The organism is Bacillus sp. BP-3, assembly GCF_028401955.1.
Taxonomy (GTDB): Bacteria; Bacillota; Bacilli; order Bacillales; family Bacillaceae_G; genus Bacillus_A.
The window spans coordinates 1-57,114 of sequence record NZ_JAQOTJ010000020.1; the positions used below are offsets into that span (position 1 = coordinate 1).

50 protein-coding genes and 7 pseudogenes are annotated in these 57,114 nt (G+C 35.2%); 25 read left to right on the plus strand and 32 right to left on the minus strand.

What is annotated here, in order from left to right; all coding sequences use genetic code 11:
• Nucleotides 1-577 precede the first annotated feature (577 nt).
• The 6 genes from PLX19_RS22110 to PLX19_RS22140 form a co-directional block, all read right to left on the minus strand.
• Nucleotides 578-943, minus strand: coding sequence for a ribonuclease E inhibitor RraB (locus tag PLX19_RS22110; RefSeq protein WP_272191007.1), 366 nt, complete (start codon nucleotides 941-943; stop codon nucleotides 578-580).
• Between the two features lie 60 nt (nucleotides 944-1,003).
• Entirely contained in the window at nucleotides 1,004-1,759 is a 756-nt protein-coding gene (locus PLX19_RS22115) for an Imm26 family immunity protein (RefSeq protein WP_272191008.1), read from the minus strand.
• 17 nt (nucleotides 1,760-1,776) lie between these two features.
• The gene (locus tag PLX19_RS22120; RefSeq protein ID WP_442869083.1) at nucleotides 1,777-4,317 is read right to left on the minus strand and encodes an RHS repeat domain-containing protein; all 2,541 of its coding nucleotides are present in this window, start codon (nucleotides 4,315-4,317) and stop codon (nucleotides 1,777-1,779) included.
• 321 nt (nucleotides 4,318-4,638) lie between these two features.
• Nucleotides 4,639-5,055, minus strand: coding sequence for a carbohydrate binding domain-containing protein (locus PLX19_RS22125; RefSeq protein ID WP_272191010.1), 417 nt, complete (start codon nucleotides 5,053-5,055; stop codon nucleotides 4,639-4,641).
• Nucleotides 5,056-5,520: 465 nt separating this feature from the next.
• Nucleotides 5,521-8,379, minus strand: coding sequence for a DNRLRE domain-containing protein (locus PLX19_RS22135; RefSeq protein WP_272191011.1), 2,859 nt, complete (start codon nucleotides 8,377-8,379; stop codon nucleotides 5,521-5,523).
• A 670-nt stretch (nucleotides 8,380-9,049) separates the two neighbouring features.
• On the minus strand, nucleotides 9,050-9,484 hold the full coding sequence (locus PLX19_RS22140; protein WP_272191012.1) for a hypothetical protein: 435 nt from the start codon (nucleotides 9,482-9,484) through the stop codon (nucleotides 9,050-9,052).
• A 491-nt stretch (nucleotides 9,485-9,975) separates the two neighbouring features.
• Here PLX19_RS22140 and PLX19_RS22145 point away from each other — a divergent pair, with 491 nt between their 5' ends.
• The 6 genes from PLX19_RS22145 (at nucleotide 9,976) to PLX19_RS22170 (ending at nucleotide 14,745) form a co-directional block, all read left to right on the plus strand.
• The gene (locus PLX19_RS22145) at nucleotides 9,976-10,299 is read left to right on the plus strand and encodes a hypothetical protein (protein ID WP_272191013.1); all 324 of its coding nucleotides are present in this window, start codon (nucleotides 9,976-9,978) and stop codon (nucleotides 10,297-10,299) included.
• A 165-nt stretch (nucleotides 10,300-10,464) separates the two neighbouring features.
• Nucleotides 10,465-10,887 carry a DUF1801 domain-containing protein gene (locus tag PLX19_RS22150; protein WP_272191014.1) on the plus strand — a complete coding sequence of 141 codons (423 nt, stop codon included), beginning with the start codon at nucleotides 10,465-10,467 and terminating at the stop codon, nucleotides 10,885-10,887.
• Nucleotides 10,888-10,924: 37 nt separating this feature from the next.
• On the plus strand, nucleotides 10,925-11,623 hold the full coding sequence (locus PLX19_RS22155; protein ID WP_272191016.1) for a DUF1963 domain-containing protein: 699 nt from the start codon (nucleotides 10,925-10,927) through the stop codon (nucleotides 11,621-11,623).
• A 408-nt stretch (nucleotides 11,624-12,031) separates the two neighbouring features.
• Entirely contained in the window at nucleotides 12,032-13,021 is a 990-nt protein-coding gene (locus PLX19_RS22160) for a hypothetical protein (protein ID WP_272191018.1), read from the plus strand.
• A gap of 1,057 nt (nucleotides 13,022-14,078) precedes the next feature.
• Nucleotides 14,079-14,279 carry a spore coat protein gene (locus tag PLX19_RS22165; RefSeq protein WP_272191019.1) on the plus strand — a complete coding sequence of 67 codons (201 nt, stop codon included), beginning with the start codon at nucleotides 14,079-14,081 and terminating at the stop codon, nucleotides 14,277-14,279.
• A gap of 13 nt (nucleotides 14,280-14,292) precedes the next feature.
• Entirely contained in the window at nucleotides 14,293-14,745 is a 453-nt protein-coding gene (locus PLX19_RS22170; RefSeq protein WP_272191020.1) for a spore coat protein, read from the plus strand.
• Nucleotides 14,746-15,045: 300 nt separating this feature from the next.
• Here PLX19_RS22170 and PLX19_RS22175 read toward each other — a convergent pair.
• A pseudogene (locus PLX19_RS22175) lies at nucleotides 15,046-15,135 on the minus strand (site-specific integrase); the annotation flags it as partial.
• Between the two features lie 331 nt (nucleotides 15,136-15,466).
• Between PLX19_RS22175 and PLX19_RS26080 the strand changes: the two are divergent.
• A pseudogene (locus tag PLX19_RS26080) lies at nucleotides 15,467-15,654 on the plus strand (hypothetical protein).
• A 281-nt stretch (nucleotides 15,655-15,935) separates the two neighbouring features.
• On the opposite strand, the gene PLX19_RS22180 reads toward PLX19_RS26080, so the two are convergent.
• Both PLX19_RS22180 and PLX19_RS22185 read right to left on the minus strand, forming a co-directional pair.
• Nucleotides 15,936-16,433, minus strand: a complete 498-nt coding sequence (locus PLX19_RS22180) for a hypothetical protein (protein WP_272191058.1) — start codon at nucleotides 16,431-16,433, stop codon at nucleotides 15,936-15,938.
• Nucleotides 16,434-16,541: 108 nt separating this feature from the next.
• The gene (locus PLX19_RS22185; protein ID WP_272191021.1) at nucleotides 16,542-17,348 is read right to left on the minus strand and encodes a YwqG family protein; all 807 of its coding nucleotides are present in this window, start codon (nucleotides 17,346-17,348) and stop codon (nucleotides 16,542-16,544) included.
• A 647-nt stretch (nucleotides 17,349-17,995) separates the two neighbouring features.
• Here PLX19_RS22185 and PLX19_RS22190 point away from each other — a divergent pair.
• The 4 genes and pseudogenes from PLX19_RS22190 to PLX19_RS22205 all read left to right on the plus strand — a co-directional run bounded on the left by PLX19_RS22190 (nucleotide 17,996) and on the right by PLX19_RS22205 (nucleotide 20,413).
• On the plus strand, nucleotides 17,996-18,424 hold the full coding sequence (locus tag PLX19_RS22190) for a hypothetical protein (RefSeq protein ID WP_272191022.1): 429 nt from the start codon (nucleotides 17,996-17,998) through the stop codon (nucleotides 18,422-18,424).
• A 329-nt stretch (nucleotides 18,425-18,753) separates the two neighbouring features.
• The gene (locus PLX19_RS22195; RefSeq protein WP_272191023.1) at nucleotides 18,754-19,185 is read left to right on the plus strand and encodes an integrase core domain-containing protein; all 432 of its coding nucleotides are present in this window, start codon (nucleotides 18,754-18,756) and stop codon (nucleotides 19,183-19,185) included.
• Between the two features lie 478 nt (nucleotides 19,186-19,663).
• Nucleotides 19,664-19,777, plus strand: a pseudogene (locus PLX19_RS22200) (carbohydrate-binding protein); the annotation flags it as partial.
• A gap of 12 nt (nucleotides 19,778-19,789) precedes the next feature.
• Complete coding sequence (locus PLX19_RS22205) at nucleotides 19,790-20,413, plus strand: hypothetical protein (protein WP_272191059.1); 624 nt, start codon at nucleotides 19,790-19,792, stop codon at nucleotides 20,411-20,413.
• A gap of 94 nt (nucleotides 20,414-20,507) precedes the next feature.
• On the opposite strand, the gene PLX19_RS22210 is transcribed toward PLX19_RS22205, so the two are convergent.
• On the minus strand, nucleotides 20,508-20,972 hold the full coding sequence (locus PLX19_RS22210; protein ID WP_272191024.1) for a DUF2691 family protein: 465 nt from the start codon (nucleotides 20,970-20,972) through the stop codon (nucleotides 20,508-20,510).
• 426 nt (nucleotides 20,973-21,398) lie between these two features.
• Here PLX19_RS22210 and PLX19_RS22215 point away from each other — a divergent pair, with 426 nt between their 5' ends.
• On the plus strand, nucleotides 21,399-21,833 hold the full coding sequence (locus PLX19_RS22215) for a DedA family protein (RefSeq protein WP_272191025.1): 435 nt from the start codon (nucleotides 21,399-21,401) through the stop codon (nucleotides 21,831-21,833).
• A gap of 111 nt (nucleotides 21,834-21,944) precedes the next feature.
• Here PLX19_RS22215 and PLX19_RS22220 read toward each other — a convergent pair whose 3' ends face one another.
• Both PLX19_RS22220 and PLX19_RS22225 read right to left on the minus strand, forming a co-directional pair.
• Nucleotides 21,945-22,784: an aldo/keto reductase gene (locus PLX19_RS22220; protein ID WP_429756103.1), complete on the minus strand. Its 840-nt coding sequence runs from the start codon at nucleotides 22,782-22,784 to the stop codon at nucleotides 21,945-21,947.
• 16 nt (nucleotides 22,785-22,800) lie between these two features.
• The gene (locus PLX19_RS22225; RefSeq protein ID WP_272191026.1) at nucleotides 22,801-24,015 is read right to left on the minus strand and encodes an MFS transporter; all 1,215 of its coding nucleotides are present in this window, start codon (nucleotides 24,013-24,015) and stop codon (nucleotides 22,801-22,803) included.
• A gap of 321 nt (nucleotides 24,016-24,336) precedes the next feature.
• Between PLX19_RS22225 and PLX19_RS22230 the strand changes: the two genes are divergently transcribed.
• The 6 genes from PLX19_RS22230 to PLX19_RS22255 all read left to right on the plus strand — a co-directional run bounded on the left by PLX19_RS22230 (nucleotide 24,337) and on the right by PLX19_RS22255 (nucleotide 30,695).
• Complete coding sequence (locus tag PLX19_RS22230; RefSeq protein WP_272191027.1) at nucleotides 24,337-24,681, plus strand: winged helix-turn-helix transcriptional regulator; 345 nt, start codon at nucleotides 24,337-24,339, stop codon at nucleotides 24,679-24,681.
• 422 nt (nucleotides 24,682-25,103) lie between these two features.
• The gene (locus PLX19_RS22235) at nucleotides 25,104-25,373 is read left to right on the plus strand and encodes a hypothetical protein (RefSeq protein WP_272191028.1); all 270 of its coding nucleotides are present in this window, start codon (nucleotides 25,104-25,106) and stop codon (nucleotides 25,371-25,373) included.
• A gap of 171 nt (nucleotides 25,374-25,544) precedes the next feature.
• A complete protein-coding gene (locus PLX19_RS22240; protein ID WP_272191029.1) occupies nucleotides 25,545-26,264 on the plus strand; it encodes a tyrosine-type recombinase/integrase in 720 nt (239 codons plus the stop codon).
• Nucleotides 26,265-26,270: 6 nt separating this feature from the next.
• Complete coding sequence (locus PLX19_RS22245) at nucleotides 26,271-28,544, plus strand: tyrosine-type recombinase/integrase (RefSeq protein WP_272191030.1); 2,274 nt, start codon at nucleotides 26,271-26,273, stop codon at nucleotides 28,542-28,544.
• Nucleotides 28,537-30,195, plus strand: coding sequence for a tyrosine-type recombinase/integrase (locus PLX19_RS22250; RefSeq protein WP_272191031.1), 1,659 nt, complete (start codon nucleotides 28,537-28,539; stop codon nucleotides 30,193-30,195). The genes PLX19_RS22245 and PLX19_RS22250 overlap by 8 nt, the downstream gene beginning before the upstream one ends.
• A gap of 2 nt (nucleotides 30,196-30,197) precedes the next feature.
• The gene (locus PLX19_RS22255; protein WP_272191032.1) at nucleotides 30,198-30,695 is read left to right on the plus strand and encodes a DUF6262 family protein; all 498 of its coding nucleotides are present in this window, start codon (nucleotides 30,198-30,200) and stop codon (nucleotides 30,693-30,695) included.
• A 325-nt stretch (nucleotides 30,696-31,020) separates the two neighbouring features.
• Here the strand turns inward: PLX19_RS22255 and PLX19_RS22260 are convergent, their stop codons facing one another.
• The 6 genes from PLX19_RS22260 to PLX19_RS22285 all read right to left on the minus strand — a co-directional run bounded on the left by PLX19_RS22260 (nucleotide 31,021) and on the right by PLX19_RS22285 (nucleotide 35,012).
• Nucleotides 31,021-31,764 carry an ABC transporter permease gene (locus PLX19_RS22260; RefSeq protein ID WP_272191033.1) on the minus strand — a complete coding sequence of 248 codons (744 nt, stop codon included), beginning with the start codon at nucleotides 31,762-31,764 and terminating at the stop codon, nucleotides 31,021-31,023.
• 10 nt (nucleotides 31,765-31,774) lie between these two features.
• Nucleotides 31,775-32,551 (minus strand): ABC transporter permease, encoded by a 777-nt coding sequence (locus tag PLX19_RS22265; protein WP_272191035.1) that lies wholly within the window; start codon nucleotides 32,549-32,551, stop codon nucleotides 31,775-31,777.
• Nucleotides 32,551-33,474, minus strand: a complete 924-nt coding sequence (locus tag PLX19_RS22270) for an ABC transporter ATP-binding protein (RefSeq protein WP_272191036.1) — start codon at nucleotides 33,472-33,474, stop codon at nucleotides 32,551-32,553. The genes PLX19_RS22265 and PLX19_RS22270 overlap by 1 nt, the downstream gene beginning before the upstream one ends.
• A 42-nt stretch (nucleotides 33,475-33,516) precedes the next feature.
• Nucleotides 33,517-34,185, minus strand: coding sequence for a GOLPH3/VPS74 family protein (locus PLX19_RS22275; RefSeq protein WP_272191037.1), 669 nt, complete (start codon nucleotides 34,183-34,185; stop codon nucleotides 33,517-33,519).
• Between the two features lie 17 nt (nucleotides 34,186-34,202).
• Nucleotides 34,203-34,679 (minus strand): small multi-drug export protein, encoded by a 477-nt coding sequence (locus PLX19_RS22280; protein WP_272191038.1) that lies wholly within the window; start codon nucleotides 34,677-34,679, stop codon nucleotides 34,203-34,205.
• A gap of 138 nt (nucleotides 34,680-34,817) precedes the next feature.
• Nucleotides 34,818-35,012 (minus strand): helix-turn-helix transcriptional regulator, encoded by a 195-nt coding sequence (locus PLX19_RS22285; RefSeq protein ID WP_272191061.1) that lies wholly within the window; start codon nucleotides 35,010-35,012, stop codon nucleotides 34,818-34,820.
• Nucleotides 35,013-35,396: 384 nt separating this feature from the next.
• Between PLX19_RS22285 and PLX19_RS22290 the strand changes: the two genes are divergently transcribed.
• Together PLX19_RS22290 and PLX19_RS26085 are read left to right on the plus strand one after the other, a co-directional pair.
• Nucleotides 35,397-35,600 carry a helix-turn-helix transcriptional regulator gene (locus tag PLX19_RS22290; protein ID WP_272191039.1) on the plus strand — a complete coding sequence of 68 codons (204 nt, stop codon included), beginning with the start codon at nucleotides 35,397-35,399 and terminating at the stop codon, nucleotides 35,598-35,600.
• 6 nt (nucleotides 35,601-35,606) lie between these two features.
• Complete coding sequence (locus PLX19_RS26085) at nucleotides 35,607-36,041, plus strand: hypothetical protein (protein ID WP_334313779.1); 435 nt, start codon at nucleotides 35,607-35,609, stop codon at nucleotides 36,039-36,041.
• A 615-nt stretch (nucleotides 36,042-36,656) separates the two neighbouring features.
• On the opposite strand, the pseudogene PLX19_RS22300 reads toward PLX19_RS26085, so the two are convergent.
• Nucleotides 36,657-37,091: pseudogene (locus PLX19_RS22300) on the minus strand (GrpB family protein).
• Between the two features lie 179 nt (nucleotides 37,092-37,270).
• Here PLX19_RS22300 and PLX19_RS22305 point away from each other — a divergent pair.
• Complete coding sequence (locus tag PLX19_RS22305; RefSeq protein ID WP_272191041.1) at nucleotides 37,271-38,221, plus strand: nucleoside hydrolase; 951 nt, start codon at nucleotides 37,271-37,273, stop codon at nucleotides 38,219-38,221.
• 705 nt (nucleotides 38,222-38,926) lie between these two features.
• On the opposite strand, the pseudogene PLX19_RS22310 reads toward PLX19_RS22305, so the two are convergent.
• From PLX19_RS22310 to glaH, 3 genes and pseudogenes are all read right to left on the minus strand, one after another.
• A pseudogene (locus tag PLX19_RS22310) lies at nucleotides 38,927-39,478 on the minus strand (restriction endonuclease).
• Nucleotides 39,479-39,925: 447 nt separating this feature from the next.
• Nucleotides 39,926-41,146 (minus strand): L-2-hydroxyglutarate oxidase, encoded by a 1,221-nt coding sequence (gene lhgO, locus PLX19_RS22315; RefSeq protein WP_272191042.1) that lies wholly within the window; start codon nucleotides 41,144-41,146, stop codon nucleotides 39,926-39,928.
• A gap of 76 nt (nucleotides 41,147-41,222) precedes the next feature.
• Entirely contained in the window at nucleotides 41,223-42,155 is a 933-nt protein-coding gene (gene glaH, locus PLX19_RS22320) for a glutarate dioxygenase GlaH (RefSeq protein WP_272191044.1), read from the minus strand.
• 565 nt (nucleotides 42,156-42,720) lie between these two features.
• Here glaH and PLX19_RS22325 point away from each other — a divergent pair.
• Nucleotides 42,721-43,278, plus strand: a complete 558-nt coding sequence (locus tag PLX19_RS22325) for an RNA polymerase sigma factor (RefSeq protein WP_272191046.1) — start codon at nucleotides 42,721-42,723, stop codon at nucleotides 43,276-43,278.
• The gene (locus PLX19_RS22330; RefSeq protein ID WP_272191047.1) at nucleotides 43,244-44,686 is read left to right on the plus strand and encodes a DUF4367 domain-containing protein; all 1,443 of its coding nucleotides are present in this window, start codon (nucleotides 43,244-43,246) and stop codon (nucleotides 44,684-44,686) included. Before PLX19_RS22325 ends, PLX19_RS22330 begins: the two co-directional genes overlap by 35 nt.
• A gap of 460 nt (nucleotides 44,687-45,146) precedes the next feature.
• On the opposite strand, the pseudogene PLX19_RS22335 reads toward PLX19_RS22330, so the two are convergent.
• The 6 genes and pseudogenes from PLX19_RS22335 to PLX19_RS22360 form a co-directional block, all read right to left on the minus strand.
• Nucleotides 45,147-45,659, minus strand: a pseudogene (locus tag PLX19_RS22335) (cysteine hydrolase family protein).
• Between the two features lie 204 nt (nucleotides 45,660-45,863).
• On the minus strand, nucleotides 45,864-45,992 hold the full coding sequence (locus PLX19_RS22340) for a hypothetical protein (RefSeq protein ID WP_272191048.1): 129 nt from the start codon (nucleotides 45,990-45,992) through the stop codon (nucleotides 45,864-45,866).
• A gap of 143 nt (nucleotides 45,993-46,135) precedes the next feature.
• The gene (locus PLX19_RS22345; protein ID WP_272191049.1) at nucleotides 46,136-46,495 is read right to left on the minus strand and encodes a DUF3870 domain-containing protein; all 360 of its coding nucleotides are present in this window, start codon (nucleotides 46,493-46,495) and stop codon (nucleotides 46,136-46,138) included.
• 26 nt (nucleotides 46,496-46,521) lie between these two features.
• Nucleotides 46,522-47,964 (minus strand): annotated as a pseudogene (locus PLX19_RS22350) (aldehyde dehydrogenase family protein).
• 22 nt (nucleotides 47,965-47,986) lie between these two features.
• Nucleotides 47,987-49,309, minus strand: coding sequence for a 4-aminobutyrate--2-oxoglutarate transaminase (gene gabT / locus PLX19_RS22355; protein ID WP_272191050.1), 1,323 nt, complete (start codon nucleotides 49,307-49,309; stop codon nucleotides 47,987-47,989).
• 28 nt (nucleotides 49,310-49,337) lie between these two features.
• Nucleotides 49,338-50,756 carry an amino acid permease gene (locus PLX19_RS22360; RefSeq protein WP_442869084.1) on the minus strand — a complete coding sequence of 473 codons (1,419 nt, stop codon included), beginning with the start codon at nucleotides 50,754-50,756 and terminating at the stop codon, nucleotides 49,338-49,340.
• 347 nt (nucleotides 50,757-51,103) lie between these two features.
• Between PLX19_RS22360 and PLX19_RS22365 the strand changes: the two genes are divergently transcribed.
• Complete coding sequence (locus PLX19_RS22365; RefSeq protein WP_272191051.1) at nucleotides 51,104-51,256, plus strand: hypothetical protein; 153 nt, start codon at nucleotides 51,104-51,106, stop codon at nucleotides 51,254-51,256.
• Between the two features lie 437 nt (nucleotides 51,257-51,693).
• On the opposite strand, the gene PLX19_RS22370 is transcribed toward PLX19_RS22365, so the two are convergent.
• The gene (locus PLX19_RS22370) at nucleotides 51,694-53,085 is read right to left on the minus strand and encodes a M60 family metallopeptidase (protein ID WP_272191052.1); all 1,392 of its coding nucleotides are present in this window, start codon (nucleotides 53,083-53,085) and stop codon (nucleotides 51,694-51,696) included.
• A 648-nt stretch (nucleotides 53,086-53,733) separates the two neighbouring features.
• Here PLX19_RS22370 and PLX19_RS22375 point away from each other — a divergent pair.
• Nucleotides 53,734-54,018: a hypothetical protein gene (locus PLX19_RS22375; protein WP_272191054.1), complete on the plus strand. Its 285-nt coding sequence runs from the start codon at nucleotides 53,734-53,736 to the stop codon at nucleotides 54,016-54,018.
• A gap of 268 nt (nucleotides 54,019-54,286) precedes the next feature.
• Here PLX19_RS22375 and PLX19_RS22380 read toward each other — a convergent pair whose 3' ends face one another.
• The 3 genes from PLX19_RS22380 to PLX19_RS22390 form a co-directional block, all read right to left on the minus strand.
• A complete protein-coding gene (locus PLX19_RS22380) occupies nucleotides 54,287-54,664 on the minus strand; it encodes an immunity 22 family protein (RefSeq protein WP_272191055.1) in 378 nt (125 codons plus the stop codon).
• A 238-nt stretch (nucleotides 54,665-54,902) separates the two neighbouring features.
• Nucleotides 54,903-55,307, minus strand: coding sequence for an immunity 22 family protein (locus PLX19_RS22385; RefSeq protein ID WP_272191056.1), 405 nt, complete (start codon nucleotides 55,305-55,307; stop codon nucleotides 54,903-54,905).
• A 186-nt stretch (nucleotides 55,308-55,493) separates the two neighbouring features.
• Complete coding sequence (locus PLX19_RS22390; RefSeq protein ID WP_272191057.1) at nucleotides 55,494-56,963, minus strand: TROVE domain-containing protein; 1,470 nt, start codon at nucleotides 56,961-56,963, stop codon at nucleotides 55,494-55,496.
• Nucleotides 56,964-57,114 lie beyond the last annotated feature (151 nt).

Genomic DNA, 57,114 nt, shown 5'->3' on the forward strand with positions numbered 1-57,114 from the left:
TATACAGATATCAAAACAGTTTTTATTTATGCAAGCCATGGTATTCCCTCCTTTCTATTAATTTATTCATTTAGATAATATGTGTTCTAGCCAAAGATGTATATGTAGTTCTTATCAATTTTTCGTTAGAACATGGGGTCCAGTCTCGAAAATGCGGATTTACAACGCTAAGCTACTTACAATGTTAAAAATGAGTTATTTAACAACGATAGGACTTTTGAGATAAGTCATACCAGACACTAACAAGCCTTATTTGGAGTACAGACCCATCGCTATCAAGTTAAGAAATACAAATACCTCCAAAAACAAAAAAATTGTACATCTTCATGTGAAAATGTACAATTTTTTTGTTTTTGGGTGTTATAAAATTCTTAAGTTGATGGGCATGTTGGCGGTACCCCATGTAGAAAACTTTGCAACAGAACCGAATATGTAACATACATAAAAACTCTCCTCGCTTCATTTCATTCACGAGGAGAGTTTATCGAAATTTTTAGTTTTTGTCCATTGACTAGGTTGTTTTTCAACAGTATGAAGCTATCCAAAGATTATAACTTTGGATAGCTTTAAATTTACTTCATTCTACAATTTGTGTTTCCCAGCCATCATAACTGTCAGCACTTCCACTGTGCAAAATCGCTAATTCAGACATTTGTTTTGTTTCTTCCCAAACATTTTCCCTTGTAGGAATACAATTCTTTCCTACTACAAATATATAATAACTTTCTCCATTTTCCGAAATCTGTTTAGAAGGCTCATAAATATCGTATCCTTTTAAATACAGTGTATCTGCAATCTTTTCAGCAATTTCTATTTCTTGTACTAAAAAATAATGTTCTAAATAATGTGGTTTCACTAGATTCGAACCAGCTTCTTTTAATGCTGAAATAGTTGCTAGATCTTGACTTTCACGTTTTTGTTTTTCTTCATTTGTTTCTTGCATAAATAAATTCACTTCAAACCAGCTTCTTTCATACTGTCATTTTATATTTTCTTACACAAGCTAGATTTTTCTTACAAAATTCCTATTATAAACAATATCCTCAATAGTTGATGATCTATTGCTAGATTTATAATCTATACAAAATTCTATTAAAGAAGATACGTGCCACGTTACATTCCGAACTGGATCTCTTCTAGTGTTTTCTTCTACTTCCCCCATTATATCCATATTAAACAAAACTTTAAAAGTGTAATTATCAAATTCCATACCATTGAACATTAATGCGGTTATAACTTCTGATTTTTTAATTTCTTCTTTGGAAGGTACATGCTTACAATTCAAGTCGAAAATTACACAAATGGGGGAAATCCCTTCCATTAATTCAACAATCTGCCCAAAGAAATATGTTTTATTTGGTAGCGAAATCGAAAATATATCTCCGACTCTCCACTTTTGTTTTCTAGGTCGTTTCCAAGAGGCTATAAATTGTTCATATTCTTTTTGGTTCTCTAAAACAAAATTTTCTTCCATAAGCTCATTTAGTAAAACAGCTATTTGTAATACAATTTTTCCATTTGCCGAATAAATTTCAACGTAATCACTCTCTGAATCAAAGCCAACTTTCCCTTTGATCCCAGCTTCTTTTACTCTATTCCTAATAAAAATCATAGCATCATAATTAGTTTCTAAACAAAAGAATTCTGCTAAATCTTCAAAAATCACATACTGATTTGAGCTATAATCGGGGACAGAAATATTTATTTTGCCTATTTGTAGCGTATGATCTAACTCATTAAATAAAACAGATTGGCTCAATTTTATCCCTCCATTAATCAAATATTATATTTCTTCCACTTCTTTCGTGATATTTCATTTCTTGCATTTTCTAATCTCCCACCATATTTTTTAGGACCCCCAAGTCGATTTATCCATTTTTGCTCATATCGTCTCGCTTGTCTACCAGGTTTCGTCCGAGTTAACACAGTGTAATTATATTTTGCCTTATTCTTCTTTTCGTGCTCTTTCTGCCTCTTTGTGTATCTTGACCAATTCTTAGCTCGACCAACATATTGAGCTCCTGTTTTTTTGTTCACTCTTAAATAGATAACAGCTGTTTTGGCTGCTTTAAATCTTCCTCCACCAACAGCGCCCTTAGCAGCTGCTTTCGCAACACCTTGCCAACCTTTACCAGATTTATACGCATTATATCCATCATACGCTGCAAATCCCGCATTAGCCAAAAACCAGAACCAATGCCCATCCGGATCCACTTGCATTACCGGATTATTCCCTGCATACGTATACCCATTCTGCGTAATCGGATCATCCTCATCACCCGGGTCCGGATCCACTGACAAGAACACACCATGAGTTGGATTATAATATCTCGCAATTAAATAGTACATCCCAATCTCTTTGTCATACATATATCCCGCATAGCCAAATGGATTCTCTGCTGCAATACCTTTTGCGTCACTCTTTAAAACATTACCCCATGCATCGTATTCATAGGTTGCTACGACTTGTCCGTTTTCATCTGTCATCGCGATGACGTCACCGCGTGGGTTATAGTGGTAGTATACCGCTTGGCCTTGAGATTTCATCGCAAGGCGGATGCCGTCTACTGAGTATACATATTGACGAAGAACGTTTCCACTTCCATCTGTTTCGTATAATGGGTTGATGCTGTCGCCGTCGTAGTGATAACGTGTGACTTTGCCGTCTACATTTTTTTCAATACGACGATTATCGTCATCGTATTTATATGTCGTAAATGGCGTACTTTCACCTTGCTTTGTAATAGCTACAAGCTGATCTGCTTCATTCCACGTATATTTGTATTTCCCATCGGATGTACGGTTTCCGTTGACGTCATACGTTAGGGATTCATTGTCAAACTTTGTAAGTTGATTACCTTCGTTAAATACGGCTGTTTTCAATACGGCTGATTTTCCTGCTTCTGTTACTTTTATGTTTGTGCGGTTACCAAAGCCGTCATAGCTGTATTCTTTCGTTGTACCATTTGGCAATGTTTCTTTTGTTAGTTGATTGATAGAATCATATGTGTATGTTGTTTTTTCTGTTTTGTCACCATTTTTGCGTTCGATTGCGGTACGGTTACTTGTTGCGTCATACGTATACGATTCTTCTAAAATGCGCTGTGAATCTTTTGTACCAATTTGTAGGTTTGTCAGTTTCTTTGTATGGTCATACGTAAATTGGGCCGCTGTGTCATTGCCAGCTTGATAACGAACGACGTTTCCAAATTCGTCATAATCAAAATAGAATGTTTTTCCGCTATCGGTTACTTTCGTATTTTGATTTAAGGCGTTATATTCATAGTTTGTTGTGTTGCTATAGGAACCGTGATTGATTGTTGTATCTTTTAGTTTATGAGATTTTGGTTGATACCACCATTTTACGCTGCCACCGCGGTCTGTCATGCTGATGATACGGTTGCCTTCATCATACGCTTTTTCACGTGTAATACCATTTACATGGTCCGTTACTTTTGTTTCATTTTCGTTCTCATCATATGCATAGGAGAATGCATCTTTGCCGTTTCGCTTTGCTTTAATTGCTCGGTTTGCCGCATCGTACTCCCATTCTAACACAGTGTTAGTTGGCATCGTTGTTTTCGTTCGGTTCGCATTTGCATCATATTCGTGTAAAATTTTTCGAGATAACGCATCTTGGAAAACAGTCAATTTGTTATCAACATCATACTCGAAGATGTTCTTTTGTGTTTTTCCGCCAGCTGTCACAAATTTCTCAGTTGTGTTTCCATTATCATCATAACTATAAGAAACAGAAGTACCGTTTGCCATTGTTGTTTTCGTTAATTGATTGTCTTCGTTATATGAAAAGTTCTTTTTATTTTCTTTTTCATCTGTTTCACTTAATTTGTTTCCATACGGATCGTACGTAAATGTATTTTTACGATTTTCTTCATCATACGTTGCGGTAATGAAGTTTCCATCTGCATCATACTCTGTTTTCGTTAAGTGATTGCCTTCCATGATTCGAATATCATCGAACCATACTTTTCCTGTCAGTTCTTTATCAAGCATCGTATGAAGCTGAATGCGTTTAATCGCCCCTGCTGAAGCTGGGATAACAACTGCTCCGCGGTTCCAATCTTTTGTGCCGGGCGGGAACGTGATGTAATAGCTTTTCCATGTTCCGCCTTCATGTTCGGCATAGACCCAAACAGAATATCCATTGTTTGGCTGTGACGTACTGCTGTGTTTCACGTTTTCCGCTTTTGACATTGCCGTAACTGTAATATCTTTCGCCTGACTTTGATTTAGTGTAATTTCTTGACGATAGTGCAAGTCTGGATTTGGATCAGTCGGACTTTTCCTTTCCATCACAAGAGCTGAATGTCCGCCAAATCCTTCTCCTATATTATCTTTCGGTACATTTTGCCATGTATGCCAAACTTCGAACTTATCTCCGTAGTACTCAAAGCTTGGATTTAAAACTGGGTTAAAAGAAGATGAGATTGGTCCTTCTTCTAATTGGAGATTATCAAACCAGGCAGTCCCTTTTCCTTCCCCATTTCCATGATCTGTGAAAACCTCAATGACTAATTGACGCGTTTTATCAGATGTGACAATTGGTACTTGTCGTTTTGTCCAATCGGTTGTGCCGCTAACTTTACTATGGTAGTTCGAAATGGTTCCTACATGATTTCATTGTTCATCTAACTGAATGACATGGAAATAAGCACTTGCCTTTACTAAATCACTTGTTTTAATCCATCCACTTAAAATGTATGGTTTATTTGGCTCAACGTCTACCTTTTGGCTGGCAATTGTTGCCCCCCAGCTGTCACTGATGCCTTTTGTATCCATACGCAGGGAAGAAGTTTGTCCCAATTGTGGAGCACGAACGTTACGATCGATTTCATTTTTCCCGCCATCGTTCCATCCGCGTAGCTCCCATCGATCACCAGCTGCTTCAAAACCAGAGTTTCGTAATAAGTTACCACCTGGCGCTAGTTCTAAACTGCCGCGAATCGGATTTCCATAAGAATCATACTGCGTCACAGATGATGTTTTCGCTTGATAGTCTGTTTCCGAAACCGCATTGGCACCGTTATATGTCACAGACGCTGCTTTATTCTCTGTATCCGTTACTTTCGTTACGTCATTGTTTTGATTATATTCATATTTCTCTGTTCCAATTGCGTCCGTCGCAGATGTTACATTTCCTTTCCCATCATACGTATAGCTTTCGGAGACACGTTTTCCTTGATCTTTTGGATCTGTCTTTTTCGTTAAATTGTTTGTTTCATATTCGTATGTTGTCGTAAGCTTTAATCCGTCTGCATCTACAATTGTCTTTGCTGGATTACCCGCAAGATTATATTGATATATATCTTTAACATTTTTGGGATCAATAACTGTTACTTCTCTTGCTTCACTGTTATAAGAGAGTTTCGTTTCTTTTCCTAATGCATCTTTTACACTTACAAGTCGGTTATTGTCATATGTGTACGTTGTTTTATACGGCTTTTGTTCTGTATGTTTCGGATCATACGTGTAACGTAGTTTCCCATTTTCATAGCCATATCAATATTGTTTTCCTCTTGGTGTTGTTACACTTACTAGTTGCCCATCTTTATACGTATACGTAACTGTACGATTTTCAGGACCAACAAGCTTTGTTAATAATCCGTCTGTATATTGTAAAGAAACCTTACGATTCGAAGCGTTTGTAATTTCGACAACACGGCCATTTTCATAGCGATACGTCAACGTATTACCATGTTCGTCTTTTACCTTTGTTATACGTCCTTGTTTATCATATTCTGATACTGTTTGATCTTTATCAGTAACCGTATACCCGTTGTCTGTTTTCTTGATTTCTAAAAATACACCCGGCGGTGCTTTATACGAATTATCTCCCGTTTTTTCAAAACGGTCTACTGCGCGATCTTCATGAATAAAGTGTAAATCTCCATTTGACTGTTCCTGTACTTTTTCATCAAAAGAACTCGTCCAGCCTTTACCTAATACACCTTGTTCTTGACTGTTACTGTTGTATACACGATCAATACGTAAATCAGGACCGCGGCCTGATAACATAAAGTCCGACTCATCCATGACAAAGTTCCCGTTTGTCGTGTTTACTTTACCGCCAATCACATCAACAGAGGCAATATAATCTTTCAAACCAAAAATCTCTGTTGGTTCTGTCATTTTAATGCCGTAATCCGGGGAATACGTACTTTCGGCATGCCCAATATTGCTGTAGGCTTGAATATGAACCCAATATTTATCGCTTCTAAAACCACCTGCATTTTCATATAACTTGGAAGGATTTAACGCCAGTTCTTCTCCTTTTCCATCTGTATGGAACTGGTAGCGACCATTTTTTAGTTCATCTGCCGTTGGGTAGATTTTCTTTCCTTGCGTAGACCACTTCGTTACATTTCCAACATCAAACACATCGTGATTCTTTCCATTATAAAAAATGACGCGATATCCTGTAGCACCAGGAAGTTGATCCCAGTTCAGCTCAATGTATCCCGATTGAGAACCTGCCAAATTGGCAAAAACATTTGATCTCGGTTGTTTCGGTGCTTCTAGTGGCATAAATACCTTTTCTTCATCTGACTCTGGGCTCAATTCATCATGAGGATGCTCCGCTACAACTTTTATTTTATAAGCGTGTTTATCATTACCTTGTTCTTTGGAACCATTATTTTGATAAAACTGAGAAGGACTCGTTGGAAATTCTCCGCCTAATCCATCGAAATGAAGCTCATTTCGTCCACGTCTTACTTCCTCTTGATTTGGCCAGATTTTTTTATCCTTTGTAGACCAAGATGTGGTATTCCCAACGTGATAATAATTGTAATCTGTTCCGTCAAAAATTCCTACTCGATATCCAGTTGCCCCTGGTACCGCATCCCAGCTTACATTAATATGCCCTGTTCCACTTCCAATTCCGTTTGAATAAGCTGATAAACGTGGCTTATTCGGCTTTGGATAAGAATACGTAATTTCTAAATGCGGTGCTGTGTCTCCTCCGTTATAAGCCGCAATAAATTTCTTCCAATGCGTTTGTCCTCGTCCGTTCGGATGCAGTTTAAATCCATAGTTCGGTCTCTCGCCGCTCAGCCAAGCTTTCACCGTGTTTGTAACATTAAATTCTGCCCATTGATTTCGTCCAACATTCGCAACTGCGATTTCCTGGGACCACGGCTTTGTTTCCCAGTTCATCGTAATATAATCCCAGTCACCTTTTACTTCATCTAACCAAACTTCATTTGGATTATTTGCGTAATAATGCCAAACTGCGTAAGCATAAAACTTTGCATCATGTACAATGGCACCGTTTAAACTAGAAAGTTCTGGCTTCGTATAGGCAAAATTATAGCCAGTACTATTATCAAAAGAGCCTACTTTTAATGTATGCGCCTTCTGTCCTTCATCCCAAAGTACCCATCTAGAATAATTGTTCTTTGGAGCTGCACTCGATACGTAAGCTTCTTGGAAACTTTCCATCGTAATGGAAGGGTCAATATAAACTGGATATTTTCGCTCAGGAGCTTGTAGCCACTTTGGATCTGCGATAATAGTTACATTGTACGTGTTGTTTTCTTGTTTCTCTAACGTATACTTTACATCTTCTGAAATCGGTGCTTCATTCGATTCAGGATGTATATTAGAATCTGTCATAAACGGTTTTGGCAGTGTAAACACAGTCTTTTGTTTATCATCTACCATCAAAATAGAACCGTCTTCTTCTAACTTCGGTGTCAATGTGGTCTGTAATTGGAAAGTAAAAATATGATGTCCTGTATATTCATTCAGAACAATATCTTCTTTTACCTTGTCATTAAATGTAATGGTGCGTAAATCAATCTTTGGAAAAATATTTTTATACCAAATCTCATTTTTTTCATACGTAGCTGCAACTGGAGATGGCTGGAGTCCTTCTTTCTCACCCTTGGCCCCCATTAACTTATACGTAACTTTGTGACCATCTACTTCAAAGGCCGCGTATTCTTTCTTTTCTAGCTTTTTTTGAAATGTCGGTTTTAACTTCGTTGTTTTTGTCGCAATTGTTTGTGAGGATTTTACGACAAGCTCTGGTTGAATCTCTTCTAATTTCCCATCTTTCTTTATATGTATGGGCTCTGTGTAAACTTTCTTTGTAAACGTTCCATTCTTGTTATCAAAGACTTTTTCGTGTTCGGTTCGTTCTTCTACCACTTCAGTGGGTTTATCACCTGATGCTTGCTTCTGCTCATTCGGTTTCTTTGCTTGTTCAGTAGAAGAAACTTTGTTCTCTTGCGCTGGTTTGCCATTGTTCATCGTTTCCGCGATTGCCTCCATTGGAATAGAAGACACAATTAATGCCATCACGATGAGTTGAATTACATACTGATACCATCGCCTTTTACGTTTTTCCTTTTTCATACATTCACCCCGCGAAATTTTCTATATATTACAAAATAAAATATAAAAAAATATAAAAAAATAATATATGTAAAGTAAACATCTTTTTTATATTAGAAATATATTTATCGGTAATTTTGAATGTTTTTCGAAACTTGTTGTAGATGTATTGTAAATTACACATAATTTTGGTAAGACAAATTTTCATTTAAAAAATATTACACATCTTAATAATTCAATAAAAATTTTAATGATGAAAGAAAGATAGACTTATCATAATAGGCCTTTCCTCCTTTACTTTTTGCAAAAATCTTATAGTTCTAGTTCAAAAACTTTAAGTTATGGCTCTATACAGTAATCCAAAAAGGGATACCGACAGCATTTTGGAAAGAAACCACGCTAAGCAAAAAATACAATAAGCTGCCCATATGGACAGCTCATTTACATAATTCTCGTTATAGGCAGTAAATCTATCAAATAAAAAAGGATTAGCATTTTCGCTAGTCTTTTTTTATTACAAATTAATGTTAATTATATTTTTTTCAGAAAAGGGAATTATAGGTTAATTTGCGCCCCTGTTAGATATTGGAGGGCCGTTCATGTAGTCGTGGCTTTGCCACTCCTGTAAAGACGTTTCATTTATGTAAAAAACGCCAAAAACAACAAACTGGAATTTGTTGTTTTTGCCAATTCAATAAGTACGAATATCATCACATTCAGTATCTATATAGTTTAACTCTACAAATTCCACATCTTTTTGGCGTTTTAACAATTCTTTTTTATTCATATTGCTCCAATCAAATACTTCTGCATGAGAAACTAAGCACCTTGCTTTCACAGTAGTTGTAATTCTCAGAAGTTGTTCTCTATCCTGCCATGTTGATATAAGACATGGCATTTCTAGCTCAATTAAAACTTTTTCTCCTACGGCAAAAAAATTCATAACACTGGGTGCATCTGATTCAAAAATTTCACATTCTGTTGTTTTTGAAATGACTTCTGCCCAATCATCTAAATAGTCAATACCTTTTAGCATAATGGGAAGCTGCTCTATCATTTCAACTTTTTGTGTTATTACCTCCGATAATAAAGTTTCAGCTAAAATATCAATCTTTTCTTGTTCCATTATTAAATTCCCTCCTTAATGGACGAAACAAAGAAATATTTTCTATATTATATTATGAATTGATCTTTGAAAGAAAAATAAATGAATGCTCTATACAATTATAGTCAACATAACGCATTATTATCAACAGTAACCAAATCCCAGAAATCCATTCATAACAAGAGCTTGCCAGCCTTCTGTTCCCTCCGCTGTACGTAGGATTTCATATATCCCTGTCACAACAGCATTTGGTAGTTCCAACCGTTTTCTTAGCCTGCATGAAATCCTGCATATCCTTAGCGTATAAAATCCGTGTTTTGCCGGCAGTACCCCATGCCTATCAACTTAAGAATTTTATAACACCCCAAAACAAAAAGAATGAACTAAATTCCCATAGATACCTATGAAAAGAAAAAATTTTCGCTATGGGGGCACTTCAAAAGGTTAACTTGATAGCCCTATAGCCGTATTCCTACTAAAGATAAGATTAGAAAGGCATGAGGTCGATTGCATTGAAAACATTTATTATTAGCTATTTAGCCTGTTTAATGTTTTTCTCAGCTTTTATCAATATTTCAGGCTATATACAAGAACCTAATGCTACAGAGACATGGGGTCCTATATGGTTAGCAATTATTATGATTATAATATATGGAAGTGTTCCTGCTCTTATGGGTTGTTTATTAGGAGAGTTTTTTTATAGAAAAATAAAAAGAAGTTATGAATTAATAGTTGGAATCCTCTTATTTCTATTGGTAGGAGTTTTCTATTACTGTTTAATTTATATAAGAAGCTCTAGAGGATATATTATACGTACGCGTTTTATCCAACCCTAAAACTAATTACTTCGAACAATACGGGAAGATATCCACTTCACCTCATTTGAAAGATTTATATCCATTAGGCTCTATGGTGTTTTTTCGCTATAGTATCTTAACTTGATAAACATGTATGGTGACCTCTATATTATAATTATCTATGTGATAAGGAGTGTTTCTACTATGTACAAACTCAAAACAACAGAAACCAACAATAGTGTAATTGAGTTTATTGAAAGTGTTGAAAGTCCAAAAAAACGAGAAAATGCCTATCAATTATTAGATATATTTACTGAAACAACAGGATACACAGCAAAGATGTGGGGACCGAGCATTATCGGATTTGGTACATACCACTATAACTATGAATCTGGCCATGAAGGAGATGCTCCATTAGTAAGCTTTTCCCCTAGAAAAGCCAAAATTAGTTTATATTTTGCGGCTGGTGATCCTAAGCGAGAAGAACTATTGAAAAACTTCGGAAAATACACGTCTGGAAAATCATATGTATACATTAATAAAGTAGCAGACATTGATATTGATGTTCTAAAAGCGCTAATCAAACAATCTGTCAGTTTTTTAGAAGAGACGTATCCAAGTCATTAATGAAACCTATTTAATATAGAGGGGATGGAGAAATACGTTGGAAATAGACAAAATAAAGAATATCCTAAGAAAAAAAGCAACTATATTTCAAACAGGTGGAAAAAGGCCCGATTTATCTATAAATGAAAGTTGGATTGGAAAGATCCCCTATTCATTACCAAATGAAACTTACCCAATCGACCGTTATACAGACAAAATGTTTGCAGTCATGATGCTTAATTTAACTCAACTCCTTTTTGTTCCAGAAATATTAAAAGATATAAAAGCCATAGCGGTATTTCTTTCTCCAAACTTTGATAAGGATTTATCCAACTTATCAGGAAATTTTTGTATTAGAGAATATGATTCTTTAGAGGCATTAGTACCGAATGACATGTCACTTACGTTTCAAAATCTAAAGGCTTTCCCTTTAATACCAACATTAGTAACTGATGAGTTTCCCCTATGGGATACAGATGATTTTCCTCACACAATTCAAGATAAAATTTTAAAACTTGAAGACACGACCGGAATAGAATACTACGATGACATTTTTGAAGAAAATCGTTACATACATAAACTAGGCGGTTATGCTAGCTTTGCGCAATCAGGTATCCAATGGCCTCCCGATTATGAATTCGTTTTTCAAATAACAGAAGATCCAAAAGCACATTTTGGAATTATTGATGGCGGTGGAATTTACTTTGCCAAACATGTAAAAACAAATGATTGGATCGCACATTGTGATTTCTTGTAGGAGCAAATATAGCGGACTCATTTACTATTGGGATGATGCCATATATGGTGCTGACTACTATTTGTTCCATTACCTTTTTTGCGAGCAGAACTACATATGAACGAAAATGATAAAGTGAAACTTTAATCAGTGGGGGCTTCATCCCCCACTGATTATCAACCCTCACCAATCGGGCGCATGCCAGCAGTTTATCTCCCGCCTAACTTCTTAAGAAAAGCGGAAGCGGCTCGCTCAGAATCGCAGGACTTTGGAGCTCAAGGCAGAGAGGCGCTTTTGGCCTCGTCCGAGGGGGTGAAGCGACCGGAGATTCTAGCCGCTAGAGCTGGACAATGCATCCGCTGAATTTTGAGGCGGGAGTATTACTGCCCGTTAATGCGGGATAAATTCGTTACATAAGGAAGAGGTTATATGAAAAGAATGAAAAATGTAATGTTGTTAGTAGTATGTTTCTTATTTTTGAGTGGTTGTAATTATGAAAATGAAGATCAGGTAAAAAAATACATAAAGAAAAAACATGGAATCGATGTTGTTGTAACAGATTGGGGTGCTATACATGAAGGGAATATGGGACATACATATCATACCGTTCAAGAAAAAAACAATAAAAATATGCAATTTCGAGTAGAGGTAGATGGAATCTTCTATTCAACAATAAAAGGTGATGAATACCAATACGGAAAAAATACATATGAGGAATATAAGAAATTTAAACCAATTTTAAAAGAAATTCAAAAGTTAGGATACGAGGAATTTGAAAAAGAAAATGCACTTCAGTATATAGTTAATTATAGAGAAGAAAAACCAACTGATGAGTTGTTATTAACTTTAAAAATGAGTAACAAGATGGATTATAGTCAATTTGAATCAGCCGAATTAGATCGTTTATATGCTCTATTTCAACTCATTCAAAAGAGTAATAAAAAGATAACTGAACTTGCAATTAAGGATTATAATGGTGAATCTATAGGTCTCCCTTTCAATAATGTGCAAGAAGCTATAACGAAAGAAGAACTGCTCCTAACAATGAAAAACACTTTAGACGGTTATTGGACAGATTTAATTCAAACCCAAACAAAAGTAGTAGACAGATTAAAAGAAATACAAAACGACCGTTTTGTATTTAAAGATATTACTTGTTCACATCCGAAAGATGGAGAGTGTCCAGGGTATAACGTAGATTTAGTTATTAATGCCAGTAAATTTAAAAACGATCTCCCTTTAATTGAGGATTTAACAAAGGTAGCCAATATCCTTAAAGAGGAACTACATAATAAAGAATTTACCATATGTTTAACAAACAAAGATGGAACAAGATATAAAGCCTGGTTATCATCAGAAGAAATTAAAAAAAGTAATAACATCGAAGAACTTGTGAAAGAACGGTATCCCGAGGAATAAATCATTTGTATAAAGAGTGTAAGAGCATGTTTCAAAATATGCTCTTTCTTTTTATGCACGTATTTTTTAGTTCTTCAAATGTTGTCATTATCCGATAATAAGGGACACATGTTAGTTACTGTATATCCTCCACTAACATGTCACAAAAAACATACACTAAGAAATTGCTTGGAAGTGGGAAAATAATTTTTTAACCGTTAAGAATTTTTTTTGCAAAAAACAAAGGTTCATGATGATTTTTATCTCATATTTTCCCTAGTATTCTATAAAAAAATCGCCTAAACAAAGTCTTAATTACATTTTTCTCAGTATATATTTCCTACGATTTGTTAGTGTTTTCCGTTACCATCTAGTTAAAATTTCATCGCTCTCCCAAATCAAAAATAAGATGAACTTCTATACAAAACTTTTTCGATCAAGGCTTTAAAGAGCCTCAAAATCCCAACTTGATGGGCATGCCATATTGCCCCTTGTTTTTGCTAACGACATGCTAAAGACAATATTAGTAAGTTCATCCTGACCATTGTAGCTTAAAAACCTTTTAAACTTCTTTCATAAACGCCACAAATCCCTTACATATAAATATAAGGAATTATGTTATTTGATTACAAATAATAGAATTCAGATTCCCAAGGTGTGTCTCCGGCTAGATTTAGTTACCCTAAATAGTTATTTGACAGGGGAACGTTATGCATATGATTTATTGAAGTATCTTCGTTTTCTGAAAAGCAAATATGTGGATTAATGAGGGATTAAAAGCAATACAAGAAAAAGCTAGACAACAAACTATAGAATCTATGACATGGACTGTTACATGTATTAAAGATACCGGAGGAGTAAACAGTAAAATCACTGCTCAAAAGTTAGCGGAAGTAACTAATTTAAGTAATCTTGTTCGGCTATTAAGACCAACGTAATTTATTATTTACTAAAAGAAATAGTGTAGAAACTTTTTTAAAATGATACTCGTCCAAACCATATCTGTTCTATTTCATATAATGATTCTAGTTAGATAATACTAACTACTAATTTAAACCCAATTTGGAGGGATATTGGAATGGATGATTTAAAAAAAATGATTTCTTCAACACTTGATGGAAAACAAAATAGCGAAATGTTCGATCTATTAATTTCAAATATTTTAAATAGAAATGGTATAACAGATTCATCTCTAAAAAAATTACCCGTAGAGAAAAAAGAACAAATCAAAAAAATCTTTTCTGAATTACAAAATCAAATTAATAATATTTTAGACTAAAAGGAGAGAGTTTATGACTGGAGTTTGGTATCCAAACCAAGATAAAAAGTGGAACGCATTAGATTCTTCGAAGCCTCATCCATCATTCTACGATCCAACAATTTCAGAAGAAGCTAAGCAAAAAAATAAAATTTATCAATTATCCGAAGAATATATAGCGATTGTTGATTCCGCTGATGTTCAAGTTACTACAACCGATACAAAAGTGGCACTATCAATTCAAGCTTCATTACAAGCAGCAATTGTTGCTATTTTAAGCATATCTATCGCAGATAGCGAAAAAGCTGATAAAATTGCACAAGAGCTTTTTCAAAAATCAGCTATTTCACAAGTTAATAAACAACGTACTATTATTAGAAATTCTAGAAATGTTTCAGTAACTACTACAGATACTGATATAGCAGTAAATATCCAAATCCTTCTTCAAATTTTACTAGCTTTATTAGTTAAATTAAACGTTTTATAAAGATTATTCAACTTTCCTAGCAATGTTGTAAATAAAACACTTCCCCATCCCTCCCTCCTATTGGGATTTTTAACTTGAAGCTTCGTTAAACTAACTAAACCTTTGTAAACACATCACATACAAAGAAAGATTTTTCTATTTATTTAGAGCAGATATATAGGAATTTATAACAGTATCCTTACTAAACTAAATGGATATAGTTTAATAAGGATACTGTTTAATTCAAATTTAAATAAATGCCTACTTAGGAGGAAAGTAGGCATTTTAAATTTCAATTATTATAGATAGAATTATTCGCTTTCTTTGTAAAACAAACACATCTTTAAATTGCTTGTAGTAATGATATCCATATGTCTTTCTAAATGAATGAGTACCAATCCGTTCTAATCCATCCGTTAAATTCCTTGAAACCAACTTAATCGCAATCCAATTTCTTTTTGTTATGATTGTTTTTAACCTAGGTAAGAATATAAACATTTTAGAATTGCATAAAAAAGATGGTGTCCAGCCATCTTTTTTGTATACGTTAGAAAAGAAATATAAAAGAATCCTGCTTTGTCTAGGATTCCTTTACTTTACCTTCAACATGACTTGTAATACTGTATAAGTCAATTTCCGTGTGGAACATCCTCTTTTAGAACACCTAGACTGTGTTCCCTACAATTAATAAAGAGCAAATTACAGAATTAGCCGAAATGTTTTTCGTTCATCATACCCCAATATGCAATATTGCATATTAAAATGTATTGTTAAAAATGGAAGAGTTTACTATAATAGGTATATACATACAAAGCACTTCTTAATACCAACAAAAAAGGAGGAAATAACATGTCAATCGCAATGGCAATCTTAAAATTTTTAGGCGGAATCATTCCATTCGTACAAGAACTTTTAAAAGCATTTATGTAAGTTCATTATTCAGCAATTATTTTTAAAACATTATCATACAAATGATCTGTATAGCAAAGATAAATTGTTATACAGATCATTTGTGTGAGCAAAGTCCCTTATAAAGGGACTTTTTTTATGCTTCGACATACTTTGACTGTTGATAGGTGAAGTTATGTTAACTCAGAAAAGGTTGTTCCATACAACCGAAATCTTAAATTAATAGATAGCAGCAGATTGATAGAATTATACCCACTTCATGTAAAGAACATACTACAAGCAACCCTATCAAGTTCTATCACTTAATCGAACCATTTGTCTCCATCCGTAATCCATTTACCGTTATGTAGATCAAAGCATGGATCATAATCATGAAAACTAAAGTAAGCAGGCATTTTAACGCTTGGACCACCAGCTTTATTCCAACACGTCGCAAACCATTCCACAATAGCTTCTGTTTCAATTTTAGATAATTCCCCATCATCTTGATCATAAAACTCCCAAAATTCATCTGATTTGTCATCAGGGAATTTGTAATATTCTACATCATCTATCAAATCGTGACTACCTGAAAAAATGCTGCTATCACTTCCTTCATAAAAAACCTCACTTGCTCCTCCATCCATGGAAAACATGACAATGGACATTCCAAATCCTTGAACAAAAGCTGTGAAATCCAATAAATCTATCTCCTTATAATAATTAAAATGAATGGTCTCTTTTATATTTCGAATCAGATCATCTGAATGTTCTTCAAGACCCTTTTTTAAAGAACTTGTGTAATTTTCTACTGTAAACAAACGATTCACTCCACTTTCTAATTGAATTTTTAATATATTTTTTATCTAGTAATACCAAAATTGAGTATGAAAAATAGGCACAATCTCGTCAAACATACTCTCTCATCCTCAGCAACAATCCCAAGTGTATAACACATCTGAAAAGTCTAACCGAGCTAAGTCATCTTTACTAATAAAAAAGTTTGCAACACCCGAATCTCCCCACATAATCCCTAAATCATCATCTGTATCAATCTGTAAAAGCAGCGTATCGTATTTGGTCCCCTCTTCTCGTGGGTCATACTGTGTAAAGAACGGATATCCGCCAATTCTATGTCCGATATGATCCATATGATCAATGTATAAGTCCCATAACTCAATTGTTTGATCACCGTCTTGTACCTCTTTTTCTCCCTCAAATCCCACAAGGAACTCGCTGCCGAATCGGTAATCACTCGTTGTAACTGGCTGTAATCCTTCTTCAAATACAAGTTTCGCTTCCAAAGGAGAAATGAACTCCTCATCGTGCTCCCCAATATCATAATTAAACTCAGTAACCAATTTGCTCTTGTCTTTTATAACCTCTTGACGATATATAACGCTAAATCCTTCTTGTGACGTAGGATTATCAAAATCCGCCCCAACTAAATCATCTGTAGTATCTACAAAGAATTGCAAGATGCCCTTTGTCGGCATGTTATCGATATGCGGCACATCTTCAAAATTGATTTGTGCCAGCAAACGCAATGTCTTTCCTTGTTCGTTTTTAGGGAGTTCCTCACCAACTAGCAAATAAGGGTATCCACCAATTTTACTCTCCCATAACTCTGTAGTCCCTACTTTACCTGTCATTTTTAGTGTTGGCTTTAATGATTTTAAAATATCTTCTTTGTAGTTTTTTAACTGATCTGGAATATATAACTCTATATCTTTCATTTAGACTCCCCCTTTTTATTTAAATGTTAACATAACAAAACACCTTATACATATATTTCCTACGTGGTAGTTTTGTTATGGAATTGAAATAAAGTCGTATCGTTTATAAAAAAGATGTACCGTTTTGAATAAAGTTATACCGTTTTACCCCTTTAGATTATCTAAAGGGGTGTATTTATAGTGAAAAGGAAAAGAATATCTGGAATTGAAAGATCGGTTAAGGAACTGTTGAGTGACAATAAGTTGTTCCGTTAAAGGGCCATTTAACGGAATAAAACTTCCTGAAGCTCCTGTAGATTTGATACAAAGTTTTCTTGTTTTGACCTAAACGATAGATGAGATTGTCTTGGAAAGAAAGCGGGGTAAAATTACTGCTGAAAAGTTGTAGTGATAGATTCAACTTTTTCTATTGTTAGAGTAATAAGCAGGGATTTGAAAAAGTGGCGTTCAGTTTGAAATTATAACAATTAAAGTATGCATTGGAAGTTATTAATATCGGAAGAGGTTTAATTGATAGGAAAGTGTCTGCTAGTGATTTGGAATGGGCATAACCTTAAATGAAAGCCTAATAAAACTTTACTACTTTCATCTATTACTAGATAATTGTATTTGAAGTTCAATTAAATTTAATGGTAGGAGGTATTCACATGAGTCAGAATAAAGATGGTTCTCAACAGAAGGAATTATCTTTGATAAAAGAAGCATTCGAATTATTACAAAATGAAGATATTGATATTTCACTTGAAGATGTGAAAAATCTTATGCAATTTTCCCCTAATGTTAAAGAGTTATTTTTAAAAGCAACTGAATTATCGCATACCTCTGGGCAAAATGTATTTGACGTTATAAAAAAAGTAATTTCAGTTTATGAAGAAGAGTTAAAGAGAGATGACCTTATGTTTGAACAAAGGACAGCCATTTATGACCGTATGGACAAACATGCATTGAATGCAATGCAACAGGACGATAGTAATAAAAAGTTTATAGGCGGAGCAATCGGTGTTGTACTAACAGCATTAGTGGGCGGTGCAATAAAGTTTGGTCCTAAAATAGTTAAATCTATAGTTAAAAAGTAATTCATCAACTAAACTTTATTAAATTTGTTATTAATAAACTGTGTATTCTTTCCGTAAGTTATAGTTTCACGCTATCAGCAGAGATCGGTTCTTGCTGAGGTAAAACGACTATTAATAATATAGCGAGATTAGGTAAGGGCTTTTAATAGTCCTTTTCTTTTTGTCTTTTTAATACTGGCTAAATATTTTTGTTATTCCACAATCGGGCGCGATTGTAGAGCAATATAGTTAGGAAATGATCAAACTTTTTTATAAAAGAATGAACCAACTGAAAATATTAAGAGCGTGTTTTGATCAATCTTTTTTTCAAAACACGCTCTTTTCTATGATTGTTTATCAAGATTATTAGTATCGATTTGATCAAACTTTATTTTAAAGCAACACTTGTACAACGTTCCTTATTCAAGCGGAAACAATTTGAGACAGAATACAGACCTGTAATTCGAACTGACAATGGTCCACAATTTATTTCGAATGCATTTGAAAAAGTGTGCCATACTTGTAAAGCCCTGCATGAGCGAATTCCACCGAAGACACCAAATATGAACGCTCATATTGAATCATTTCATCGATTACTGGAAAACGAATGTCTAAAGCACTGCATGTTTCAAACATATGCCGAAGCTTATCAAGAAGTAGCTACATATATTGAGTTTTACAACAACCGAAGGAGCCACTCTAGTATTTTGGACTTATCACCAAATGAATTCTATCGACAAACACAAACAGAAACGTTAAAAATCAAAGAAGTTGGAGTATGAGAAAAGGTTTTTTCTTGTCTCATATGAAAAAAGAAGCCACTTACCAAAATAAAGAACAATTCTATGAAACAATGAGTTAAGAATAGTATGTGTTCAAAATTAGGGGGTTAATCCGGTCTATCAAATCGTGATTACCTGAAAAAATGCTGCTATCGCTCCCTTCATAAAAGACTTCACTTGCTCCTCCAACTAGGAAATATTAAAGCTTGCTGTGTATATTAGACAATCACCCATTTATGCAAGGACAATCATCTAAAAAGTATACATCCAAATATAATATTAGAAAAACTAACCTTAATATAAGGAGGGATGAAAGTTGAAAAGACAGTATTTCTTTGAACCAACTGTATCATATCCATATCCGTACCCATATTATCCAACTAAATCAAACTACAGGAATAGTAGTCAGCGCGTCACCTGGCAATGGGAAGACCTTGGTGGGGTTATCATTGATGCACCTGCGGTCACGTCCAAGCATATGAACAACCTAGAAGTTTTTGCGCGTGGAACCGATAATCATTTATTGCATAAGTATTGGGAATATGATTCAGGGTGGAGCGACTGGAAAGATCTCGGTGGTACCATTATCTCTGGTCCAGCAGCTGTGAGCGCAGGTCGTGGTCCTAATAGTGAAATCCACTGTTTTGCACGTGGAATTAATAATCAAATTTTGCATAAGTTTGGTCGTTCAACGTGGAGCGATTGGGAAGACCTTGGTGGAAATTTCATCGATGCACCTGCGGTCGCCTCCTGGAGGTTTGACCGACTAGATGTTTTTGCGTGTGGAACCGATAATCATTTGTGGCATAAGTATTGGAATGGTTCAAGTTGGAGCGACTGGGAAGATCTCGGTGGTACCCTTTCCGCCGGTCCAGCAGCTGTTTCTCGAGCAGAAAATCTAATCGACTGTGTTGTACGTGGAACGGATGGTCATGTGTATCATAAATCTTTTAATCGTTATGGGTGGAGTGATTGGAAGGATCTTGGAGGTTTTATCATCGGTGCACCCGCAATCTCGTCCTGGGGACGAGATTCACTATATGTTTTTGGGCGCGGAGGCGATAATAAATTACGGACTAGGCATTGGGATGGGCAATGGTGGCCCGAATGGCAAGAAATTGGGGGTCCCATTATTGCCTCTAGCCCAGCAGCTGTTTCTCGGACATATGATTACATCGATTGTTTTGCACGTGGAACCAATAGTCAATTGTTGCATGCGTATGTCTAACTTTTAAGGAACATGAGTGTTGAAAATCGTTCTCTCCCTAAAAATAATATTGGTGATGTAAAAAGACCTTTACATAATCAAAGGTCTTTTTACATCACCAAACAGATAGCCTTGTTCTTGTATCATTTTCATCAGTTATATATTCAACATTCTTACATCCACAATCTCTTGCATTGTTATATAATAATTCGAGGTCTTTCTTATTTTTGCAATATATCGTGACATAACTACAATCAACCACTAACAGAACAAAGTGACACTTGCTTCCAATAAACTCTTCATAGGTATTAATATCAGAGGATTCACCTTTTACATATGCTTGTAAGTCAGCGAAAATAATATAATATTCATTGCCTTCTAATAGATTTTTGAGTTCAGCCCCGTCAATCATATCTCTATCTTCTAAGAAAAGTTCTTTACCTAATTGGTCATTTTCTACTATATATGACTCACCATCGCCAATTCGCCAACTAAAAGCAGTAATTTCAATTGGCTTTAGCACTTCTCCAAGCAAACTTCCATATTCGTTTGGAACTTCAAAACTAATTCCTCTCCTCATAACATCGCCCCCTCAAGATTATTAGAAAACTAAACAGTTTAATGGCTATGCAGCAATTTTTCTTTTCGCACTATTCTTTTTTCTCATATAATCGTAATCTGTGTCTACCACTCAGTCTAATCTCACTTAAAAAAGGAGATGCACTACTTCGCGAAAAGCCCTCGGTAAAATATGAATTTATTCATAAAAATTGCTCCCAATTCCGTGTGGAGAAGATGTGCGACGTTTTGGGAGTTTCCAAAAGTGGTTATTTCAAATGGTTAAAACGACCGAAAAGTGACAGGAAGAAACAGCACGAGAAGTTATCACAAAAGATTTTTCAGACTCACCTAGAATTTGAGCAACGCTATGGCGGCGTGAAGGTAAGTGAGCGAACAGTTTCTCGTATTATGACAAAGAACCAATGGTTACCTCGCTATTTTTTTAATGCTTGTTTTTGGAATTATCGGATTACCAATCCCTGATGAAGTCATGATGACAATCGTAGGTTACTTTACGAATATTCATGTCTTGAATTATGAGCTTGCCATTTTAGTCAGTTTTGCAGGAGCGTTGTCGGGTATGCTGATCAGTTACATAATTGGCAGAAAGGCAGGGCGTCCTGTTATTGAGAAATATGGAAAATGGATCGGTTTGAAGGAAAAAAGAATTATCAAATTTGAAAAATTCGTGGTAGAATATGTATCCTACTCTCTTATTTTTGGATATTTCATTCCAGGCTTCAGACATATAACCTGTTACCTTTCGGGAATTAGCAAAATGAATTTGAAAACTTATATGTTGTCCGCTGCTATTGGCGCATTTTTATGGTGTTTCACGTTTATTACAATCGGCAAAGGTATAGGAATTATTCATGAATAAGAAGGTCTTTCTTAACTTGATACCGATGGTGCGGTACTCCTGTATGTAATTAGAACATATTTTTCTACACAAAAAAGAGTGCATAAATTGCACTCTTTTTACTCATTTTCATTAGAAATCGAAGTTATCAGGATCTGGACCAACGCGGTGATTTTCGTTTAATGCATCGATTTTTTCCATATCTTCTTTTGTTAATTCAAAGTTAAATACATCAGCATTTGCAATAATACGGTGTTCTTTCGTTGATTTTGGAATTGTTATAACTCCATTTTGTAAATCCCAACGTAAAATAGTTTGCGCTGTTGTTTTACCATATTTATCAGCGATTTCTTGTAATGTTTCGTTCTCTAATAATTGCCCTTGCATAAGCGGTGACCATGCTTCCATTTGAATACCTTGTTCTTTACAGAAAGCTTGTAGTTCTTTTTGTGTTAAACGCGGGTGATATTCCACTTGGTTGATCATCGGCTTAATCTCTGCATCTTTCATTACATCTTGCAAGTGATGGATTTGGAAATTACTTACGCCAATTGCACGTACGCGATCTTCTTTGTAAAGTGTTTCTAACGCTCTCCACGTATCTTTATATTTTCCTTCTACAGGCCAGTGAACAAGGTATAAATCTAAATAATCTAACTCTAATTTTTTTAAGCTCTCTTCATATGCAGCGATTGTTGTTTCATATCCTTGATCTGCGTTCCACACTTTTGAAGTGATAAATAAATCTTCTCTCGAAATCCCAGCTTCTTTTATACCTGCACGGATGCCTTCACCCACTGCTTTTTCATTTCCATAAATTGCAGCTGTATCAATACTTCGGTATCCTTCTTTAATCGCTACCTTTACAGCCTCTACAAGTTCTGGTCCATCTTCTACTTTAAATACGCCTAAACCGAACCAAGGCATTTCTACACCATTATGCAATACTGTTTTACTTTGTAAATTTTTCATTATACTTTTCTCTCCTTTATTTAACTTGATCTCTTTTTTCTAACTTCATACTCCAAGCTGTTAAAATAACAGCGCCGCCTACCATAATACCGCCTACCCAAGCTGTATGAATTAACCCTAACGAGTTCGTTACAATACCACCTAAATAAGCCCCAAGAGCAATTCCTGCGTTAAACGCTGCAATATTAATTGCTGAAGCAACATCGACAGCGCTCGGTACAAATCGTTCAGCCAATATAACGACATACACTTGTAATCCCGGAACATTCATAAATGCGAATAGCCCCATAAGAATAATTGTAATAAGCCCTGCTACTTGAAATGGCGCTGTAAATGTCAGTACGAATAATACAATTGCTTGAATGAAAAACATATAAAATAATGCACGAATTGGATTATGATTTGATAGCTTCCCACCAACCATATTTCCAATCGCAATTGCAATTCCATACACTAACAAAATGATCGTAACGGTACTTGCTTTAAATCCTGTTACCTCTTGTAATAACGGAGATAAATACGTAAATGTTACGAATGTCCCCCCATATCCTAATGCAGTAATGATGAAAACAAGTAATAGTCTTCCATTCGTGATAAGTTTAAATTGATCACGAAATGATACAGACGTGCCTTTTTTTAAATCAGAAGGAATTAGCATACTGTTTGCGATTAAGGCAACGATTCCAATTACCACAATCGCCATAAACGATGCTCTCCAGCCGAATTGTTGACCAATAAATGTTCCAATTGGCACTCCTGTAATGGTCGCAACAGTTAAACCAGTAAACATAAACGCAATTGCGCTAGCACGTTTATTCTCTGGTACAAGTGCAGCTGCAATTGTGGATCCTATCGACATAAAAACGCCATGTGCGAAAGCAGATACAACCCTCGCAATAAGTAATACAGTAAAACTTGTTGCGACCGACGCAATTCCATTACCGACAATAAAAACAAACATAATCCACATTAATAATGTCTTTCGCGACATACTAGCTGTTAACGACGTTAAAACAGGTGCTCCAAAAGCTACCCCTAACGCATATAACGAAACGGTTAAACCAGCTGTTGTAACAGAAACATGTAAATCTTCCGAAATAGATGGTAATAAACCGACACTAATAAATTCAGTTGTACCAATTCCGAATGCACTAATTGCTAACGCTAATAACGCAAACACACTTCTTCTATTTGTTTGAACACCTGAAGAAGATACTGTATATGAATTCAATTGAACTCCTCCTTAATACAAGAAATCCAATCATAATAGTATGATAAAAAGGCCCTTTTATCTTCTGCAAAAATATATTTATTGCTTATAAATGCTATTATGAATGATTTCATCTCTTTTATGAAGAACGCACTTTTAAGTAATATAGGTACCAAAAAGTAACATAGTAACCTTTTAGTACCGTACTACTCATTTACCTCTTACGTATGTTATTATGAAACATATTCAACGCAATAAAAAGTACGTACTTTAAAGTGCTATAGGTACCTAAAAGTAACCTTTAAGTTATTTATCGCTAAATTCATCAAAGGAGATTTTCATATGAAGAAATACAATATTCCTGTGGAGGCAACTTTAGAAGTTATCGGTGGAAAATGGAAAGTTGTTATCCTTTGTCATTTAAAGAAAGGCACAAAGAGAACGAGCGAGTTAAAACGTTTAATGCCTGGTATTACACAAAAAATGTTAACACAACAATTACGCGAACTAGAAGAAGACGGTGTCATCCAAAGAAAAGTATATAACCAAGTACCACCGAAAGTAGAATATTCTTTAACTGATTACGGTTCGTCTTTAGATTCCATACTAGATTCTCTCTGTACTTGGGGCGAATGTCATCTTGAGAAGAATGGGAACACGGATATGCTTATTACAGCTGACGAATAAGAAAAACGTACAATATTGTTACGGTGCAAATTGTACAGTTGCTACCTTGTCACTATACATGACAAAAAAATCAATTTCATATTGATCTATCACTGTACCATCATTCGTCTTTCCCTAGATTACCATTTAAATGCATGCAAACACCCAGTAAATATTTATCATCTGTTAATCGAGCTAAATCTTTGATTTAGCTCTTTTTTATGAAAAAACTCTTCGCACAAGAACATAAGTTCGTGTGCAATAGGAACAAACGTTCTTATTTGTAGGAGTGATTACTTTGTATGACTATTCTCTATTACCGAACCGTCACATCTTATGCGTAGATCTTTTCTGTTACTATTAAGTCAACGATTCTATATCGTTGACATTTTTTTATATAAGGAAACTGATAGATATAGATTTTTATCTTAGGAGGAATGATAATGAACCAAAATGATACCTTACTTGTAGAAATAGCTAAAGGGGAAAATGAATTACGTTACTTAATTACAAATGACGGAATTCCAATTCCAGAGGTATCCCTCTGGTTAGATTTGGTTAGCTTAAATAGTTATTTAACAGGGGAACGTTATGCATACGCTCTATTGAAATATTTACGTTTCCTAAAAAGTAAAAATATAGATTTTAGAGAGGTTCAAAACAAAGGTACCATTGAAGAGTATGTAAAATATCTATTGGGATTTAGAGAATAAATTATTAACATTGAAGCTCCTTTAACATTTACAGCTATACAAACTAATCTTATCCCAATAAAGCAATTCTATGGTTGGCTAGAAGATGAGCAGGTATTAACTCAAAGTCCTCTCCGATCGAAGGTAGAAAGACAAAATTCTTCTTTTAACGTTCATTGGAAAAAAAAGCTATTGTACGGTCAAGTATGGTCTTTTAATACAGAAAAAACGATACTCGCAAGAATTAAATATACAAAAAAACATGTACATCTTAAATGGTATACAGAAGATGAAATTAAAAGAATTACTAAGTACCTTCCTACTGTTCGGGACAAAGTTATTTTTCAAATAAGTATAGAAACTGGTATGCGTATTGGTGAAATTTTAGGATTAAAGCTAGAACACTTTGATCCAATTGAACAAACATTACAAGTTGTACGTGAACCAAATATTGAAAATAAAGCCAAAGCGAAGACAGAAGAAAGAACAATTGTTATAAATAATAAACTAAGTGATCTAATTCAGGAGTACCTAGTAAATGAGCGAGGATTAGTTGATATAGAATATAGTTCTTATTTATTTTTAAATTATCAAGGTATTTTTAAAGGAAAACCTATGAAGACCAGGAACTTCCTTAGGATTTTGAAAAATGCAGGAGAAAAAGCTGGAATTAATAAAAAAGAAATTCGTACTCATAGTGGACGTAGTACAAGAGTACAGCAATTAGTCGAACTCATGCGAGATCATCCCCATTTAGGTATCACACAAACCTATATTGATAATGAAATGGGATGGAGAAGTGAAAAAACAATTAAGGTATATGAACGAGGATACACTTTAAAACAAAAACGACATATTTTAGAAAGAATTAATAGCATTACATTAAATCAAGATATGCCAGAGGAGAATTGATATATAATGAATCTGGAATTAGAGATGTACAACGTTAAAATTCTTAATATTCAATATATTATTGATGTTTTGGAAAATGAATGTGCGAAAGGGAAAACAATTAAACAAATTAAAACGTTAGAACACTTTTCCATCCTATCTCACAAGCTCCGTCAAATTTTTAAAGAACTAGATTATCAACTTTATAGGTATGTGATGAATTCATCTTCATTTAAATTAAAAAAAGCTATTGGACAAGTTGTTGCACAAGAACTATCACAAGAATTTACTTATTTTGTTGAACAAATGTGTAAGTGCCATTATGAATTAGGAAAAGAAATTTCGATAAAAGGTATTTATACCAGTATTCGAGGTTTACAATCTTTTACGTCAGGTCCTGTAATCGAATTATATGAATTAGCATATCATAATTTTTATAATAAAATTAGACAAGAACTTATACAGGCGCTCTTAGAATTTAATAAAGAAGCTATCCGCCAGATTTGGTCAAATTTAAGGCAGACAATATTTTTTGAGTTGTTACTTCCAGAAAATGAAGTACCTCTTATTAATTACTTAAAACAGTGTGGTTATGAAATCATAGAATTTGGTTATACCATTACTTGGCACAAATTATGGCTTCATTCATTTCAGTCAGATATGACTGATAAAAATCATGCAACTCGCCCTTATGGTGGGATTTTTTGTGATATAGAGCCATTCAAAAAATACGGAGATCCTATTCTAACTGTAGTTAATGAACTAAGAGAAGAACAATTGAATGATATGGACAATAACGTGTTAAATACTAAAGATGATGTGTGGAAGTTAGTAGAGAAAAATATTGAAGTTCCACGTATTATAAAACTGAATTTTGAAAATATATCTTTTTTTATTAAACAAGAATTAAAAGATTATTTACATAATTGGTTTGAAAAAGGAGAAAAGGCAAGAAAAATTCAACAACGTTTTTGGAATTTAATGCGTATTATTAATACAATGAAAGAGCTTGATAATATTAATGTTTTTTCTATGTTAGAACTAGATAAGTATCAAGTACAACAAATCTTTTCACATCTTCAAAACCAAAAGAAAAACAGTGGTGACGTTAAATATAAAATGGTCACGATTAATGGATCTATGACTGAAGCACGTTTATTTGTAGACTGGTTAATAGAAAGAAAGAAAATAGATAACCATTATACTAATCCTTTTCGTGAACTAATACTTCCTAATACACGTATAGATAGTGAAAATATACCTTATATTCCAGATGAGATAGTAAAACAGTTGCAAACTGCAATTAAAGAATGTCCATTACATATTCAACACGCTTGGCTTATTATGATGAATACCGGATTACGTATATCCGAAGTGTTAAAACTAGAGAAGAATTGCTTAGAATGGGAGATAAAAGAAAAAATCTTTTATCTAAAATATATCCCTCATAAAATATTACATTATAGAAGAAAGATAGGACTAGATGATTATAATAAAATTCCTATTCTTGATCCCATTGTTGTTAATTATATAAAAAAACAAATTGACAATACTGAATTTCTACGTCAGCAAGCGAATACAAATTATATCTTTATACGTCTAACTGGTACAAAAAGAAAATTACATCAAAGTGCTCAACGTGTAATTGCGTATACTGGTTCTGATATTGAGGCACCTATAAACCGCTTGATTCGAAGGAATAAAATTAAAACCGCGGATGGGGAATTATGGGTGTACTCGCACCATCAATGCCGAAAAACACTCGCTACACGTTTACTCACAGAAGGAGCTTCTATTCAAGAAACATCGCAAATATTAGGTCATTTAACAGAAAGAACCACTCTTCAATATTATGATGATATTGATAAAATGAAAATTGCTCACTTGGATCGTACTTTATTTGAAGCTTTATTTGATGAGATACAACCAGAGGTTATTAAGGCATATACCAAAGATGAGTTAACTGCACTAAAAGAAGAGATTTTACAAGGTGCCCGTGAAACTCCGGAAGGACATGGTACTTGCCTCAAACATGTTTCTTTTGGGCCATGTAAAAAAAAGTCCTGTGTGGGCTGTTCTCTTTTGCTAACAGGACCTCAAAAATTACCAATGTGGAAAAAGCTATATAATGAACAAAAAGAATATATTGAGCGTTTAGCTACTTATCATAGTGAACAAGGTAATGCTAACTATGGGGAGTATAGGGAATTTCAAGCAGAAAATCATTTGCTAAAAACATATGAAGATACAATAAAGAAGTTAGAATCTTTTATAAAAGAGAGGATGAAACTACATGAATAAAAGAATCGATACTTCGCTTCTTGAAAGTATACCGTACTCCAAAAATATAAAAGAACAATTGAAGCAAAAAACTATGATATACGGAGATTTTTCCTTTGATGATGATACGTGGAATTGCCTAAAAAAAAGAAGAGATACACGTTATTTGTCAGAGTATACATTGCATTTCAAAAGTACCCCACAAAAATACAGAGAACTAGTCAAATATTTTGTCTTGAGTTTATCTGACTCTATTGGTCATATCAGAACTTTGTGCAGAAATCTAATTAAATTTTTCAATTTTCTTGAACTAAACTTTTCCAAAGTAGATCTTAAAACTGTAGACCGTTCAATAATAAATAAATATGAATACTGGCTTCGTATGAACATTTTAAGTAATAATGTAAAACGTTCATGTTATTTAGCTATCCGAAAATTTTTTTCTATATTAAATGAGTTTCCAGAGCTACCAGATATAAATCCAACTAAAAAACGTAATCCATTTCCAGAGAAAAAAGGTCAACCTAAAGAACGTTATATTCCTCAGGAAGTCATTGGAAAATGGGATTCTGTTATGAAAACAAACACTGCCATTCCTTTAGAGTTTCGAACATTGTATTGGCTTTTACGTTCTTTTCCAAATCGAATAACTGAGATTCTTAGTATGAAAAGAGAATGTATAAAAAGTTTTTATAGTGAATATACCATTCTCATTCCTACTTTCAAGCAAACTGGCGGTTATAATCGGCCTGAAATCAAAGCTATCCCCGTCATTTACACTGGCCATGGCAAATATGTAATGGATTTAATACGCGAACTTCAAATGCAAACAGAAGCTTTATTATCAAATACTAAATATGAATTTAAGAACAAAGAGTATACAGATTTACTATTTATCGTAAAACACTGGACTTTCTCTTTTGAAAATAAAAATATTAATATTCGTATCAACGACCAAAAAAATTTAACTTTTTGGACACAGTCAAAGGTAAACAATTTACTTGAGCAATTAGCTGTTGCATTAGATATTAGAGATAAGAATAATAACCTTTTTATTCCTACGACTCACCAATTTCGACATAACGCGGTAACGGATAGATTATATGTGGTGGGATACACAGCAGAACAAGTTAGAAAACTAACTGGCCACAAGAATGAAAAAATGACAAAATATTATGTACATCAGTTAGTAGAAAAGCATAAAGAAATTCATTTAAATATGGAGAATTTAAGAAATGAAAAGGAAAGCCCAGTATCTTTTAGAGGGAAAATAATTAATTTAGACGAGCGTACACAGTCACAGCTAGAAAAGGATTCGCGTAAATATTTAACATGGGAAGCAAATGGAAAAAAAGGAGTAGGAATTTGTAGTGATATATCGGGCTGCAACCCTAAAGGGACCTCTATCCATTTTGAATGCTATGCATGTGATTGGTTTGTTCCTAAAATTGAGTACCTTGATGATTATAAAAAAGAATATAGCTATTGGAGAGAAATGGTTGAAAGAATCGGGAGTAATAAAAAACGTGTGGCGCACCTTGAGAACGCTATTCGTAATGTAAGCTACTTAGAGCGTATTATAAATATTTGTGAAATAGGTATTGAAAAATTTAAACAAGAAACTATCAATAAGCAAATAAATAATAAAAAAGAACGTTATAGGTGGGAATAAAATTGACATTAAATGAGGGATTAAAAGCGATACAAGAAAAAGCTAGACAACAAACTATAGAAGCTGTGGCATGGGCTGTTGAATTTATTAAAGATACCGAAGGAGTAAACAGTAAAATCACTGCTCAAAAGTTAGTGGAAGTAACTAATTTAAGTAGAGCTGTTTTGTATAAAAAACATATACGTGGTATTTGGGACGTTAATTGGAAACAGTGTAAAAAACTTTCCTTAAAACCAAATGATGTAGTTTGTGTTGATAATAATAATCCACAACTACAAATTGATGAACTCACGTATAAATTATCCATAGTCGAAAATAAGAATGAAAAGTTGAAAAGAAAATTAGAGCAAGAACAAACGCGTTTGCAAATAAATGTGCAGGAGATAAAAGAAATAAAAGAGAAACATCAAAAGCTTTTATATCAATATTTAAAAATATTAAGGGAACTGCATGTTCGTGGTATTAAAATAAAAGATTTAAATATAGAATCTACTATTTAATAGTAATTCATTGTTGATATATACCGTATCTAAATACTATTTATTATTAAATACAAATTGTGTAGCTTTAAAATAAAGTTACGCTATTTGTAAAAAGACGTAATATTTTAAATGAAATTGCGATATTTTTCTTTTTTAATTAAACTTTTTTATAAAACAGGATGGCACGTACATTTTTCGAAATGTGCGTGCCATCCTGTTATACAAACATTTCTCCTAAAGGTCCAAAAAAGAATAAGATAGCTAAAACAACTACTGCTACCGCCATAATGGCAATAATGGTGCCTTTTTTCACTATAATTCCCTCCTTATTTTGAATAGGTATTTATTTCATTTCAGTACGCATGAAATTCCAGACTCCGGCTAAACTAAACAAGAGAAAACCACCTATTACTGCTAAGTACAAAGCTTGGGTTGTGTGTGTAAATCCAAGTTGATTTTCCGGTGTCATAGCATAAGCAGGCTGCGACCAAGGATAATATCTTCCATACTTTGAACCTGTCACAAAGATATTCGGAATTATAAAAGCAAAGTTCAAGGCAATTGGAAGAGAAAAGTTTTGCCATTGTATCGCCAGCCAGGTTTGAAGGGCTATAAGAGGCAGAATGGACAACCATCCATTTAGAAACAGGCCTAGAAATTCGAAATATGGAAATGTTCCTGTCACCCCCATCACTTTCCCTAATATAAGGAAATACAAAAACATCATAACATTTGTCATTCCCACCAACAGCCAGCCCCATATCATCTTTGATAGATAAAAGTATACTTTTGGAATAGGATAGAACAAAAGCTGCTTCCACCCCCCATTTGCATGTTCAAAACGGCAGAGTATCGCCAGATACACACTTGAAAGTAGCGGACAAAGAACGGTTCCGTACAAAAACTCGACTTGGGTCCACGCTCCCGTCCATCCTACCATTCCATTCTCTTCAAAAACATGGATATGAGTAACATAGTTGGCCACTCCAATAACAGTAAGAAACAGGGGTGTTATCAAAATAATCAGCCAAATTGGCATATAGTTCCTCAGCTTCAGCAAATCATTCCATAATACATCTTTAAACATACTCTTCCTCCTAATCTACTTCTCTACTGGAAAAATGTATCGATCCAATGATAGTGAAAAATAAGCCCACGCCAACGCTAATCCAAACCCATTCCCACTGGTAATCAGGGGAATTAACGATACTAGAAAAATCAGTAATGATATTTTCATTTGAAAATGTTATTTGGTATGGCAGGACCCACGGAAGATATTGTGTAACCCCCGGCAGCTGAATCAAAAATAGCCCCAAGGCTATTCCTACTCCTCCCATCATCATCGGTATCGCCTGATTATTTAATACCATGGACATCCATAGCTGAAGCCCAATAAGAGCAAAAGAAGTCAGATATGGAAACATTGTAAAATAAAAGATTCTGGAGGCATTGAATGTAGCGCTCCCCCCAAATAAAAATCCAGAAAGGCACATCGCAACCATTAAAAATAAGCCCGAAAGTAGCACACCAAGGCATATCCACATGTAGCGCGTCCAATAGTATTGGGTCTTGGATATTGGCATAGAAAAGATAAGTTTCCACGATCTTGCCTGGTGCTCTAGATTAGCAATGCATGAGCATAAAATTGTAACGGAAAGGTGGATAATAAAATAGTTGCCGTAAAATGTAATCATCCATATGGTACCCCAAATGTTATAACTCCTACCTTCTGAGACCTCCTGCTGTATATCACCAGCATTCAGCAAAAGCAGCAGAGTTACCCCTCCTACTAATACAGCAGGGAAAAATAGGACAAGTCCCCAAAACCATGAACGTTTTATTTTAACTAAATCGGACGAGAATATCGGTCCCATTATAAGCTCTGTCCTTTCCCTGTAAGATCTAAGAAGATATCTTCAAGTGACTTTTTCATACCTTCCAGGCGGGAGACTGTAAATCCAGCCTCTACTAGTACCTTGTTGGCTTCCCCGGCTATAGATGGTGAAGATTCTTGAATATACACAGTCCCTTCTTCCTCTTCAAAATTTGCCTCAATGCCTTTATGGTTAAGAGAACTAGCTGCTTCCAAAGGCTTATCGACTTTTATTTTAATTTTAGGTTCACTTTCTTTCCTTAGAACCTCAATAGAATCTTGAAAAAGCATCTTCCCGTTTTGAATAATCCCCACCTGAGTTGCCATCAACTCTATTTCACTAAGTAAATGGCTTGAAACCAAAACGGTCATTCCAAACTTTGCAGGCATTTCTTTAATAAGTTCACGTATTTCATGAATACCAGCGGGGTCAAGACCGTTGGTTGGTTCATCTAGAATTAAAAGCTGTGGGCGATTTAACAAAGCGGTTGCAATACCCAACCTTTGTTTCATTCCTAGGGAATAATTCTTAACCTTTTTATCCTTGGCACCTTCTAGCTGGACAATTTTGAGTACCTCCTTTACTCTATCTGCATTATCTATTCTTAGCAGTCGCCTGGCAGCTTCTAAATTTTCATAGCCGCTGAGATGACCGTAGTAGGTCGGTGTTTCAACAAGAGATCCAACTTTCCCTAAAATTGACAAACGATCCTTCTTTAGATCCTGATCAAATATCTTCACATCGCCCTTAGTAGGGCGAATAAGACCAAGCAACATACGGATAGTCGTAGTTTTCCCAGCCCCGTTCGGACCTAAAAATCCGTAAATCTCACCTTGACTGACTTTCATGTGTAAAGAATCTACAACTATATTTTTTTTGTAGGTCTTTGTTAGATTATTTGTATTGATAATTAGTGAGTTCATTTTGTATCTCCCTTCACTATTTAATTAAAGAATAATTACCGTCTAAGGAGTCACTAGTGCACCACCTAAAGAGGCAAGACAAGCTGTAATATCCTGTATGGCTTTTTCAATCCGTTGAATAGAATTTATATCAATTGAAAGCTGGTCTTTTTGCCCATTTATACGGTCCATTATTTCTACTCTTTCTTTTGAATTAAAATAATCTTTTAATAATCCTGTCTCTTTCAGTAAACATAAAAGAATAACTGTCTGTTCATTAGGAACTCTATTATAGATGAGCTGAGAATGAATCAGTTTAACAACTTGTTCTCGCGATTGATTAATCTCGGTGATTTTTCGTAGAGGTAGAAAAGGAACTTTTAAACCCAAGGTGATTGCCCCTTTTTTTTGCAGTTCTTGAAGAATAGAATTGTGTATCTTTCCTCGTAACCGGTTTTTGAAATGAAAATACTTAATCCAGGCTTTTAATTTTCTCGTTCTAAATGATTTAACAAGAATAAGGATAACTTGGTCCAAATAATCAACTCCAGTTATATTGGTATCGATAACTATAACTTTTCCCTTTGTATCCAGCTCTATTTTCTTTTTTAAAAGTAGATCAATGAATATAGACCCAATGCTATATGTTTCTGTGTATGAACTATACTTCAAACGAAGAGGATTTGCCCCTAATAGAACCATTTCTTCTGGCAAAGAAAGCCGATGTTCCATAAATTCACCCCTCCATATTAAATAATGTTTAGATAACTAAAGCCATACATGGAACCGATAGTGAATATAGTTGTCCAAACAGCTAAGCTAACGGTCATCCAACTTATCACTTGTGTCCGAGAGGAACCAAATGTTAAAGCCAAAACAGCGGCAATATCAGTGCCGACAAAAATTGGCGCAAGAAGCGCTAGACCTGGAATACCGTATCGATCCCAAATTTTTCTAGATCTTGTTTCTTGTTTGGAGGGAGCCGTAATTCCTTTTGCTTTTCTCCTTTTTTCTCTCCATGCGTAAAATTGCTTAAAGAAAAATCCTAGCAATAAAACTAAAAGCAAGTTACCCGTAAAAGCCACTATTGCAACTCCAAGCGGCGGAAGTCCCCATGCCACACCGATAGGAACTACAATAGATACATCCATCCAAGGAGCGAAAGCAACAACGAAAATTACAATGAATTGCCAGACAGTCGTTTGGTCTTGTGCCCATTCAAGCATTACATCACCTCCTTTACAATCTTTATTTAAATTACGAATCGTCAGCAAATAGCTGCTTTTCGTCCTAGGGGTTATACAGGAAAGAAATAAAAAAAGTAACTAGCAGAATAAATAAAAATATCGGAATAATAGGAGACCTTATTCAAGGAAAAAAACTTCTTCTACTGTGACTTGAAAAGCCTTGGCAATTTTTAAGGCTAACGTTATGGAAGGTGCATAATCACCTTTCTCAATTAATCCAATCTTTTGTCTTGTGGTCCCAATTTTTTTAGCCAAATCTTGCTGAGACCACCTGTTGCGTGCACGCATTTCTCTGACTCTATTAATTAGCATTCCACTAGTCCTTTCCATAATTTAACTACGCTTATAATAAATTAAGCGATTAATAATGTCAACAATCCTTTGCATTTTGTAAAAAATAATTGCCTTAATGTATTTAGGAAATTATTTTTATAAAATGAACTTTAAAAACGAGACCCCAAATCAAAACACTTAACCCATTCGTTCCCTATATTCCTTTAGGCACAGGTGGTTTAATTTTCATTGACTTCGCACACAATTGTTATTGCAGAAGTATAATACCGTCCTAATTATGAAGGGTATTATTTATGTTTAATTCATGCAATTATTTATAACAAAATGCAAATAATTATTTGCATTTCGTAACATATCTATTACAATAAAGATATTCAATCAATATAAGAGAGGGAAGTTTGAATGCTTGAAAATAGAGTTCGAGAATTACGCGCCCGTTTTAGGTGGACTCAGCAAGACTTAGCTGATGCAATTGGGGTAACGAGACAAACAATTGGATTAATTGAAAAAGGGGACTATTCCCCATCGGTTACGATGGCATTAAAAATAGCCCAATCGTTTAATGTTTCCGTAGAAGATGTATTTTATTTAAAAAGGGAGGATTGATTCTTTATGTTGAATCATGTTTTACGTTCACCATTTTTTCCTATGAATTTATTGGTATTTATTACTGCATTTTTGCTACTGTCTCTAATGAATACACAGGTATTTCTGGCTAAATTATGTTTTGGAATTTTAATATTTTTTACGTTTGGATGGTCCTTATTTATAAAGTTTTATAACCGAAGAAATCCTAAAAATAAGATTAAATTAATGAGCATAGTTCCACAGGAGTTTCGCGAAATGGATGAAGGACAACAGTGGGTAACATTTAAGGCTTGCCGTAATGTGTACATATACTACACCTTTGCTATTCCAGTTACTGTACTAATCTGTTTTATCTTTTCTCAAAATAATCTTGTTCCGTTATTAAGTATTGGTATATTAGGTATAGGACAATACGTTGTTTATTGGTTTACTACTATTTACGTGTTAAAACATGTCTGAATAATACAGAAACTCGATAAGGAAATAAACAGTTGTAGCTTTAAACAAAAGATCTTTATTATTACTAAACAATTAACGCTTTTGAAAGAACGTAAGTTCGCTTATGATAAACACGAACTTACGTTCTTTTCTTCTAAAGATGTTACTTTACATGATCATTCTGTATGTTCAATTTAAATAATAAACAAATAGTTTACGAGATATTGACAACAGAATACTTCGCATATCTTTGAAAATTCTCCAATTGATAGCAAGAGGCTACCTCCATTTTTCATATTTTTATATGGAGCTTTGTTCTATTCCTTTATACAGCTTACCGTAAGGGGAAAGTCAACCACAATAATCCTCCTAGCTAAAGTAAAAAAACACTCACGAGAGTGCTTTTTACTAAAATCTTATATTTACACGGTTGCTTTAACTTTTCTTTGATTAACCCGCGTGCTTAATTGAATTAATCTCTCGCGATCTATTAGTACCACGCGATTCGCGCTAGCAAGTTTGCGTGCGCTGTCTTTTTATTTTCTCTCTTTATGTTATAGATGCTATCAGACTCAGTATATTTTGATTCTTGTATAGGTACAATTTTTATAATATCATCTAATCCACATAAGTTATTTATAATAATTCAGCTAATTTTTGTTTTAATTGATAATACTGTTGGAGTGTATCAGGATGTTTTTTTAGATAATCTCTAAATAAGATATTACTGTTTCATTCTTCACTCCCTAGTTCATAAACGTGCAAATGATGTGTTCCCGCTCTCCATAATCCCTTTCTAAAAAAACTTCTGTTTGGAAGCTCTTTATAAAATACATATTCATATGCAATCTTTTTTTAAGGTTCCATAAACACATCTACTTCTTTTAAATTATGAACTCCAATCATAATATCTAATATTGGTTTAGCTTCTAATCCTTCAACAGATGTACTTCCAATATGTTCAATTGTAATAGCCGTATCTCCCATTATACCTTTTAGAAGCTTTCGTTCTTCTTTAAATTGTAGTGCACAATCCGTTGTATACGCCTCAATAACAACGGGTCTTTCCATATTTCTAATCCCCCTTATGTATTTTACGCCTGAACATAGTATCAAATTTAGATGAGCAAAGCTACTTCAAATGAATAGAATTCACTCTTTAGGAATACATAAAATATATACGTACAAGCTTAGTCTAATCACTACATCATTAGTGAAAGTAGGATTCTATAAATTTTGGAGGAATACATATGCAAAAAAAGGTTCTCCTGTTTACAGATTTAGGAATTGATGATGCATTTGCAATGCTGTATACCTTTTTTCGTAAAGATATTCAACTTGTAGGGATTGTAGCCGATTATGGAAATGTATCAAGAGAAAATGTAATAAGAAATATTAACTATTTGAAGTACATAGCGGGAAGAAAAGAGATACCTGTATTCCTTGGTGCTTCTGTACCGTTGACAGGTATATTGGTTCAGTATTTCCCTGAGGTACATGGAAAATTCGGATTAGGACCTATCATTCCCCCTGAAATTTCTTATCCAGTTTATCCTTTAAATGACATTTATCAAATTATACTTTCAAATTTAGAAGACCTTACAATTATCAATTTGGGAAGACTTTCTTCGCTAGCTACGACCTTTGTATTGAATTTAGAAACAATGCGAAACGTAAGAGAATACATTTGCATGGGCGGAGCTTTTTTCTATCCAGGTAACGTGACTGCCGTGGCTGAAGCTAACTTTTACGCAGACCCCTATGCAGCAAACTTAATTCTGCAGCATGCGAAGAACTTAACAATTATTCCGTTAAATGTAACTCAACATGCGATTGTTACACCCGAAATGGTCCAGAAAATCGATGCATTTCATCGGAATACACAGGACCTCGCAGGACTCATCATCAAACCTATGTTAGACTATTATTATAATTTCTACTCCAAGTCTACTCCTGGTATAAGCGGAAGCCCTATGCATGACTTTGTAACAGTGTGGTATTTGCTGAATCAAGAGGCTGTTAGCCTTTCAAAAGTACCCATTAAAGTTATTCCTGATCAAGGGGAAGGATTTGGTCAAAGCATTGCAGACTTTCGTTTTGTTACTAATCCAGGCTATAAAACACATAATGTAGCTTTTCAATTTGATTATGAAAGATTCAAGAAGGATATTATGGAAACGTTCTTAAAGAAGAGAGTGTAACATACTTTATTAACTTCAAATAATACGGATTATATGAATGAAAAGTCACTTAACGTACAGGAATTTGACTTTTTAAGTTAAAATTCGCTTATCATACAAAATCCTCGAAATGTTGGCTGTACTCCATCACTATCAAGCTAACAAAACAAAATCCCCCTAAAATGAAAAAATCCGCTGACTTCTCAAAGTAATTAACTGTAGTGAAAGAAAATTTTCATTTTTAGGGTACATTAAAACTTTAGCTTGATGGTCGAGAGCATCTAAAAAGAATGATTTTATGTCAGTTTTTTAATTTAGATTTATATAGCAATGATTAAAAAAAAGCGGTTAGCCACTAAGATAGGCTAATCTCTTCCCCTCTTGCTAATTTAAAACATATTGGGCAAGTAAACCGGATGGCTTTACCCAGAGCTTCTTCTTTTATCTTTAAAATCGAATCTATTTGTCTAATGTGAGCTAGCATACTCTCTCTAGTAGACATTGTATTAAAATTGGATATTTTTAAAGTAACTTCATTCTTACGTAGAAATAGCACATTTTCAATGATTCGATTTCCTTCCAAAGTACGGAATGAATTCTAGGCTCCTTAAGTACCATTTGAATGTTTTTCGAAATTTGATAAATCTTTCATCCAAAAATGCTCCTAATATTTCATGCCAAAGCAAAGAAACACTCATGAGAGTGCTTTTTACTAACATCTTATATTTACACAGTTGCTTTAGCTTTTCTTTGATTGACCTGCGTGCTTAGCTTAATTAATCTCTCGCGATCTATTAGTACTACGCGATTCGCAGTAGCTAATTTGCGTGCTGCGGCTATAAAATTGCTGTTCGTAACAACCCGCATTTGATCTGCTTTATAAAGTTCTTTTGCACCAACAATTTCTTGAACAGAACTAATTCCTACATTCTTCTTATAACGCTTTGCTTGCACAATAATCTTTTTGTTATTTTTTCGTAAAATTAAATCCGCTCCAAAGTCGCCATATGCCTTCGTAATTTATGTTTGATAACCAAGTTCTCGAAATAAAATACCTAAGTATTCTTCAAATTGATGACCATTCATTTTATCAATATCATAGATTTTTGATTGCTTGCGTTCTTTTAGCTTCTTAACATTCACATAAATATATAACAATATAATAGCTGCTGATATCATTACGATTGGTATCCAAAACTCACGTTTCCATAGTATTGCGACAACTGTCATAACTAGTAAAGAACCTAATATGGAATCATCTTGCTTTCGTTTTGCCATCTTCTCACCTCCGCTCTTTTACCAAAATAACTAAGTTTAATAGGCTATGTAAAATATAATTCCTAAAATAACTAGGACAATACCCCCTTTAATTATTGGTCTAATACTATCTGGTATATAAGTACTTGCAACAAATATAATACCCAGTAGTACCCATGCATACCAAAGCATTTCCTTTAGTGATTGCGGTTGTTCTACATTGAAATTCATTGCTTTTTCCTTTCTATATAAAATCCTTATATTAAGATATATACATTATTACATTTTTAAACAAAATAGCCAATACTCACTAAGGAAATTGCCTTTTATGCCTCTATTATGTTGTGTTAATACATTGGCTGGAAAGTAAAATTATTAAACAGACTTTATAATTAATACCCGATAAAGACCCTTCCGATAAATTCCACCAAACCCAAAAAGCTATCCCAAAAGGATAGCCTTACCTAACTAAGCTTTCACACGAAATAATCCCGCCGGACTCACTCTATCTGGAACTTGCTCCGCAATTGCCTCTCCAATTATCAAACTAGCTGTCGCAGCTGGGGACGGGGCGTTGCAAATATGCATGGAGTTAATGCCTGGGATGATGCAGAAATCATCGACCATGTTTCCGTTAGAGAGAATGGCTTGTGCCCTTACCCCCGCATGAGTTGGGACGATGTCTTTTTCTGTTAGTTCTGGAATTAGGCGCTGTAAGCTTTTGAGAAATGATTGTTTGCTGAATGAACGGATCATTTCTTTCATACCTTCTTTCATGTTTGGCATGGCCATTTTCCAGAAGCCAGTGTAGGTCATTGTTTCCATGAAGTCTTTTAGGTTAAAGTCTTTTTTTGTGTAGCCTTCTCGCTTGAAGCTTAGGACGGCGTTGGGCCCTGCGTGTACGTCTCCGTTTATCATTCTTGTAAAATGCACACCTAAGAACGGAAAGTCCGGATTGGGTACTGGGTAGATTAAGTGTTTTACGAGATGGCGTCGTTCTGGGATGAGTTCGTAATATTCGCCGCGGAACGGGACGATTTTCATATCTGTTAAGATTCCTGCTTTTTTGGCGATTCGATCACTGTGTAGGCCAGCGCAATTAATGAGAAATTTCGTTACGAATACGCCTTGGTTTGTTTCGATTGTGACGACGTCTTTTTTTTCAAAGATTTGTTCTGCTTTTGTGCCTAGGTGCACTTCTCCGCCGCTTTTCTCAATGAAGCGGGCAAAGGTATGGCTGACTCCTTTGTAATCGGCGATGCCGCAAGACGGAACACGAATTGCGCCTAATCCTTTAACATGCGGCTCGATTTCAGCTAATTCTTCTGAACTAATTTTTGCAATGTCTAAGCCGTTTTGCAGGCCTCTTTCATAGAGATTTTGCAGAAGCGGAATCTCTTCTTTTTCTGTTGCGACAATGACCTTTCCGCACATGTCATAGGCGATTCCGTTTTCTTTACAGAACTGAACCATTGCAGCATTTCCTTCTTTTGCAAATTTTGCTTTGAAGCTGCCTGGTTTATAGTAAATACCGGAATGGATGACACCGCTATTATGTCCCGTTTGGTGATGGGCCAGTTCGTTTTCTTTTTCAATGATTGCGATTTTGGCATGAGGGAATTTTTTCGTTAAGGCCATCCCTGTTGAAAGCCCGACAATTCCTCCGCCGATAATAATAAAATCGTACATGTTGTTTCCCCTCCTAAAAAATATCTATGTATATCATGAAAGGCAGGTCTTGTTTCAAGACCCGCCGCACTGATTATTATTTGGAAAAGCAGCCGCGTTGGCGCATTAGCTCTCGATATAAATCTTTATTTTTCTCAAAAGGAGCCCGCCCGTGCATCCAAAATAGATTATTTAATAGAACTAAATCACCGACTGGTAATTTTAATGCATGCGTTGCTGGAGAGTTTTCAACAGAGTGTGATAGATCTTTCAAATAGTTTGCTTGTTCAATATTATCAGGGTAAGCAAATTGATCGATAAAGCAGATACACGGTGCATTATTCACATCAAAAAACGTTTCACGGTGCACGATTTCTTGTGCATTTTTACTTGGAGGTGCTTTGTATGTGATTTTGACAGATGCTAGTGAATGATTTCGGAACTTATCAAGTTCTTCCCAGTCATCTAAATGAAGTAAACGGGATTCGCCGCCTACCGCATTCTGTTCTTCGATCTTCATCATAAGCAGCCAATCTGTCGGTTCATCAACAAATGTTCCATCCGTATGAAGAGTGAATAAGCGATACGCTTGACGCAGATAAGAATCACTGCTGTCTGTATCTTTTACGTTAAATCTAGCATAATACGTCCCTGTCATCGCATCAAAGTTAGGCGTACCAATTAAATGCGTTAATGCCGTCGCAAATTTCACATAGTCTTCTGCCGCTGTTGTTTCACCTTGTACACCAATTGTAAATCCGCCCGTTTCGCGGTCATGAATAATCCCGCGCACATTTTCCATAAAAGATGCTCCAAAGATCTTTTTCATTTGATCAGCAAGATTAAAGCGGGAATAAGGAATATATTGTAATAACTGCTCAGAATATTCTTTTGCCTCTTCGAAAAATTGCCCAAGCAATTGTTGATCTAACGCAATATGATACAAACGTTTATGTTCTGGATGAGGCATAATTTCATACCCCTCATATTTCTTCGCAAATTTCATTTTCATTTCTTGTTCCGTAATCATCTACATCTTCCTCCTTAGTTTAGGTAAGGTGAAACTTCCCTTTTAGGAGTGTTTTTCTCCTAAAAGGGTTAGTTGAACCAATCGGGCCTTTACGGGCAGTTGTCCCAACTTCTTCTTTGCTTCTCCCTGAATCTTTAGGTGGGGATCTTAAATAGCAGGATAAACTAAAAAGCCAGTCATACGCATCCACAATGTATCCATTGTCGAAACGTACAACTGGCTTCAAATTACGAGTGTTCTTTAATCTCTTAAAGTACAATAATATTAGACAGTTTTTTTATTCAACTATATGCAAAATAGAAAGCGAAGATCGGGTGTAGAGAAGGATTATTTCTCGTATGGATCTTATCACTTTATAAGTAAATATTAATTCAAAATTTTCTGAATGTCAATGCGTTTCATTATTTATTTTCCTTATTTTTATTGCGACTACATGCTTTCCACATAATAGAAATTTGTAATAATGATATTTTTATTACTTATGTAGGATAGCTTTCGAATACCTGAAGAAAGTGTCACAAAGTATAGCGCCCCATTCGTTATATAGAATCAGAGGAGGGATTACATGAAAGTTACAAACAAGGATTATGAAAAGATGGAAGAGCTATACGAGTTGTATGAACAAAAAATTTATTATGTAGCCTATTCTATCTTAAATAATATTCAGCAGGCTGAAGATACAGTTCAAGAGACGTTTATTACTCTTTATCAGAATCTAGAAAAGCTCCACAGCTTGAACACGCAAGAGCTTAAACGCTACATTTTGAGAATTGCGAAAAACAAAGCGATTGATAGCTACCGGAAAAATAAACGACAGGAAATGTTCTTAGAAGAATATCAAAGAGAATCGTCAGAAGTAGCAGATGAAAATATTGAAGAGTGGGAACAGCGTTTCATGTCTGAGGCTCAAATTGATACATTGCTAAAAGCGTTAAATGAGTCTAACAGACAGGTTTTTAAGTACAAAGTCTTCTATAACTTAACTTATCAGGAAATTTCAAATCTAATGGGGATAACTGAGGTCAATGTCCGCAAGCAATTTGAACGCGCTCGAAAGCGAGTACAAAATATGATAGGAGGTATACAAAATGGCGAATTCCAAGAACTCCAAAGAAATGTATGACCTTGCTGAAAAAATCGCTTTAGACGATTTTGATAACCTAGATGAACAACATGAATTTTCAGATACATACACGCACAAAAAGAAATTGTTTATGGAGGAAATTAAGATGAAAAGTGGACAACCACAGGCCAAGCGTAAAAAGAATCGTCTTTTAATCGCTGCTGCCTGCTTATTGATCGGCATGCCGACAACCGTTTTTGGCGCAGTAAAAATCCATGATATGATTGTCAAAAAACAAAATTATGAAGTAAAGGTTTCAGTAACAAATAAAGCCTCAAAAAAGAGTGAAAGTTGGTATAAGTTGAAAGTCGGCAAATTACCAGAAAATATGGAAGCAGACAAGCACGATGCTATGAAATATTCATTTAAAGATAACTACGCAAAGGGTGGGTTTTCATTCAGTCTTTGCAGATTAGGAAAAAATTCAGATTTTCAAACGCTGTACGCAAACAACTACGAAGAAAAAGAGATAAATGGTAGAAAAGCAGTGATTGTCAATAAAGACACTGGAAACAAACATTTAATGTTTAACAGACAGGTCTTTCTTCTTTTTGAGGAGGAGGGGATTATGTTAGATAGTTATATTGGAGCCGATGTAAGTGAAGAACAAATGATGGATGTCTTAGCGAACATTTCACTTGAGCCCACATCAAAGGAACAGGCATCATTTATATCAGATTATGATAAAGATCATGTTAGCAAAGCGAAAGAACCAACAAAACCTAACGTTATTCCTTTGAAAAAAGACAGCAAACAACTATTTAGCGTAGGTCAAATGGTTCCAGTAACCATACATAACATCACAGGTAACAGCACAGATGACAGCAAACTTGAATATGTTATAGAAAAAGTTGAAGTCTTTGATTCAATCAAAGATTTTAAACAAGAGAACTTTTATGAATTTGGACTAGAAGTTCTAAGCGATAATAAGGCTTTAGATCAGACGAATAAATTGATACCGTACAAACGGGATGTATATAAAGTTGGAAATGGTAAAGATTCAATTGACAAATTAGTAGAGTCGAAATTAGTTACTCCTAAATTTGTCTACCTGACAACAACAGTGAAAAATATTAGTAAACAGGCGACACAAGAAATCTATATGCATCCATCCATACAAGTGCTTAAACCTGAAAATAATGCATGGAACTATGCTAAAGAAGATGGAATTGACGAAAAAAGTATTATGACGAGCGAAGTTGGTTATCTAGAACCTCACGGAGACGGAAAAAGCTTTTACAATATTGGCAGTATCCCACCAGGACAAACGGTGAAGGTTAACTTAGGTTATTTTGTAGATGAGGATAAACTGAATTCAATCTTCCTTGATGCTTTCCATTACAGTGGGTTTAGCGGCACTGAAAATATGAATGTGGAAGATCGTTGGTGGATTGATATTCGTCAATAGTAAAAACGATAGGAACAAATGATTAGTTGAACCAATCGGGCTTTTACGGGCAGTTGTCCCCACCTTCATCTTTGCTTTTCTCTAAATCTTGAGGTGGGGGTCCTACTGCCCGCGAATAGCGAGATAAACTAAAAAGCCAGTTATACACATCCACAATGTGTCCATTGTCGAAACGTACAACTGGCTTCAAATTACGAGTGTTCTTTAATCTCTTAAAGTACAATCATATTAGACAGTTTTTTATTCAACTATGTGCAAATCAGAAAGTGAAAATCAGATGTAGAGAAGGCTTATTACTCGTAGAAATAAAATAACCATCTATTTGTTATGCTGATAGATGGTTACTAAATATGCTTAAAAAGTGAATTTTTCTTTCATTCTATAATTTTTTAGGAATAATAAAGTTGTTTAATTTTCACTGATGAATCCTCGTTTTAGGATTTTTATATAATCGTTCATTCTAAGATTCATCTCCGATCAATTTTAAAAATCTATGGTTCCATATATTTTCATAAAAATCAATAGTCTCTTTTGCAGACATAAATAGATTATTCAAAGTAGAGGTTGCTTTCTGTACCATGAAGTTTTCGTATCCCAATCCATGAGCAAATTTAATTGTAGCATCCATACAGTATTCTGTTTAGGCACCACAAAATTCAATACGCTGTACAGTTAATTGGTCTAAAAGATTTTTTAAGTTCGTTTTGTAAAAAGAATTTGCATGTATTTTTCTTACAAAAAAATCTTGCTCTTGAACATCTAGATTGGCATGAATAGCCCATGGTTCTTCTTCAGGTACTAAGTCTTCATCACAATGTTGAACAAAAATGATTGGTTTATGTAATTCTCTATATAAAGCAATTCTATTATTTACTTTAGTAAGTAAATTTTGCAAATCAAATAAATGATCTCCACTGTAACATACGCCATTTTGTAAATCGATAACGATTAAAACATCTGCACAAGTCTCCATGATTTTTACCTCTTTCATTTTGCAATATGTTAATAATTCTATCATTTGAGGATGTATTATACACTCTTATTTTGCAATAAATTACAAAATAATACAAAAACAAAAAAGTTACATTCAGTATACTAGACAACATAAAAAGATGATATGAATACCTAATTTCATATCATCTTTTTAAATAACTATTTTATTTGTTAAAGGACTTTATTATTTGTACACAGATTTATTTCTCTTAATTTTATTACGACTACACGCTTTATACATTTTACATAATTTCGTAGTTTGTACACATTTCCCTTTTTCCTCTACACGCTTTTCTTCACTTGATTTTGACATGTTTCTGCCCCCTTATTTTATGAAAATAAAAGAGCCAGTTATATTCCGCCTAGCAAATAAGCTGGAATACAACTGGCTCTCGTTTACGAACGCTCTTCTGAAATCGAAGTGCAATAAACTCGACAGTTTCATATATTTAAAGACTATTTTAACGGAGCTATTTCCTCATACTCCTCCGGCGGTTTTTCGCCGTTTACATAACTTGTATATTGGCGGTACAAATCTTTTAAAGCGCTAATAATCGCATTTTGCGCTTTCCCTTGATAATGATAGGATATTTCTTCGATGATGTCTTCGATACCATCTTGTAAACTATATCCTCTTAAAATTTGCGAGATAAAGTCCCGCCCGTGTCCTGTCGCAAGGGTACATGACGATTCGATAATTACATGATATTTGTGATCTGCCTCTATTGTAATTGTTAGTGTTTCATAGACACTGCGCACAGCCATCCCTTTCGGAAGTCTCGCGTGTCCTGCCATGAAAAAAGTTCCTTTACGCATGTTCATCCTCCATTATTATGTTGTCATCATACTTGGTCTACATATACTGTCTTGATTCTTGTATAAAATTCTGCAGCTGCTTTTCCTTGTTCGCGCGGTCCAGCACTGGAGTGTTTCATTCCGCCAAATGGAACTTGCGGTTCTGCTCCTGCTGTTTCTGAGTTTACATGAACCATTCCGACTTCCATATCATCGATAAATTGCTGGGCAAGGCTTAAGTTATTTGTACAGATCGATGCGCTTAGCCCATATTCTGTATCGTTCGCTAGGTGAATCGCTTCCTTATAATTATTCACTTTAAATAAACAAATAACAGGACCGAAAATTTCTTTTTTCGCAATGCGTGCATCGTGAGGTACATCTTCAAAAATAGTCGGTAGCACATAACATCCTTGTTGTAACTCATCTTCTGTTGGTACGTTGCCTCCGCAAAGCAGTGAAGCCTCGTTCTTACCTGCTTCAATCATTGATAAAACAGATTGCTGCTGGTTTTCAGATGCACATGGGCCCATAAATATATCCTGTTCTAACGGATTACCAACTGTAAGAGATTTTGTACGCTGCACAAGTTGATTGCGAAATTCCTCATAGATTTCCGCTTCCACGATAATTCTACTTGTTGCGGTACATTTTTGTCCTGTTGACATAAATGCACCTTTGATCGCAATCTCTACTGCCTTATGAATATCAGCATCTTTTAAGACAACGAGTGGATTTTTTCCGCCCATTTCTAATTGCACCTTTTTACCACTTTCAGTAGCTGTTTGTTGAATGGTTTTTCCAACACTATTTTAACCAGTAAAAGAAATTGCTTTTATATCCGGGTTTTCCGTTAATTCCGTTCCGACTACGGAACCTTTTCCAAAGACGCAATTGATAACGCCGGCGGGAATCCCCGCTTCGTGAAAAGCATTTACGAGGTGGTATACAGACTTCGGTGTAACTTCAGCCGGTTTGATGACAACGGTATTTCCGTAAATGAGTGCCGGCGCCATTTTCCATGCTGGAATGGCAATTGGGAAATTCCACGGCGTAATCAATCCTACTGGCCCAACCGCTACCCGCTTACTGTAGAGCATCGTTTTCGGATTGGCCGAGGGGATGATTTCTCCCATCGGCTGATTTGCTTCTCCTGCATAGTATTCGAGAATGCTAATTGCTCGCTTCGTCTCTCCGATTCCTTCAGCGAGTGTTTTTCCTTCTTCACTCGTCAAATCCTGACCGATTTCCGTCACTCGTTCTTTTAAAATTGCCGCTGCTTTCCATAAATAACTTGCCCGCTCTTGAAACGATAACCTTTGCCAATTGTGAAATGCTTCTTTCGCAGAGGCAATGGCTGCTTGTGTATCTTCTTCTGAGCTTAATGGAAATTCTCCTAACACTTCTCCATTATGCGGATTATAGTTTTTTGAATATCGCTGAGTAGAGGGCTCTTTCCATTGCCCACTTATATAATTGAAAAACTTCATTCCCCTACCTCCAACTGGAATTTTATCTAGATACCCTAGCAATTGCCACTTCAAGAATAGCGAGTCCTTCTTCAAGCTGTTCATCTGTAATCACAAGCGGCGGTAAGAAACGAAGTACACTGCTGTAAATGCCTGCACTTATTGTAATTAAACCTTTATTGTGTGTTTCCTGCATAATTGCTTTCACTTCTTCTGTTGCCGGCTCTTTCGTATTTCGATCTTTGACAAGTTCCATAGCCGTCATCGCCCCAAGACCTCTCACATCGCCAATTAATTCGTATTTATCCTTCCAGCTATTGAACACTTCCATCATACGGTCGCCGATTACACGGGCACGTTTCACTAAGTTTTCTTCTTCAATAACATCTAGAACAGCTAGAGCTGCCGCGCAAGCAACCGGGCTCCCTGAAAACGTGCCGCCAAGTTGTCCTGGGCCAGGCGCATCCATAAGTTCCGCTTTTCCTGTCACTGCGCTAAGCGGCATACCGGCAGCAATTGATTTTGAAAATGTCATTAAATCAGGAACTACCCCAAAATGATCCATTGCGAACAAGTTTCCTGTACGCGCAAAGCCTGTTTGAATTTCATCTGCAATCATGACAATGCCATATTTATCACAAAGATCTCTTACTCCTTGTATAAACGCAGCACTTGGGACAATAAATCCGCCTTCCCCTTGAAGCGGTTCCAAAATAATCGCCGCAATGTCATCACTTGCCACTTCTTCTAACATAAAACGTTCGAAATACGCTAAAATTTGCCCATCCACTTCCTCTGTCGTTATTCCATCTTCCGCGCGGTAATAATATGGATAAGGTAGCTTGTATACATCTGGCGCAAACGGACCAAATCCATGTTTATACGGTTTTACTTTACTTGTAAGAGACATTGTCATCAGTGTGCGTCCGTGATAAGCACGTTCAAACGAAACGATGGCGCTGCGCCCCGTAGCTTTTCGCGCGATTTTCACCGCATTTTCAACCGCTTCCGCTCCGCTATTGGCAAACATCGTTTTTTTCTTAAAATCGCCTGGCGTTAATTCATTCAATCTTTCAGCTAGCGCAACGTAACTTTCATACGGCGCTACATGAAAACAAGTATGAATGGAAGATTCCACTTGCTCTTGAATTGCTTTTACTACCTTTGGGTGGCAATGCCCAACATTTTGCATCCCAATCCCGCCTGCAAAATCGATTAATTCATTACCATCTATATCCGTAATCATGGCTCCTTTTGCTGATTGAACATATAAATTCGTAATATTATACGGACCTGCAGGCACCGCATTTTTTCTTCTCTCGTGTAAAATTGCAGATTTTGTAGTTACAATATTGTCTTTTAACATTCGAACATACCCCTTTTTTATTTTTGATTTAATCCTTCTCTAAACCAATCTCCGAACCTTTTAAAATTGGAAATCCTGCCTCCTTGACGGCTACTGGTCTTTTTCTAACTCTTAGAAAATAGGATACGATTACCACAGCAGTAGCTAAAATCGTCAAATAAAATTGCATGCGCATATCCGCGATAAAGGCTTGCGAAACGAATATCGTAACAATCATGAGAAGCGTTGCGTATGTGAGGTAAGGGAATAACCACATTTTCACTTTTAATTTCCCTGAATTTTCTCTTTCCGCATCTCTTCTTAAACGAATATGAGATACCGCAACAAACATATACATCAGCATCGTAACGCCGCCGGAGCTGTTTGCTAGAAAGGCAAATAATTTATCAGGAGATATAACCTTCAGCATCGCGCAAATGAATGCAAATATGACACTTGCCACGATTGCCCAAATCGGTGCACCCCTGCTGTTTAACTTTGAAAACATAAAAGGTGCATCTCCCTTTTTCGAAAGCGAAAATAACATGCGAGAACTTGTGTATAATCCTGAATTTAAAACCGACAGCAACGACAGGAACACAACACCGTTCATAATTTCTGCAGCAGCAGGAACTCCCGCCATCCGGAATAAACTTGCATAAGGAAGCTTCAATAATTCCGCATTATTCCACGGCATAAAAATGACCAAAATTGTTACAGAGCCTACAAAGAACAACATAAGGCGCCAAACAACACTATTAATGGCTTTAATGACATTCTTCTCTGGATTTTCAGATTCTCCCGCCGCAATAGCCGCTACTTCACTCCCTGATAAAGAAAAGGAAATAAATACAACACTCAGCAATACAGGAACAATCCCTTTCGGAAAAAAGCCACCGTTTTCAGCGATTGTCGAAAAGCTAGGCCTGTCCACGCCAGAGACAAGTCCAAAAATCATCGCAATTCCTAACCCTAAAAAGATAAGAATCGCCGCAACTTTAATAAACGCTAACCAATACTCAAACTCTCCGTACAGCTTTACAGAATAAATATTCGTAATCGTCATCAAAATAATCATAAAAAGACTAGCGATCCACGCTGGTATAGAAGGGAACCAATTATTGAGCATCGCCCCTAACAATACCGCTTCAATTGCGATAATAATGACCCAGTTAAACCAATATAACCAACCGATTGTATACCCCGCCCACGGCCCAATCGCCTTATGAGCATACGTTGCAAACGAACCGCTATCTGGATTAACCGCAGCCATCTCCCCTAACATCCGCATCACAAGTACAACCATTAAAGCCCCAATAATATAGGACAAAATCGCTGCTGGTCCCGTTGATTGAATAATCGTTCCGCTCCCTACAAATAATCCAGCTCCGATAACCCCGCCAATTGAAATCATTGTTATATGCCTGGTTTTCAAGTCTTTTTGCAATTCATTTTTTTCTTTAGCCAAAAAGATCACCAACCTATACGTATTGATAACGCTTTCCAAAAAACCATTTATAGAAAAATAAAAAGAGCCAGAAAAACAATGTAAAGAATTACACTGAATTTTACTGTCTCTATCCCGATGGCTCGTCTTCCTGCTAAGGAAGTTCAAGTGGAAAGAAGCCAATTATTCACTATGAAATTTAACAGAGCAATATTCGGGCTTGCAGGGAGGCTAATCACTGTCATCCGATAATAAACTAATAATAATACAAATAAACTGAATATTCAACATTTATTTTAAATTCAGTTAAATTAGCATAAACCGCCTTGTTTGAATATATTATCGTACAATCATAAAGGTGGGATAATATGGAGCGAGAACAGTATCGTCAAACGGATGAAAAAGACTTGCCGCTTGTAGAACCGAAGGCGTATGAAAATGTAAAGCAAATTGTTATTGTCGGTATTCCAACTTTCATTGGATTATCAATTTATGGCATAGTAGTGACTCTTTTACGATGAAAACCACCAATACGCTTTAGGTAGGGGCTTACTGCCCCAAAATAGCGGGATTAACTATGGAATGATATACGACCGAGAGTTTGCTTAAACAAGAATGGGCAAAAATATAAGCAAAAAAAGTCCCATTTCATATAGTTGTAATATGTTTCATAAGAAAGGAGTTTTATTCTTCTTGTCATACAACAATCAAAAACACTTCGTCCCTTGCGCATTTCCTGTTCCTATTGCAGAACCTCCTAGGTCGGAAAATATCTGTTTTCAAAATCTCCGTACTAAACTGTTACATTGTACAGTGCGATGTAGATTAAGCCGATGAACCTTCTCATACTATAAGACGATGTCAGCGCTTCGACACGAAATAAAGACCTTCCAACAAATCCTGACACAAAAAAAGAGGCTATCTATAAAAGATAGTCTCCTTCTAATGCTGCCAACTACTATTTTCTCGGACCATACGCAGCCGTTGGTTTAACAGGCTTTGCATCCGTCGCTTCCCATATAGGGGCAGTTAATGTTGGATAGTTCAAAGCCTCTATTTTTTTTCTTGTTTCTTGTGATGCTTTTAGTCCCCATTGATCAAAGAATGGAAGTACATTTTGTCTCGCTACTTTCGATGTATTGTAAATAAAGGCTTGTATTTTATCTTCATTCGTTGCTGGAAGTTTGTCTTTTGGTAACTCTCGATATAGTTTATGAAGATTTGGATAAAAATCTTCCCCATATGCTAAATGAAGTTGCCAAAACATAACAACTTTCACAAACGGGTCATTAATATTTTCATATTCTTTATTTGTTTGTTTTAAGTATTGAAAGGCTCTGTCATAATCCCCTTCTTTTTCTAAACGTGTTGGTTGACCTGGGAATAATTGTTTTTGTGCAGCTAAAGAGTATATATTAACATTGACTTCAACTACTCCATCCCACGTCCAAGGGTATTGTTGTCTTGTATGCCCTGCTTCATGCATTTGTCCCCATCCAAATTCATTTACATTTAAAGCACTGTTAATTGCGTCATAAGCAGTAGTAAATACGACCCCATCCTGACCTGCATACATGTACATGCCCGGTGGGTTGTTAGGATTTTCTACAAAAGCCCAAAGGCGGCGAGTCGAACGATGTAACGGATTCGAACTTGTTTCAGATAGCCCTGAGAATCTATCTTGTACTAGAATCATGTCATCATATTTTTTTAATAGAGGAACAGGATCTTGATCCACAATATATTTCTTCGCACTATCACGAGTAACAGTAAGTACTGCTTTCTTTGACTTTAATTGAACGGCATGCGCATCTGGATACTTGTCCATCATCGCAATCCAGTCTGCTTTCGTATGCTTCCCTAATTCAAAGAATGGAACAGGGCTCCCGCCTTGTGTTACTTTCGCCTTAACTGTTCCTTTCTCTGCCGAGTTATCAAACCCTAATAAACCACCGTTTGGAGAGGAGATGGTATTAGAACCCGGAGAAAGACGAAATGATTTTCCCCCTTCTTTATCATATTCATTTGTCCCAATAGTTGCGTTAAGCATGTCTAATCCTGATAGTCCCGATACTTCAATTGTGACTTGTTCATTCGGTTTTACATAAATTCCTGTTGGCACATAGTTTCGTTGCTCACTTCTTCTTTCTCTTTTTGCTTCACCTATATAATGTCCTGTACTTGGAAGTTCAAACGTCCTCACTTCATATTGCGTCTGGGTTTGCGCTGTTTCAGCATGAACATTCAAACTATTTACATTGATAGATGTAAATAATGTCGTTGTCAAAACAGCAGATGTCATCAATACTTTCATTGGTTTTTGTAACCCACGATTCTTTCTTCTACTCATATCAATCAGTCCTTTCATTTCAATCCATTTTGATGGTCATACAAACCACCAATTGCGCCCTTATATCGCTTCATAAAATTAATACAATATAAATTCCTATTAGCTTCTAAAATTTACTTATTCCTATCCGTAAAAGTTATACCGAGAGAGCATCTGGTATCTCATCCTGCCACAGAAGGAGAAAGCGGGGCATGTCATGTTGTATTCTGCATAGTAGGTATGCCAAAACCCCAAATGGATATATATGATTGCCATTTCCATTAAAACATTTATGTATTTTGAGTGTAAACATCTAATCTAGCATAGGGATACTAAGCTAAACATAGTTTATACATTATTAAATCTGAAAAATCAGAGGTGAAAGTATTTTAATATAGTTTTTATCAAATAAACTTTATTAAATTTCTTTCGAATGATCAATTTAAAAATGTTTGTAAAATAATGAAGTAATAGTATGTAAAATATGATTCACTATACAAATATGCAAAATTACATATTTGTATAGTTGTATAGTGAATCATAAACACAGGGGATTCATCATACGCTGGGCATCATTATTATTTTTTCACAAGAAAATTATCTGATGGATGAACTTTGTCTAACTATGGAACACTATACACACCACATAAAAAAGGAGCTGATTCCTTCTTGTATACATACATCTTATACGATGCAAAAGATTCGTTTGGCATCAACAAATCGTATCACATTAAATGCGAGGTTCCACCCCACCGATTTAGAGCGATTATGATGGAATTTCGACGTAATCAAGAAAGAGGAGAAAACATGGGGGAATTTGTCAACTTCATGGAACGAGAATTTGGTGAAGACTTCGAACTGTTTGAGTATGACGACATTGTGCAGTACGATGCCGATCAAGAGAATAGCACGATATTGGCGAATTTGCTGGATCAAGCTGATGAACATGTTTAAAAGGAAAAACTCCAACTTTCTTTTAGCAAGTTGGAGTTTTTCGTATTCAGCTATTCTCATGTTAATACAAACATCATAAGTAGATACTTCCAACAGCCTATTATTTTTCTGTCTTTTATTTAGCTAAACCGGAATCATTTCGTTAACTGTTTCGGCTATCTCTCTATATAACCTATCCATTTCTTTTTCCATACTCAATTCAATCAACTCCCTAGTTTATACTTTCTTCTCTTTTCAGCGGTTTATTCTAATTTTAATCTAGAGATTACTACTGTAGATAACTAGTAGAAGTAATATAATCAAAATCCTTAGAAGAATTAACTAGATTTGAGTACTCGAAATTATAAATTAAAATAATAGCATTATATGATTTGTTTAAGTTAACATATTCTCTAATTTTAGGTAGTATAATTTCATCATATGAACACCCCTCTAGCAAAACAGAGATATTATCACTCTCTTCTTCTAATACTTCTTTTTCAATAAAATCTTCATCTATTTCATTCCTATCAATATTGAAATCCACAAAAAATTTAGAAGGTATAGACTCTCCATCTTCATCGTATGTTAAATCGACGTATTTCTCTAACTGGTTTTGTGTTTTAATATTCCCTAACCATATTGAAACCGTTCCTTGCTTTTCCATAAATGACACACTCCTACTGTAATCTTAGCCCTTCTGACAATGATGAAATACCGCCCTCTAATCTACTCTTCTAATACATGTGTTATAGTCTATTTGATATATCAATAATGCATTATGTGCTTTTAGAATCTACACATTTAACATCAAATATTGCCTTTCTTAAATCTTTCATTTTTTAAATTTGAGCTGCAATTCATTACTAGAAAAAGAGCCACGTTATAGTGAACGTATAACATCTTTATTCATTCCATTCCTCGTATACAACTGATCCCATATAAATTAAATTTCCACTTTCGAAATTAGCTTCATCTATCTCTTCATCATACTCAAAATCATACAATCTGATAGCAGAATTATAGCCTTCTGGTAATTCCTCTCCGAAATGTTCAACAAATTGTGGTAAAATGTCCACTTCGTAAGAGGAACCACTTAAAAGCAAGGCCAAAAATGTAGTGGAGTCCTCTATAAAGGTGCTTTCTAATAAATCTTGATTATACTCAATAAAATCAAGGTGAAAATCTCTCATAAACTGAGATGGGATTCTATCTCCAACTTCATCAAACTTTATTTCAACATATTCTTTTAAATTTTGTTTCGTTCTAAAATTTCCTATCCATAAAGACATTACACCTGGGTTTTCCATAATGACTCCCCTCTATACAAATTATAGTAACATCCACTTTTCCCCCATAATTTTAAAATAGGGCTCAGGATACTAAAATGCCATTTATGTAGCCCTCTCGGATAACAGATTCTACTTTTAAAACTCAAATAAAAAAACTTTGAAAAGCTCGGAGCCAATCAAAGTTTTGAAGATACTGTACATTACTTATTGATAATTTTCAATAGCTGAGATAAGAGAACCTGTTCCTTCTTCGGCATAACGGATGAAGTCCAAGCATTTTTCACTCCAACCACCAATTAAATTTGTTTTCTCTCCTACAAATTGTTGATTACCGTAACTATTTAAATTGAAAGAGTGAACCCAAACATCAGGATTGATTTCACGACGATATGTTTCAAGAAGAATTTGTGAAGAATTTTCTTCACATTCATCTCCGTACACTTGCTCATCAGAGAAGACAAGGATGCGGTCAACTTTGATTTTGTTATCTAATAAATATTGGATAGAAAGATATAAGTTTGTTCCATATCCGTGTTCATTAACTTCTGATAAAAATGTGTTCATGTTCTCTAAAATGCCAGAGCGAGTAGAAACATTTATCACTTTGAAATCAGTTGCGAATACAGATGTAATCGAATTATCACAGAAGGAGTGTGCCATTGCCATCATAAGTGTAGCAATATCTGCACATTTAACGGTCCCATCTTTCGAAACAGGATAACATGTCATAGAGCCTGAGATATCTGCTGTCATAAATGTTTTACCTGATAGTCTTGGCATGTTTCTAACAGATGCTTCAATTGCGTCATTCAATACATCTAATAATTTGCTTCCTGCTTGTGGTAATTTTTCCTGCACGACGCGATAGGCTGAGAAAAAGCGAAATGGTAATTGTTTTGATTTTTTTACTCTCTCAGGATCGCGAAGAATGTTATACACTGTATCAACATTTTCTGCACCTGAATTTACGATATTGCGAAGATTACGAAGTAAGGCCATATAACCGACTTTACCGCTATCGATTAATTCTTCCCATACTTCTTTTTTGTTTCCTTTTTGAGAAAGTTCTGTTTCCCATGTATATGGTACTTGTAGTGTATTTTCTAATAAACGTTTATAAAGTGTATAACGTTCTGTTCCTTCTTTTGCAGATGGACTGACTAAACGGAATACATCTTTCAATGTAACGTCTTTTCCTGTCCGATTGTATTTTGCTAATTGATATTCATCAAATGCAGCAAAAGCATCTGCGAGCCCTTTTTTCAAAGAGTTTGGAATTGGATTTTTCCGACCATATACACCTAATTGATATGCCATCATTTCTGTTACATCATCAGGTCGCTGTGCAATGCGAGAAATCGTTTGACGAGCATATTTCCGACCTTCAGGGTGATTTGCGAGTTCCACTGCTAATACATGTGTAACAGAACGCATGTAGAACACTTCACGTGCATACACTGCTAAACTTGCAACAAATTGAGGCTCTCTGCCCATGACTTGTTTTGCAGTAGTAACTAATTCTTCGCTGTTGTCACCATAAAATTTTGGCTCATTAAAGAAAGATGTTAATACCATCGTAACTAATTTATCTTTATCATACATTTTATAAGCGTTTCCGCCCTCTTTTGTATATGTTTGACGGCTTCCTTGAGAAGAATGATTAAACTTTGACATTATGATCTACCCCCAGAGATTTTTTGACACTACTGGTTGAAATACAAATAAAAAAGGCAACGTATATACGTTGCTCAGGCTGTGGAGAAAGTATTCTCCGCAGCCTGTTTTTGTGTCTGAACCTCTTTTTATCTGTCAACACTGATAAAAA

Coding starts and splice junctions, on each gene's coding strand:
- PLX19_RS22110 (WP_272191007.1), bottom strand. CDS start 943: ATGCAAGAAACAAATGAAGAAAAACAAAAACGTGAAAGTCAAGATCTA.
- PLX19_RS22135 (WP_272191011.1), bottom strand. CDS start 8,379: ATGAAAAAGGAAAAACGTAAAAGGCGATGGTATCAGTATGTAATTCAA.
- PLX19_RS22140 (WP_272191012.1), bottom strand. CDS start 9,484: ATGGAACAAGAAAAGATTGATATTTTAGCTGAAACTTTATTATCGGAG.
- PLX19_RS22150 (WP_272191014.1), top strand. CDS start 10,465: ATGTACAAACTCAAAACAACAGAAACCAACAATAGTGTAATTGAGTTT.
- PLX19_RS22160 (WP_272191018.1), top strand. CDS start 12,032: ATGAAAAGAATGAAAAATGTAATGTTGTTAGTAGTATGTTTCTTATTT.
- PLX19_RS22165 (WP_272191019.1), top strand. CDS start 14,079: ATGGATGATTTAAAAAAAATGATTTCTTCAACACTTGATGGAAAACAA.
- PLX19_RS22170 (WP_272191020.1), top strand. CDS start 14,293: ATGACTGGAGTTTGGTATCCAAACCAAGATAAAAAGTGGAACGCATTA.
- PLX19_RS22185 (WP_272191021.1), bottom strand. CDS start 17,348: ATGAAAGATATAGAGTTATATATTCCAGATCAGTTAAAAAACTACAAA.
- PLX19_RS22190 (WP_272191022.1), top strand. CDS start 17,996: ATGAGTCAGAATAAAGATGGTTCTCAACAGAAGGAATTATCTTTGATA.
- PLX19_RS22210 (WP_272191024.1), bottom strand. CDS start 20,972: ATGAGGAGAGGAATTAGTTTTGAAGTTCCAAACGAATATGGAAGTTTG.
- PLX19_RS22215 (WP_272191025.1), top strand. CDS start 21,399: ATGCTTGTTTTTGGAATTATCGGATTACCAATCCCTGATGAAGTCATG.
- PLX19_RS22220 (WP_429756103.1), bottom strand. CDS start 22,784: ATGAAAAATTTACAAAGTAAAACAGTATTGCATAATGGTGTAGAAATG.
- PLX19_RS22230 (WP_272191027.1), top strand. CDS start 24,337: ATGAAGAAATACAATATTCCTGTGGAGGCAACTTTAGAAGTTATCGGT.
- PLX19_RS22235 (WP_272191028.1), top strand. CDS start 25,104: ATGAACCAAAATGATACCTTACTTGTAGAAATAGCTAAAGGGGAAAAT.
- PLX19_RS22245 (WP_272191030.1), top strand. CDS start 26,271: ATGAATCTGGAATTAGAGATGTACAACGTTAAAATTCTTAATATTCAA.
- PLX19_RS22250 (WP_272191031.1), top strand. CDS start 28,537: ATGAATAAAAGAATCGATACTTCGCTTCTTGAAAGTATACCGTACTCC.
- PLX19_RS22260 (WP_272191033.1), bottom strand. CDS start 31,764: ATGTTTAAAGATGTATTATGGAATGATTTGCTGAAGCTGAGGAACTAT.
- PLX19_RS22265 (WP_272191035.1), bottom strand. CDS start 32,551: ATGGGACCGATATTCTCGTCCGATTTAGTTAAAATAAAACGTTCATGG.
- PLX19_RS22270 (WP_272191036.1), bottom strand. CDS start 33,474: ATGAACTCACTAATTATCAATACAAATAATCTAACAAAGACCTACAAA.
- PLX19_RS22275 (WP_272191037.1), bottom strand. CDS start 34,185: ATGGAACATCGGCTTTCTTTGCCAGAAGAAATGGTTCTATTAGGGGCA.
- PLX19_RS22280 (WP_272191038.1), bottom strand. CDS start 34,679: ATGCTTGAATGGGCACAAGACCAAACGACTGTCTGGCAATTCATTGTA.
- PLX19_RS22285 (WP_272191061.1), bottom strand. CDS start 35,012: ATGCTAATTAATAGAGTCAGAGAAATGCGTGCACGCAACAGGTGGTCT.
- PLX19_RS22290 (WP_272191039.1), top strand. CDS start 35,397: ATGCTTGAAAATAGAGTTCGAGAATTACGCGCCCGTTTTAGGTGGACT.
- PLX19_RS26085 (WP_334313779.1), top strand. CDS start 35,607: ATGTTGAATCATGTTTTACGTTCACCATTTTTTCCTATGAATTTATTG.
- PLX19_RS22305 (WP_272191041.1), top strand. CDS start 37,271: ATGCAAAAAAAGGTTCTCCTGTTTACAGATTTAGGAATTGATGATGCA.
- lhgO (WP_272191042.1), bottom strand. CDS start 41,146: ATGTACGATTTTATTATTATCGGCGGAGGAATTGTCGGGCTTTCAACA.
- glaH (WP_272191044.1), bottom strand. CDS start 42,155: ATGATTACGGAACAAGAAATGAAAATGAAATTTGCGAAGAAATATGAG.
- PLX19_RS22325 (WP_272191046.1), top strand. CDS start 42,721: ATGAAAGTTACAAACAAGGATTATGAAAAGATGGAAGAGCTATACGAG.
- PLX19_RS22330 (WP_272191047.1), top strand. CDS start 43,244: ATGGCGAATTCCAAGAACTCCAAAGAAATGTATGACCTTGCTGAAAAA.
- PLX19_RS22340 (WP_272191048.1), bottom strand. CDS start 45,992: ATGTCAAAATCAAGTGAAGAAAAGCGTGTAGAGGAAAAAGGGAAATGT.
- PLX19_RS22345 (WP_272191049.1), bottom strand. CDS start 46,495: ATGCGTAAAGGAACTTTTTTCATGGCAGGACACGCGAGACTTCCGAAA.
- gabT (WP_272191050.1), bottom strand. CDS start 49,309: ATGTTAAAAGACAATATTGTAACTACAAAATCTGCAATTTTACACGAG.
- PLX19_RS22365 (WP_272191051.1), top strand. CDS start 51,104: ATGGAGCGAGAACAGTATCGTCAAACGGATGAAAAAGACTTGCCGCTT.
- PLX19_RS22370 (WP_272191052.1), bottom strand. CDS start 53,085: ATGAGTAGAAGAAAGAATCGTGGGTTACAAAAACCAATGAAAGTATTG.
- PLX19_RS22380 (WP_272191055.1), bottom strand. CDS start 54,664: ATGGAAAAGCAAGGAACGGTTTCAATATGGTTAGGGAATATTAAAACA.
- PLX19_RS22385 (WP_272191056.1), bottom strand. CDS start 55,307: ATGGAAAACCCAGGTGTAATGTCTTTATGGATAGGAAATTTTAGAACG.
- PLX19_RS22390 (WP_272191057.1), bottom strand. CDS start 56,963: ATGTCAAAGTTTAATCATTCTTCTCAAGGAAGCCGTCAAACATATACA.